Below are 57,671 nucleotides of genomic sequence, written 5' to 3' on the forward strand. Positions count from 1 at the left end.
CCTACCCCCAGGACACCGACGCGCTCCATGGTCCACGGCGCCGCGATCCGCGAGTCTGGGGACATCGAACGCGCACACGACGCGACCGGGCGCGGTCGCACACGGTCGAGGGGATCGGACGAGGAGATGGCCATGGATCACGGACAGGCGACGGCACCCCGGGCCCACCGGGTGCCCGCAGTGCTGCGCGCACCGCTGGAGGGCCGTACCTGGCGTGAGTTCCTCTATCTCCTGCTCAGCCTTCCGGTCTCGGTGGTCGGCTTCAGCTTCGCGATCAGCATGGCGTCGGCGGGCGTCGGACTGCTGATCACCTTCCTGGGCGTACCGGTGCTGGCCGCGGCGCTCGCCGGTTCACGGGCGCTGGGCGCGGTGGAGCGCGCGCGGGCGCGGGGGCTGCTCCACCTCGACGTGGCCGAGCCCGAGCCCGTACGCCCCGGCAAGGGCCGCAGCGGGCCGATGGCCTGGATGATCGCGCTGTTCAAGAGCGGTACGTCCTGGCGGCACCTGCTCTACGCACTGGTGCACATGCCGTGGGCCATCGCCGCGTTCTGTGTGTCGGTGACGCTGTGGGCCGTCGGCTGGGCGGTGTTCCTCTACCCGCTCTACGCGTGGATGTACCCGGCGTACTGGGGGCAGCCGGGCATGCAGGTGTTCGGCGACGCCGACGGCACTTCCCTCTACCTCGACAACCCGTTCGAGATCGGGGTCACCAGCGCCGCCGGCCTGGTCCTGGTGCTGGCCACCCCGTGGATCATCCGCGGCATGGCGTACGTGGACCGGATGCTGGTCGTGGGCCTGCTCGGGCCGTCCCGGCTGGCGACCCGGGTGTGGGAGCTGGAGGAGGACCGCGGGGTCGTCGTCGACACCGCCGCGGCCGACCTGCGCCGCATCGAGCGCGATCTGCACGACGGCGCCCAGGCCCGGCTCGTCGCCCTCGCCATGGACCTCGGTCTCGCGAAGGAGAAGCTGGAGGAGGACCCGGAGGCCGCCGCGCGGATGGTCGACGAGGCGCACGGCGAGGTGAAGCTCGCCCTCCAGGAACTCCGCGACCTCGCCCGCGGCATCCACCCCGCCATCCTCACCGACCGCGGCCTCGGCCCGGCCCTCTCCGCGCTGGCCGCGCGCTGCACGGTGCCGGTGACGGTCGAGGTGGACCTGCCGGCCCGGCCCGCGGCGGCGATCGAGGGCATCGCCTACTTCACCGTCTCCGAACTCCTCCAGAACATCAGCAAGCACAGCCGGGCCCGCTCGGGCCGTGTCGACGTGTGGCGGTCGGGGCAGCGGGTGATGCTCCAGGTGTCGGACGACGGGCAGGGCGGCGCGTCCACGGACGGCGGCAGCGGGCTCGCCGGACTCGCCGAGCGGCTGGGATCGGTCGACGGACTCCTGGTGGTGGACTCCCCGGCGGGCGGCCCGACGACGATCACGGCGGAACTGCCCTGGCGCGGCTGAGCCCCCGCCCCACGCCTTCGGGCCCCGGACGCTCCGGATCCTCCGGCTCGTCCGGGGCCCGCGATGCTCCGGGAAGGGGCGGGGCCTCTACGCCGGGGCGCCCCCCTGCGCCCCTCCGCTCCGCACGTCGCGCCCCGATTGCTGCGATGCTGGGAAGGTTGCACGCGAAGAACCCGGCACGGGCCGGGACAGGGGGCCGGAGGTCGTGATCGTGGAAGACAGGGTGCGGGTCGTCATCGCCGAGGACTCGGTGCTGCTCCGGGAGGGCCTGACCCGGCTCCTGACGGACCGCGGCCATGACGTCGTGGCCGGCGTCGGCGACGCCCAGGCGCTGCTCAAGGCCATCGCCGAGCTCGCGGCCGAGGACGCCCTGCCGGACGTGGTCGTCGCGGACGTGCGGATGCCCCCGACCCATACCGACGAGGGCGTCCGGGCGGCCGTCCGGCTGCGCCGGGAGCACCCGGAGCTCGGGGTGCTGGTGCTCTCGCAGTACGTCGAGGAGCAGTACGCCACGGAGCTGCTGGCCGGCAGCAGCCGGGGCGTCGGCTATCTGCTGAAGGACCGGGTGGCCGAGGTCCGTGAGTTCGTGGACGCCGTGGTGCGCGTGGCGCGCGGCGGCACGGCCCTGGACCCCGAGGTGGTGGCGCAGCTGCTGGGCCGCAGCCGCAAGCAGGACGTACTGGCCGGGCTGACGCCCCGGGAGCGGGAGGTCCTCGGTCTGATGGCCGAAGGAAGGACGAATTCCGCCATCGCGCGCCAGCTGGTGGTCAGCGACGGCGCCGTCGAGAAGCACGTCAGCAACATCTTCCTGAAGCTTGGGCTTTCCCCTAGTGACGGGGATCACCGCCGGGTGCTGGCCGTGCTGACGCACCTCCGGTCATGATCCACGGCCGGTTCGCCCGGCCGTGGAAGGTGTCCAGGTCGGAGGGGTCCGCGGGGGCGCGCGGCCGGGAAGGGCCTAGAACCAAAGGACTAGTGGGGGACGTCTTCCCACCGAAGGCATGAACGACCGTAAAATCCCATATTTTCCGGATATAAAGCCGCTGCTTTATCGATTCGATCTTCTGATCCCTCCCAGGTAGGCGACCCTTACCCACGTACGATGGCCATGGGTAAGCCGGTCGGCACCACCGTGTGCGCGCCGCCGCCATGAGGGAGGTCCGAAGCAGTGACCAGCCAGGTCAGTAGCCCGGCCGAACAGGCCGAACCAGCCGAGCAGCCGGGTGGGGTCGTCCCGCCCGCGGCGGAGCGGGATCCGTCGCTCCTCGCACCCCGGCTCGACCCCGCGGAGGGGTCCGGCGCCAAGGAGGTGCGGAAGCTCGAGCGGGTGATCATCCGGTTCGCGGGGGACTCGGGTGACGGCATGCAGCTCACGGGCGACCGTTTCACCTCGGAGACCGCGTCGTTCGGCAACGACCTGTCGACCCTGCCGAACTTCCCCGCCGAGATCCGCGCCCCCGCCGGCACCCTGCCCGGCGTCTCGTCCTTCCAGCTCCACTTCGCCGACCACGACATCCTCACCCCCGGCGACGCCCCCGACGTCCTCGTCGCCATGAACCCCGCCGCCCTCAAGGCCAACATCGCCGACGTCCCCCGCGGCGCCGAGATCATCGTCAACACCGACGAGTTCACCAAGCGCCCCATGGCCAAGGTCGGCTACGCCACCTCCCCGCTGGAGGACGGCTCCCTGGACGCCTACCGCGTCCACCCGGTCCCGCTGACGACGCTGACGATCGAGGCGCTCAAGGACTTCGGCCTGTCCCGCAAGGAGGCCGAGCGCAGCAAGAACATGTTCGCCCTCGGCCTGCTGTCGTGGATGTACCACCGGCCCACGCAGAACACCGAGTCCTTCCTGCGGAAGAAGTTCGCCAAGAAGCCCGAGATCGCGGAGGCCAACGTCACCGCCTTCCGCGCCGGCTGGAACTTCGGCGAGACCACCGAGGACTTCGCCGTCTCCTACGAGGTCGCGCCGGCCTCCGCCGCGTTCCCCATGGGCACGTACCGCAACATCTCCGGCAACCTCGCCCTGTCCTACGGCCTGATCGCCGCCGCCCGTCAGGCGGACCTGCCCCTCTACCTGGGCTCGTACCCGATCACCCCGGCCTCGGACATCCTGCACGAGCTGTCGAAGCACAAGAACTTCGGCGTCCGCACCTTCCAGGCCGAGGACGAGATCGCCGGCATCGGCGCCGCCCTCGGCGCGGCCTTCGGCGGCGCACTCGCGGTGACGACCACCTCCGGCCCGGGTGTGGCGCTCAAGAGCGAGACGATCGGCCTGGCGGTGTCGCTGGAGCTGCCCCTGCTGATCGTCGACATCCAGCGCGGCGGCCCCTCCACCGGCCTGCCGACCAAGACCGAGCAGGCCGACCTGCTCCAGGCCATGTACGGACGCAACGGCGAGGCCCCCGTGCCCGTCGTCGCGCCGCGCACGGCCGCCGACTGCTTCGACGCGGCCGTGGACGCGGCCCGTATCGCCCTGACCTACCGGACGCCGGTCTTCCTGCTGTCCGACGGCTATCTGGCCAACGGCTCGGAGCCCTGGCGGGTGCCGGAGGTCCACGAGCTGCCCGACCTGCGCGTGCAGTTCGCGACCGGCCCGAACCACGAGCTGGCCGACGGCACCGAGGTGTTCTGGCCGTACAAGCGCGACCCCGAGACCCTCGCCAGGCCGTGGGCCGTGCCCGGCACACCGGGCCTCGAACACCGCATCGGCGGCATCGAGAAGCAGGACGGCACGGGCAACATCAGCTACGACCCGGCCAACCACGAGTTCATGGTCCGCACCCGCCAGGCCAAGATCGACGGCATCGCCGTCCCCGACCTGGACGTGGACGACCCGCACGGCGCGAAGACCCTGGTCCTCGGCTGGGGTTCGACCTACGGCCCGATCACCGCCGCCGTCCGCCGCCTGCGCACCGAGGGCGTGCCCATCGCCCAGGCCCACCTGCGCCATCTGAACCCCTTCCCGAAGAACCTGGGAGAGGTGCTGAAGCGGTACGACAAGGTGATCGTCCCGGAGATGAACCTCGGCCAGCTGGCCACGCTCCTCCGCGCGAAGTACCTGGTCGACGCCCACTCGTACAACCAGGTCAACGGCATGCCGTTCAAGGCCGAGCAGCTCGCCACGGCTCTCAAGGAGGCCATCAATGACTGAGGCGCTGAAGCTGGTGCCCAAGGCCGAGGCCAAGCAGTCCATGAAGGACTTCAAGTCGGACCAGGAGGTGCGCTGGTGCCCCGGCTGCGGTGACTACGCCATCCTCGCCGCCGTCCAGGGCTTCATGCCCGAACTCGGCCTCGCCAAAGAGAACATCGTCTTCGTCTCCGGCATCGGCTGCTCCTCCCGCTTCCCCTACTACATGAACACCTACGGGATGCACTCCATCCACGGACGCGCACCCGCCATCGCCACCGGCCTCGCCACCAGCCGCCAAGACCTCTCCGTCTGGGTCGTCACCGGCGACGGCGACGCCCTCTCCATCGGCGGCAACCACCTCATCCACGCCCTCCGCCGCAACGTCAACCTCAAAATCCTCCTCTTCAACAACCGCATCTACGGCCTCACCAAAGGCCAGTACTCCCCCACCTCCGAAGTCGGGAAAATCACCAAGTCCACCCCCATGGGCTCCCTCGACGCACCCTTCAACCCCGTCTCCCTGGCCATCGGCGCCGAAGCGTCCTTCGTCGCCCGCACCGTCGACTCCGACCGCAAACACCTCACCGACGTCCTGCGCCAGGCCGCCGAACACCCCGGCACCGCCCTCGTCGAGATCTACCAGAACTGCAACATCTTCAACGACGGCGCCTTCGAAGCCCTCAAGGACAAGGAACAAGCCCAGGAAGCCGTCATCCGCCTCGAACACGGACACCCCATCCGCTTCGGCACGGACAACACCAAGGGCGTCATCCGCGACCGCGCCACCGGAGACCTCCGCGTCGTCGAGGTCACCCCCGAGAACGAAGCCGACATCCTGGTCCACGACGCCCACACCGCGTCCCCGACCACCGCCTTCGCCCTCTCCCGCCTCGCCGACCCCGACACCCTCCACCACACCCCCATCGGCGTCTTCCGCAGCACCGAACGCCCCGTCTACGACACCCTCATGGCCGACCAGCTCGAAACCGCCGTCGAACAGAAGGGCAAGGGCGACCTCGCCGCCCTCCTCGGCGGCAACGACACCTGGACGGTCGTCGGCTAGCCGACCCCGTACGGAGTCCGCGGACCGCAGCACGGCCGGTCACCCGGGAACGGGTGCCCGGCCGTTCGCGTGCGCCCGGCCCCCTCCGCCCACCCGCCTCCGGCGCACCTTCCCCGCCGGTGACCGCGCGGTGTCATGACCGTCATTCGATACGGACATGACACCGCCCGGGGAGCGGCGCTACCTTCGCAAGGTCGACGTCGCCCGCCCTCCGGGAGGAACCCGTGCTGCCGCCGCCCACCCCTCGCAACGAGACCCGCACAGGTCTGCTCTGCGCGGTCGCCGCCTATACGATCTGGGGCCTGTTCCCCCTCTACTGGCCGCTGCTGGAGCCGACCGGAGCGGTGGAGATCCTGGCCCACCGCATGGTGTGGTCGCTCGCCGCCGTCCTGATGGTGCTGGCCGTGACCCGCCGCTGGAGCTGGATACCCGGGCTGCTGCGGCAGCCGAAGCGGCTGGGGATGGTCGCGCTCGGCGCGGTGCTCATCTCCACGAACTGGGCCGCCTACATCTGGGCGGTGAACTCCGGACACGTCATCGAGGCGTCGATGGGGTACTTCTTCAACCCGCTCGTCAGCATCGCCGTCGGGGTGCTCGTGCTGCGCGAGCGGCTGCGCCCGACGCAGTGGGCCGCGGTGGGCGTCGGCGGCGCCGCCGTGGTCGTGCTGGCCGTCGGCTACGGCAAGCTGCCGTGGGTCGCGCTGACACTGGCGCTGACCTTCAGCGCGTACAGCCTGGTCAAGAAGAAGGTCGCGCTGGGCGGGCTGGAGTCGATGGCCGCCGAGACGGCCGTGCAGTTCCTGCCCGCGCTGGGCTTCCTGCTCTTCCTCGGCGCGCAGGGGAAGAGCACCTTCACCGCCACGGGCCCGGGGCACGCCCTGCTCCTGATGGGCACCGGCGTGATCACCGCGCTGCCGCTGATCTGCTTCGGCGTGGCGGCGGTGCGGCTGCCGCTGTCGGTGATCGGGATGGTGCAGTACCTCACCCCCGTCTTCCAGTTCGTGCTGGGCCTCGTCGTCTTCCACGAGGCGATGCCCGCCGAGCGGTGGGCCGGCTTCGCGCTGGTCTGGCTGGCGCTGGCGATGCTCACCTGGGACGCGGCGCGGACGGCGCGGACCGCCCGGGCGGCGCTGCGGGACGCCCGGGACAAGGCGGAGGGTGCGGGCGACAAGACGGAGGGCACGGGGGACAGGGCGGAAGGCGCGGCGGGCGGCGGTACGGCCGGCGGAGCGGCCTCTCCGGCGGCGCCCGCCGAGGAGCCCGAAGCGGACGCCGTGGCCAAGTAGGGGCGGCGGGACGTCAACGACCTCGGGTTAGGCGCAACTTTTAACCCAGAAGTCACAACTGCCCCAGGAAAAGCAGAAGTCACAGCTCAGAGCGGGTGCGGGACCGCCCGATATCCGGAAAGCGGTGTCTCGTGTCCGAAATCCGCCCTTGACGCACCTTCGGGGCGCCCCCAACATCATGGCCACGTCAAATGGAGTTGGGAGCCCCCCATGCTTGAGCTCACCGGACCAACCCTGCCCCGAAGATCTCGTGCCGTGGCCCTCCTGGCCACCGGCGCGGCTCTCACCGCGACCCTGCTCGGAGCGGCCTCCGGCACGGCCCTGGCGGAACCCACCGCCGCCAAGGCCCCCGCCAAGGCCGCCGCCGCGCCCGACATCTCCCTCGCCAACGTCAAGGCGCACCTGTCCCAGCTGCAGTCGATAGCCTCCGCGAACGGCGGCAACCGCGCGCACGGCCGCAGCGGTTACAAGGCGTCCATCGACTATGTGAAGGGCAAGCTGGACGCCGCCGGGTTCACCACCAGCGTCCAGCAGTTCACCTCCGGCGGCAGCACCGGCTACAACCTCGTCGCCGACTGGCCGGGCGGCGACGCGAACCATGTGCTCTTCGCCGGCGCCCACCTCGACTCGGTCTCCGCCGGGCCGGGCATCAACGACAACGGCTCCGGCTCGGCCGCCGTCCTGGAGACCGCCCTCACCGTGGCCCGCGAGGGCTACAAGCCCGGCAAGCACCTGCGCTTCGCCTGGTGGGGCGCCGAGGAACTCGGCATGGTCGGGTCGCGGTACTACGTCAACAACCTGCCCGCCACCGAGCGCGCGAAGATCGACGGGTATCTGAACTTCGACATGCTCGCCTCGCCCAACGCGGGCTACTTCGTCTACGACGACGACCCGACGATCGAGGGCGTCTTCAAGACCTGGTTCGCCGGCAAGAACATCTCCACCGAGATCGAGACCGAGGGCGACGGCCGCTCCGACCACGCCCCGTTCAAGAGCGCGGGCATCCGCGTCGGCGGGCTGTTCAGCGGCGCCGAGACCCGTAAGTCCGCGGCGCAGGCCCAGAAGTGGGGCGGCACCGCCGGCCAGGCGTTCGACCGCTGCTACCACTCCTCCTGCGACAGCACGTCGAACATCAACGACAAGGCGCTCGACCTCAACAGCGACGCCATCGCGCACGCCGTCTGGACGCTGAGCGGCGGCTCGACCGACCCCGGCGGCACGTCCTTCGAGAACGCGGCCGACGTCGCGATCCCGGACGCGGGCGCGGCCGTCGAGTCGTCGATCTCCGTCACCGGCCGCACCGGCAACGCGCCCTCGGCGCTCAAGGTCGGGGTCGACATCAAGCACACCTGGCGCGGCGACCTGGTCGTCGACCTCGTCGGCCCGAGCGGGCGCGCGTACCGGGTGAAGTCGTCCAGCGGCAGCGACTCGGCGGACAACGTCGTCGAGACGTTCACGGTCGACGCGTCGTCGGAGACGGCGAACGGGACGTGGAAGCTGCGGGTCCAGGACATCGGTGCGCAGGATTCGGGCTACATCGACAGCTGGAAGCTCACGTTCTAAGGCGCGGCACGGGACCTTTTCCCCTACCCGCCCCTTCCCGAACGACCTCGATCGCCGGCCGGGCTGATCTCAGCCCGGCCGGCGATTGAGGACACCGCGCGTCAGCGCGGAAAGAGGGGTCGCGGAAAGAGGGGTCTAAGCCGTGACGTCCTTCGTCGTGAACCGCGCCCACGCCGCCGACCCGAACACCGCCGCGTACAGCGCCTGAAGCCGGAAGTTGTCGAGCAGCTGGTCCCAGTAGACCGGCTGGCGCAGCACATCCGCGAAGCTCAGCCAGTGATGCGGGAAGAGATACGGCTGCACGGCCGCCAGCTGCGGGAACTGGTCGACGATCTGGGCTGTGATCAGCAGACCCACCGTGGTGGCCATGGCCGCGATCCCGCTGTTGGTGAGCGTGGAGACGAACAGCCCCAGGGCCGCGATGCCCACCAGCGACAGCGCCACCGCGCCCGCGACGGCCAGCGCCCGCAGCAGCCCCTCGCCGAAGGACACCGTCGTCCCGCTGAGCAGGGTGACGTCGCCGAGCGGAAAGAGCAGCGCCCCGGTGGCGAGCGCCGACAGCGCGACGACCATGGTGGCGGCGAGGCAGAAGACCAGCGTCGAGGTGAGCTTGGCGAGCAGCAGCCGCGTGCGCCCGGCGGGCGCGACCAGGAGGTAGCGCAGGGTGCCGGAGGCCGCCTCACCGGCCAGGGAGTCGCCCGCGACCACGCCGACGGCCATCGGCAGGAAGAAGGGCAGGGTCGCGGCGAGCGAGGTGAAGACCAGGAAGAGGCCGTTGTTGGTGACCTGGCTGAGGAAGGCCGGGCCCCCGCCCCCTCCGCCGACCGTGCCTCCGTCGCCGGTCTCGACCTTCACCGCGACGCCGACGAGGACGGGCACGGCCGCGAGCACGCCGAGCAGGACGAGCGTCCGCCAGCGCCGGAAGACGGTGCCGATCTCACTGCGGAAGAGGGACAGCTGCCGGAACGGGCTTACGGCCCGCGCGCCCGCGGGGACGGCTCCGTCCAGCCGCCCGTACCGCCCCTCGGCCCGCTCCTCGGCCCGCCGCTCCGTCCGGCCGGGACTCCGCTCAGCCCGCCACATCGAAGCCCTCCCCCGTCAGGGCGACGAAGGCGTCCTCCAGTGAGGCCCGCTCCCGCCCGAAGGCCCGGACCCGGACCCCGGCGCCCACCAGTGCGGCGTTGAGGTCGGCGAGGTCGGGGGCGTCCCGGTCGGGCAGTTCGCCGGTGACGCGGTCGAAGGCGGCCACGAGGTCGGTCACTCCTTGCTCCTTGAGGACCCGGACGGCGTCCGCGGTGTCGGGGGTGGTGACGGCCAGCCGGCCGCGGGCGGAGGCGGCGAGCCCCGCCAGCTCCGCCACCGTGCCCTGGGTGAGCAGCCGCCCCTGGGCCATGACGGCGGCATGGGTGCACACCTGCTCGATCTCGTCGAGGAGGTGCGAGGAGAGGAAGACGGTGGTGCCGTCGGCCGCGAGCTCGCGCACCAGGGTGCGGATCTCCCGCATGCCCTGCGGGTCGAGGCCGTTGGTCGGCTCGTCCAGGACGAGCAGCTCGCGCGGCTGGAGCAGGGCGGCGGCCAGGCCGAGCCGCTGCTTCATGCCGAGGGAGTACGCGCGGGCCTTCTTGCCGGCCGCGGCGACGAGGCCCACCCGGTCCAGGGCCGCGCCGACCCGGGCCGCGCGGGTGCGGGGGTCGGCGGTGGGATCGGCGGCGTCGAAGCGCGTCAGGTTGTCGCGGCCGGAGAGGAAGCCGTAGAGCGCGGGCCCCTCGATGAGGGCGCCCACCCTGGGCAGCACCCGGCGGGCCGAGCGCGGCATGGGCGCGCCGAGCACCTCGACGGTGCCCGAGGTCGGCTCGATCAGGCCCATGGCCATCCGGATGGTGGTGGTCTTCCCCGAGCCGTTGGGGCCGAGGAAGCCGAAGACGCTGCCGCGCGGCACCCTCAGGTCCAGCCGGTCGACGGCGAGCTGACCGCCCCGGTAGCGCTTGGTGAGCCCCCGGGTCTCCAGCGCGGCGCCGTCCCGCGGCACATGGGCGGCGGGGGCCGGGGCCGCGGCGGGCTCCTCCACCGGCGCGCTCGCCGGTCCCTCGCTCCGAGCGGGCGGCTCCTCCACCGGGGTCCCCTTCCGTTTCCGGCCGTACGGCGCCTTCCGCCGCCCGGCGGCACCGGGCCACCGGGCGGCGGGGCGGGCGGGAGCCCGCCTACTTCGCCGCGGCGATCAGCGCGTCCTTGGTGACCGCGCCCACGTAGACATCGCCGTTGTCCGTGATCAGGGCGTTGACGAGGCGGGTGGAGAAGATCTGGCCCGAGCCGAAGGAGCCCGAGACCTTGCTGCCGAACTTCTCGAACAGGCCACCGGCCGGGGCGCTCTTGCCCGCGCCGCCGGCCTTCTCCGCGGCCTTGCCGGCGTCCTCGCCGAGGTCCTTGGGCACGGTGAAGTGGGCGATGGACGCCCAGTCCTTGCCAAGGACGTCGAGGCCGGGGGCCCCGGAGCCGCCCGAGAGGCCCGGGAGGCCGGGCATGCCCTCGGCCCGGTGCTCCGCGCGGCCCTCCAGGTCCTTGTCCTCGGTGACCTTGGCGCCCTTCGGCGGGGTGAAGTCGAAGGTGCTCGCGCTCGGCTTGCCGAAGTCCACCTTGGTGAAGGCCGCGTCGACGACGGGCTTGCCGCCGCTCTTGGCCGCGAGGGTGAACTTCAGCGGCGTGCCCGTCTTGGCGTCCACCGCGATCCGCACGGCGCCGACGGTCGACTCGGCCGCCTTCGGCTTCACCGTCAGCTGATAGGCGTCCCGGCCGGCCACCTTGGCCGTGCCGTCGACCGCCACGGAGGTCGAGTCGCCCACGGCGTCGAGGGCCTTCTTGGCGAGCTCCTGCGGGGAAGCGCCGAGCGTTTCGCCGGCCGCCCCGCCCTTGCCGTCCCTGCCGCCCTTGCCGTCCTTCGCGCCCTTGCCGCTCGGCGCGGTCGAGTGGTGGACGGTGTTGCTGCCGCTGTCGTACGCCCAGACCTGGTCGCCGTTGCGGATCAGGCTGTACTCGGCGGCGCGCTCGACGATCGACAGCCGCTGCTTGTCGGGGCCGTCGACGGCGACGCGCAGCGTGTGCGTACCGGAGGCGAGCTCGGCGAGCTTGGCCTGCGGGGAGACCTCCGCACCCTGGCCCTTGCCGCCCTTGCCGCCCTCGCCGAGCGAGATGCCCGACGGCAGCGACGGCAGACCCAGGTCGGTGCTGAACTTCACCGAACCGGACATCTGCTGGACGTCCGACTTCGCCACCTTGGCGATCAGTTCCTCGGCGCTGATCTTCGGCAGGTCGGGGTCTCCGCCGCTGGCCAGCGCGGAGCCGATCCCGATGGTGGCCGCCGCGATCCCGGCGACCGCGACGGGCACGGCGTAGCGGACGGCCTTACGGCGCCCCCGCGCACCCGCTATGCCCGATGCGGGGTCCCCGGACCCCGTGTTGCCCTGGTGCGCTTCATTCCGTGCCATCTGCTCTACCTCCGTCATCGGCGGCGGTCACGCGTCCTGCACTCGCCCACCCCCCAGGCTCATTGTGGCCCGGCCGCTCGGTGGTGGAACGGGGAACCGGAGGTTTTTCCCCGGCCCATGACACTCTCGATTCCACCAAACCCCACCCCGCCGGGTCATCAGCCGACGGGATCAAGTCCGCGTACCTCTCGGGTATGACTCCCCCTAAGGGGGCGCCACCCGGACGGGGGACCCGGCACTCCCGGGGGCCCCGGTAGTCACCGGGAGACGCGGGAGAGCACGGGCGGCACGGCCGTGCGGGCGGCCGGGGGCGGGTCAGCCCGCGCGGTGCACGACCGCGTCGCAGAGGTTCTCCAGCGCGGCCTTGGCGTAGCAGTCGGGCAGCGGGGCCAGGATGGCCCGCGCCTCCTGGGCGTAGCGGACGGTGTCGCGCCGCGCCTGCTCCAGGGCGGGGTGGGCGCGCAGCCGGCGCAGCACCTCGGCGTGCAGGGTGTCGTCGGTGAGGTCGCCGTCGAGCAGCTCGCACAGCTCGAGGTCGTCGGCCGCGCCGGTGGCGGCGGCCTGGGCGCGCAGGTGCAGTACGGGCAGGGTGGGGATGCCCTCGCGCAGGTCGGTGCCGGGGGTCTTGCCCGACTCGTGGGAGTCGCTGGCGATGTCGAGGACGTCGTCGGCCAGCTGGAAGGCGGTGCCGAGGCGCTCGCCGTAGTGGGTGAGGATGTCGATCGTGCGCTCGTCGGCGCCGGACATCATCGCGCCGTACCGCCCGGCGACGGCGATCAGCGAGCCGGTCTTGCCGGCGATGACGTCGAGGTAGTGCTCGATGGGGTCGCGGCCGTCGCGCGGGCCGGCCGTCTCCAGGATCTGGCCCGTCACCAGCCGCTCGAACGCCTCGGCCTGGATGCGGACGGCCTCCGGGCCGAGGTCGGCCAGGATGTGCGAGGCCCGGGAGAAGAGGAAGTCCCCGGTGAGGACGGCCACGGAGTTGCCCCAGCGGGCGTTGGCGCTGTCCACGCCGCGCCGCACCTCGGCCTCGTCCATGACGTCGTCGTGGTAGAGCGTGGCCAGGTGGGTGAGCTCGACCACGACGGCCGAGGGCACGACGCCCGGGGCGTAGGGGTCGCCGAACTGGGCGGCGAGCATCACCAGCAGCGGCCGGAACCGCTTGCCGCCGGCCCGTACGAGGTGCTGCGCGGCCTCGGTGATGAAGGGCACGTCGCTCTTGGTGGCCTCGAGGAGGCCCTCCTCGACAGCGGCCAGCCCGGCCTGGACATCGGCTTCAAGAGCCTGGTCCCGCACGCTCAGCCCGAAAGGCCCGACGACGGTCACGAGGGGTACTCCTGTCTGCCTGCGAACACGGGGATTGTCGATGTGTCGCTGTCTCTACCGAAAGTCAGCGTATCCGGTCGGCTGTCGATCACCGTGGGCGCCTGCCTCTTCGATCGCTCTCCGCCGACGTCTCCCGTCACACCCCGTCACACGCCGCCGGGTCCCGACGGCCGGCCGCCACGGCGGTCGCACGCCGCCGCGCGGGAGTATCCCGCCCCACCGCGGGGCCGGTCACCCCCGCGGTACGGCCCTTCGGCCACGCTCCCCGCCCACGGGGACGGGGAGCGTGGCCCGCCCCGGCTACGACAGCGCGCCCACCGCCTTGGCCAGGCGCGGCGACGCGTACTCCGTGCCGCAGACGAACCGCATCACCGGGCCGTAGCTCGCCGCGGCCGGCAGCCCCGTGAAGAACAGGCCGGGGACCGAGGAGCGGTAGCCGGGGCCCAGCCGGGGGCCGCCCGCGGCGGCCACGAGGCGGGTGCGCAGACCGTGGCCGAGGAAGTCCAGGGCCGCGAGGTCCATGCGATAGCCGGTCGCGGCCACGACGTGGTCGGCGGCGAGCTCGCCCTCGGTGAGGCCGCTCTCGCCGGCCAGGGTGAGCACCGGGCGGCCCTCGTCCACCCGCGCCCGGACGATCCGCTTCCCCTCGGAGACCTGGACCCGGCCGATGAAGCGGTCGCGCAGCCACCAGGCGCCCAGCGGCCCCAGCACCCGCTGGACGAGGTACTTCCGGCCCGGCGCCGGAAGATGGCGGAAAGCGTCCGCGTAGTACGAGAAGGCGTAGAGCGACCAGGCCCGGCCGAAGGGGGTGTCGGGCTTGCGCGGCGACTGGCCGTCCGGCGCGGCACCGAACCGGACGGCTCCCCTCCGGCGGGCGACGATCCGCACGGACGCCGCCCCGGCGTCGGCCAGCAGCACGGCGGTCTCCAGGGCCGACTGCCCGGCGCCGACGACGACGACCTCCTTGCCGGCGAAGCGGGACAGGTCGCGGTGGTGCGAGCTGTGCGAGACCGGCCCGCTCGCCGAGGGGCCGTCGGGCACCGCCGCGGCCAGCTCGGGCGGCAGCGTCGCGAGGCCGCTCAGGCCCGTCGCCACGACCACGGCGCGGGCCGTGAACTGCTCCCCGGAGTCCAGCTTCACTTCGAAGCCCTCGGCCCGGCGGTCGACGGAGACCACCCGCACCTGCTCCAGGTCGGGCACCAGGCGCTCCTGGAACCACAGTCCGTAGCGGGCGAAGGTCTCCACCGGGATGGCGTCCCAGTCCGACTCGTACCGCCGCTCGCCGGTGCTCCGGCAGAAGTCGAGGAGGGTGTGGCCGGGCTGGGGGGCGTCGATGCTGGAGGCGACGGGGGTGGATTTCAGGAGCATGCCGACGGGCATGTGCTCGCGCCAGCTCACCATCGGCGAACCGAAGACGCGTGTGCTCATGCCGTGCGCCCGCAGATGGGCGGCGGTCGACAGACCGTACGGTCCGGCTCCGATGACTGCTACCGGAAGTGCCACGGATTCCCCTCCCAGGGCGTTACTCGACGACGGCAGCGGCACGGCGGGAGCGCCACAGCTGCCACAGGTGCCGCACGCCCGGCCGCACGAACCGGGCGAGCATGGTGAAGAAGGGCTTGATGTCGTCCCGCGCGGCCCAGGCGAACTCCGTGCCGGTGGCGCGCGCGGGCGCGTGCGGGGTGGTGTAGCCGCTGCGGCGGTAGGCGAGCAGGGCGGGCAGGTCGATGTTCTCCACGACGAACCGGCGGCCGTCGATCTGCTCGCCCTCGGGGACCGCGCGGCCGGTCAGGTCGAGGTGCTGGGCCCGGACGACGTCGACGCCGGCGGTGCTCTCGAAGAGGCGGAACTGCGCGCCCATCCGGGGGTTGAAGTCCAGGAGTTTGTACCGGCCGTCCCGGCGGTCGAAGCGCCAGTCGAGGTCGATGACGCCGCAGAAGCCGATCTGCTTGATGAACTGGGCGGCCATGTCGGCCAGTTCGGCGTTCTCCACGACGTACGCGTGGGCGGTCATGCCCGCGTGCGGCGGCCAGGAGCGCACCTTCACTCCCGTGAACATCGCCAGCGGGGTGCTCCGGCCGTCGAAGTAGGCGTGCACGATCCAGTCCTCGGCCTGCTCTCGGGGCAGGTACTCCTGGAGGATCACGCCGGGCGAGGGGCCCCAGCCGCGGGCGAGGGCCACCAGCTCCCGGGGGCCGCCGATGCGGGTGGTGCCGTGCACGGCGGGCTTGCGGCGCCGCTCGAACGCCTCCCGGTTCTTGGCGACGAGCGGGAAGCGGGCGCGCGCCGCGTAGTCCTCGATCTCCTCGAACGACGTGGGGAAGAGGGCCTCCGGGGAGGGCACCCCGTGCTCCACGCAGAGCTCGTGCAGCCCCTGCTTGCTGGCGAGCCTGCGCGGCAACTCGCGCTCCACGGACGGGAAGAGGAAGCTGCCCGCGAGCTGCTCCGCGTGCTCGGCGATCAGAACGGCCGCCTCGTCGTCGGTGGGCAGCAGGACGCTCGGGCGGCCGATCCTGCGCCCTATCCCCAGCAGCCCCTCGACGAGCACCTCGGGCCGCTCGGTGCCCGTGGTGGGCCAGACGAACCCCTGGCGCAGATAACGGGAGGAGGCGGCGGGCGTCCAGCGGTCCTCGGTGACGGCGTACACCGGGACACCGAGTCTGCCGAGGCTGCGGATCGCACCGACACCACCGTGGTGGAGGGGGTAGTTGCCGATCTTCACTATCAGCCCTGGAACGGTCCGGTCCGCCGCGATGGGCGTGCTCCTGCTCGCCACCAGCATCCCCCTCGGCCACCAGCCGCAGCGGCCCCCCCACTGTGCGTGACCCGACTAAGGACGCTACTTCGGAATCGCCGACTCCAGCAAGGAGTTACCGGACATTGCTAGCTCTTTAGTGAGCGGTCGGACAGCGGTTCGGGCAGGTGGGGCGCGTTCGTTCGAGGAGTCCCCGGAACGGGGGCACGCCACCGGCGCGTCACACTCCGGGCACGCCGGGCGCACCCGGGGGCGCCCGGCCTAAGCCGCCCCCGGCCACCCCTTGTCTGGCGGCCACCAGCACGTAATGTGGGCACGGGCCCACCACCGGGGCCACCCGGCTCCCAGGAGCGTCCAGGAGAGAGCGAGGCTGCGTCACCATGTCCCAGCAGAGCCCCCGCGAGCTTGCCGAAGGCGACCCCTTCGGCGCGGCCACCCTCCCGTACGGCGTGTTCAGCCCCGCGGACGCCCCGGACCGCCGCCGGATCGGCGTCCGCTACGGCGACCGTGTGCTCGACGCGTCCGCCGCGGCCGCCGCCCACGGCTCCGCGCACGCCGACCTGCTGGACCGGCCGACGCTCAACCCGCTGCTGGCCGCGGGCCGGCCCGTCTGGCAGGCCGTCCGCGCCGAGGTGCGCGGCTGGCTGGACGACGGCCCCCTGCTCCCGCTGGAGGACGTGACGCTGCACCTGCCGTTCGAGGTCGCCGACTACGTCGACTTCTACGCCAGCGAGCACCACGCCACCAACGTCGGCCGGATCTTCCGCCCGGACAGCGAGCCCCTCACGCCCAACTGGAAGCATCTGCCCATCGGTTACCACGGCCGCGCCGGCACGGTCGTGGTCTCCGGCACCGACGTGGTGCGCCCCCAGGGCCAGCGCAAGGCCCCCGGCGACGCCGTGCCGTCCTTCGGCCCCTCGCTGCGCCTGGACATCGAGGCCGAGGTCGGCTTCGTCGTCGGCACCCCGGCCCCCGCGAACACCCCCGTCGCGCTGGGCGACTTCCGGGAGCACGTCTTCGGTGTCTGCCTGGTCAACGACTGGTCGGCGCGCGACGTCCAGGCGTGGGAGTACGTGCCGCTCGGCCCGTTCCTCGGCAAGTCCTTCGCCACCTCCGTCTCCGCGTGGATCACCCCGCTCGACGCCTTCGACGAGGCCCGCACCGCGCCGCCGGAGCGCACGTACCCGCTGCTGCCCTACCTCGACGACTCCGCCGCCGAGCCGGGCGGCATCGATCTGCGCATCGAGGTCACGATCAACGGCGAGACGGTCTCCCGGCCGCCGTTCGCCTCCATGTACTGGACGGCCGCCCAGCAGCTCGCCCATATGACCGTCAACGGCGCTTCCCTGCGCACCGGCGACTTCTTCGCCTCCGGCACGGTCAGCGGCCCCGAGCCGGACCAGCGCGGCTGCCTGCTGGAGCTCACCGAGGGCAAGGGCCCCTACCTGGCCGACGGTGACGTGGTCACCCTCACCGCCTGGGCCCCCGGCCCCGGCGGCGCCCGCATCGGCCTCGGCGAGGTCACCGGCCGTGTCGTGCCCGACCGCGGGGCCGCCACGCCATGACCCACGACGCCCCCGGCCTCACGCTGCCCGAGGAACTGCTGTTGCTCTGCTTCCATCCGGAGGACGGCCGGCGGCTGTGCCTCCCGGGGGCCCTGGAGTACGGCGTGGCCGGCGCCGTACTCGCCGAACTCCGGCTGCGCGGACAGGTCACGGAGCAGTACGGGCGGCCCGTCGTGCTCTCCCCGGCCGGGCCGCGGGACCCGCTGCTGGCCATGGCGACGGCGAGCCTGCCGGCGGCGGGCACCCGGGGGCCGAAGACGCACCGCTGGGTGCGCAGCGCGGCCCGGCACCTGGAGGAGCCTTGGCTGACCCGGCTGGTGGAGCGGCGGGCGCTGCGCGTCCACCGCCGCCGGTTGCTCGGCGTCTTCCCCCGCAACCGCTACCCCGTCGGCCCGGTCGATCTGACGACGGCGGCGCGGCAGCGCTTCGACGCGGCCCGCGTGGCGGGCTTCCCCGACGCCCGCTCGCGCGCCCTGGCCGCCCTGGTGTCGGCGGTCGGCGCGGCCGGCCGGCTCTACCCGGGGTGGGACCTGCGGGCCGAGCGCAAGTCCATGCGGCGGCTCGTCCGCACCGACTGGGTGGCCGAGGCGGTGCACCGCAATGTGCGGCGGGACCAGTCGGACGGCAGCGGCGGCGGGGGCGACTCCGGTGGCGACGGCGGGGGCGGCGGCGACTGAACGCAAGGTTCCGGGACCTCTGATCAAGGCTGCTAACTTGTCGTGTCCAGATCCACTGGACGAAAGGGCGCACGTGCGCAAGGCAGTACAGATCACGGGGGCGGCGATCATCGCCGCTGTGCTGATGACCGGTTGCGGCAGCGAGAGCAAGGACGGCGGCGCCGACAAGCCCGCGCAGTCCTCCGCCCCGCCGGCCGAGGCGCCGAAGGGGACGGGTCAGACGCCGGCCGAGGACCCGGCCAAGGCCGGCGGCGGCGACGTCACGGCCGCCAAGCTCGCCGGCGGCTGGTCGAAGGGCAAGCTCACGGACAAGAGCTTTATGATCCTGTCCTTCTCGGGCAAGACCGTGATGCTCAGCGTCGCGGGGCAGGCGTGCAGCGGCACGGTGAACGACACCGCGAAGCCGGTGGCCCTCACCTTCAACTGCAAGGACGGCGCCGAGTACGCCTCCGCCACCGTCAAGAGCGTCGACGCCGCCTCCCTGACGGTGGCGTGGGCCTCCGGCAAGGAGGACACCCTCAAGAAGGCCGTGAGCACGGACGGCAAGCCGGCCGGCCTCCCCGGCAAGATCGGCTGACGCCGCCGTAGCACGACGCGCCGCCGCCCGGCCGCCCCTCCTCGGGGCGCCGGGCGGCGGTGCGCGTACGGGAACCCTCAGCGGACGAACGTGCCCGCCTGGCCCGCGAGTTCCAGGAAGTACTGCGGCGCGACACCGAGGACGACCGTCAGCGCGACCCCGACCGCGATGGCCGTGGAGGTCAGCGCGCTCGGCACGGCGACGGTCGGCCCGTCGGCCTTCGGCTCGCTGAAGAACATCAGCACGATCACCCGGACGTAGAAGAACGCGGCGACCGCCGACGACAGCACACCCACGATGACCAGCGGCGTCGCCCCGCTCTCGGCCGCGGCCTTGAAGACCGCGAACTTCCCCGCGAAACCGCTGGTGAGCGGGATACCGGCGAAGGCCAGCAGGAAGACCGCGAAGACGGCGGCCACGAGCGGCGAACGGCGGCCGAGCCCCGCCCACTTCGACAGGTGCGTCGCCTCGCCGCCCGCGTCGCGCACGAGCGTCACCACGGCGAACGCGCCCAGCGTCACAAAGGCGTAGGTGACCAGGTAGAAGAGGACGGAGGAGACCCCGTCCGGGCTGGCGGCCGTGACACCGGCGAGGAGGAAGCCGGCGTGCGCGATGGAGGAGTAGGCCAGGAGCCGCTTCACATCCGTCTGGGTGACGGCCACGACCGCGCCGACCACCATGGTGACGATAGCGACGCCCCACATCACCGGACGCCAGTCCCAGCGCAGGCCGGGCAGGACCACATAGAGCAGCCGCAGCAGGGCACCGAAGGCGGCGACCTTGGTGGCGGCGGCCATAAAGCCCGTGACCGGCGTGGGCGCCCCCTGGTAGACGTCGGGCGTCCACATGTGGAACGGGACCGCGCCGACCTTGAAGAGCAGGCCCATCAGGACCAGCGCGCCGCCGATGAGCAGCAGGGCGTCGTTGCCCGTCGTCGAGGCGAGGGCCGGATCGACGGACCGGGTGGTGCCGTTCACCACGTCGGCGATGCCCGCGTACGAGACCGTGCCGGCGTAGCCGTACAGCAGGGCGACGCCGAAGAGCAGGAACGCCGAGGAGAACGCGCCGAGCAGGAAGTACTTGACCGCCGACTCCTGCGACATCAGCCGCTGCCGGCGGGCCAGCGCGCACAGCACGTACAGCGGGAGGGAGAAGACCTCCAGGGCGATGAACAGGGTCAGCAGGTCGTTCGCCGCGGGGAAGACGAGCATGCCGCCGACCGCGAACAGCACCAGCGGAAAGACCTCCGTGGTGGTGAAGCCCGCCTTGACCGCCTCCTGTTCGGCCTCGCCGCCCGGGACGGCCGCGGCCTGCGCGGCGAAGGAGTCGACGCGCCGGCCGTGCGCCACCGGGTCCAGCCGCCGCTCGGCGAAGGTGAACACGGCGATCAGCGACACCAGGAGGAGGGCGCCCTGGAGGAAGAGCGCCGGGCCGTCGACGGCGACGGCGCCCATGGCGGCCACGTGTGCCTTGTCCGTGCCGTACCCCCCGGCGGCCAGGGCGATGACGGCGGCGAAGGCGGCGATCAGCCCGACGGTCGTCAGCAGGAGCTGCGCGGGGTAGCGGGCGCGACGGGGGAGGAACGCTTCGACGAGAATGCCGAGGACGGCCGCGCCGAGCACGATCAGCGTCGGTGACAGCTGGGCGTACTCGATCTGCGGGGCCGGGATCTTCTGCGGCGCTTCGGCCGCGACCGTCCACAGGCTGTGGACGGATGCTGCGGGACTCACTTCGCGGCCTCCGCTTCGTTCACAGGGACATCGGGCTTGGGGTCGGACTTCTCGACCTGCGACATCGTGTGGCCGACCGCGGGGTCGATGATCTCGGTCAGCGGCTTGGGATAGACGCCCAGGAAGAGCAGGAGCGCGATCAGCGGGGCGACGACGGCCAGCTCGCGCACCCGGAGGTCGGGCATCCCGCGCACGCCGTCCTTCACCGGCCCGGTCATGGTGCGCTGGTAGAGCACGAGGACGTAGAGCGCGGCGAGCACGATGCCGACGGTGGCGATGATCCCGGCCGCCGGATAGCGGCTGAACGTGCCGACCAGGACGAGGAACTCGGAGACGAAGGGCGCGAGGCCCGGCAGCGACAGGGTGGCCAGACCGCCCACGAGGAAGGTGCCGGCGAGGACCGGCGCGACCTTCTGGACGCCGCCGTAGTCCGCGATGAGCCGGGAGCCGCGGCGTGAGATCAGGAAGCCCGCGACCAGCATCAGCGCGGCCGTGGAGATCCCGTGGTTGACCATGTAGAGCGTCGCGCCGCCCTGGCCCTGGGTGGTCATCGCGAAGATGCCCAGCACGATGAAGCCGAAGTGCGAGATCGAGGCGTAGGCGACCAGCCGCTTGATGTCCCGCTGGCCCACCGCGAGCAGCGCGCCGTAGACGATGCTGACGAGCGCCAGGGCGACGATCACCGGGGTGGCCCACTTGGACGCCTCCGGGAAGAGCTGGAGGCAGAAGCGGAGCATCGCGAAGGTGCCGACCTTGTCGACGACCGCGGTGATCAGGACGGCGACGGGTGCGGTGGCCTCGCCCATCGCGTTGGGCAGCCAGGTGTGCAGCGGCCACAGCGGCGCCTTCACCGCGAAGGCGAAGAAGAAGCCGAGGAACAGGGACCGTTCGGCGGCGGGCGCGAGGTCCAGCCGGCCGTCGGCGCGGGCCTGGACGATCTCCTGGAGCGAGAAGGTGCCCATGCCCAGCTGGTCGGCGGTGACGGCGTAGAGGCCGATGACCGCGGCCATCATGATCAGGCCGCCGGCCAGGTTGTAGAGGAGGAACTTCACCGCGGCGTAGCTGCGCTGGGCCGCCGTCTCCTCCTCGGACCGCTCGCCGGCCCGGTCACCGAAGCCGCCGATGAGGAAGTACATCGGGATCAGCATGGCTTCGAAGAAGAGGTAGAAGAGGAAGACGTCGGTGGCCTCGAAGGAGATCACCACCATCGCCTCGACCATCAGGATCAGCGCGAAGAAGCCCTGGGTGGGCCGCCAGCGCCAGTTGGGCGAGGCCCCTTCGAGGGGGTCGGCGTCATGCCAGCCGGCCAGCACGATGAAGGGGATCAGCAGCGCGGTCAGGGCGATGAGGACGACCGCGATGCCGTCCACGCCCAGTTCGTAGCGGACGCCGAAGTCCTTGATCCAGGCGTGGGACTCGGTGAGCTGGAAGGGCCCGGCCGCGTCCGGGTCGAAGCGCACCAGCTGGACGGCCGCGAGGACGAGCGTGGCGAGCGAGAAGCCCAGCGCGAGCCACTTCGCCGCCGCGCGCCGCGCGGCCGGGACCGCGGCGGTGGCGACCGCGCCGACGGCGGGCACCACGGCCGTGGCCGTCAGCAGGGGAAAAGACATATCAGACCGCCCTCATCAGCAGGGTCGCGGCGATGAGCACCGCCGCACCGCCGAACATCGAGACCGCGTACGACCGCGCGTAGCCGTTCTGGAGCCTGCGCATCCGGCCCGACAGGCCGCCGACGGAGGCGGCGGTTCCGTTGACGACGCCGTCGACCAGGGTGTGGTCGACGTAGACCAGGCTGCGGGTGAGGTGCTCACCGCCGCGCACCAGCACGATGTGGTTGAAGTCGTCCTGGAGCAGGTCGCGCCGGGCGGCGCGGGTGAGCCAACTGCCACGGGGCGCGGTGACCGGGACGGGCTTGCGGCCGTACCGCGCCCAGGCGAGCGCGACGCCGAGGACCAGCACCACCATGGTGGCGGCGGTGACGGTGAGCGCGCTGACCGGCGGATTGCCGTGGGCGTGGCCGGTGACCGGCTCCAGCCACTTCAGGAAGGTGTCGTTGACGGCGAACAGCCCGCCCGCGAAGACCGATCCGAAGGCCAGGATCACCATCGGGACCGTCATCGTCTTCGGCGACTCGTGCGGGTGCGGGGCGTTGCCGTCTGCGTCGGGCTGCCAGCGCCGCTCGCCGAAGAAGGTCATCAGCATCACGCGCGTCATATAGAACGCCGTGATGCCCGCGCCCAGCAGGGCCGCGCCGCCGAGGATCCAGCCCTCCGTGCCGCCCTTGGCGAAGGCCGCCTCGATGATCTTGTCCTTGGAGAAGAAGCCGGAGAGGCCGGGGAAGCCGATGATGGCGAGATAGCCGAGGCCGAAGGTGACGAAGGTGACCGGCATGTACTTCCGCAGACCGCCGTAACGCCGCATGTCGACCTCGTCGTTCATGCCGTGCATCACGGAGCCCGCGCCGAGGAACAGCCCGGCCTTGAAGAAGCCGTGGGTGACCAGGTGCATGATCGCGAAGACATAGCCGACCGGGCCCAGCCCGGCCGCCAGGATCATGTAGCCGATCTGGGACATCGTGGAGCCCGCGAGGGCCTTCTTGATGTCGTCCTTGGCGCAACCGACGATCGCACCGAAGAGGAGCGTGACCGCGCCGACCGTGACGACCGCGGTCTGCGCCGTGGGCGCCGCGTCGAAGAGGGCGCCGGAGCGGGTGATCAGATAGACCCCGGCGGTCACCATCGTCGCCGCGTGGATGAGGGCGGAGACCGGGGTCGGGCCCTCCATGGCGTCACCGAGCCAGCTCTGCAGCGGCACCTGGGCCGACTTGCCGCAGGCCGCGAGGAGCAGCATCAGCCCGACGGCCGTCAGCTTCCCCTCCCCCGCCTGCCCCGCGCCCTCCAGGACGGGCCCGAAGGCGAAGGTGCCGAACGTGGTGAACATCAGCATGATCGCGATGGACAGGCCCATATCGCCGACGCGGTTGACGAGGAACGCCTTCTTCGCCGCCGTCGCCGCGCTGGGCTTGTGCTGCCAGAAACCGATCAGCAGGTACGAGGCGAGGCCGACGCCCTCCCAGCCGACGTACAGCAGGAGGTAGTTGCCGGCGACGACGAGCAGCAGCATCGCGGCGAGGAACAGGTTGAGATAGCCGAAGAAGCGCCGGCGCCGCTCGTCGTGCTCCATGTAGCCGACGGAGTAGAGGTGGATCAGGGTGCCCACGCCGGTGATCAGCAGGACGAAGGTCATGGACAGCTGATCGAGCTGGAAGCCCACGTCGGCGCGGAAGCCGCCGACCGGCACCCAGCTGAAGACCGTGGTCGTGAGCGTCCGCTCCTCGCCGCTCCGGCCGAGCATGTCGGCGAAGAGCGCGACAGCGAGCGCGAAGGACACGGCGGCGAGCAGCGTGCCCACCCAGGGGCCGGAGCGGTCCAGCCGCCGCCCGCCGCACAGCAGCACGGCGGCGCCGAGCAGCGGTGCCGCGACGAGCAATCCGATGAGGTTCTCCACGTCACCGTCCCCTTACAGCTTCAGCAGGTTCGCGTCGTCGACCGACGCCGAGTGGCGGGAACGGAAGATCGTCACGATGATCGCCAGGCCGATGACGACCTCGGCCGCGGCGACCACCATCGTGAAGAACGCGATGATCTGGCCGTCCAGATTGCCGTGCAGCCGGGAGAAGGTGACGAACGCCAGATTGCAGGCGTTCAGCATCAGCTCGACGCACATGAAGACGACGATCGCGTTCCGCCGGAGGAGCACACCGGTGGCGCCGATGGTGAACAGCAGGGCCGCCAGATAGAGGTAGTTGACCGGATTCACTTGCCGGCTCCCTTCGCGTCCTCGCTGCGGCCGTGCTCGCGCCACTCCTGCGCGCGCTGCTCCAGCGCGGCCAGCTCCCGCAGCGCCGTGCCCGAGACGTCGCGGATCTGGCCGCGGGCGCGCAGGGTGGGGTTGACCGTGAGCTCGGACGGGGTGCCGTCCGGCAGCAGGCCGGGGACGTCCACGGCGTTGTGCCGGGCGTAGACACCGGGGGCGGGCAGCGGGGGGACCTGCTTGCCCGAGCGGACCCGGCGCTCGGCGAGCTCGCGCTGGGTGACGGCGCGCTCGGTGCGCTCCCGGTGGGTGAGCACCATCGCGCCGACGGCCGCGGTGATCAGCAGGGCGCCGGTGATCTCGAAGGCGAAGACGTACTTGGTGAAGACGAGGGCGGCGAGGCCCTCCACATTGCCACCGGAGTTGGCCTGGCCGAGGCCGGTGAATTCCTTCAGGGAGGCGTTGCCGATGCCCGCGATCAGCAGGATGCCGAAGCCCAGCGCGCAGAGCCCGGCCAGCCACCGCTGGCCCTTGAGGGTCTCCTTGAGGGAGTCGGCGGCGGTGACGCCGACGAGCATGACCACGAAGAGGAAGAGCATCATGATCGCGCCGGTGTAGACGACGATCTGGACGATCCCCAGGAAGTACGCGCCGTTGGCCAGATAGAACACGGCCAGGACGATCATGGTGCCGGCCAGTGAGAGGGCGCTGTGCACGGACTTCTTCATCAGGACGGTGGCCAGCGCCCCGGCCACGGCGACGATCCCGAGGATCCAGAACTGGACCGCCTCGCCCGTGGAGGTGGCCGTGGCGGCGGTGTTCACGCTCCCGCCCCTTCCGCCGTGGGCGCGGACGCCGGCTCCTCGCCCTTGGAGAGCGCCGGCTGCCGGACCGTGCCCGGCGCCGCCTCCGAGACCAGGCCCCGGTAATAGTCCTTCTCGGTCATCCCCGGGAAGATCGCGTGCGGGGTGTCGACCATGCCCTCCTCCAGGCCCGCGAGCAGCTCCTCCTTGGTGTAGATGAGCGATTCGCGGCTGCTGTCGGCCAGTTCGTACTCATTGGTCATGGTGAGCGCCCGGGTCGGGCACGCCTCCACGCACAGCCCGCACAGGATGCAGCGGAGGTAGTTGATCTGATAGACGCGGCCGTAGCGCTCACCCGGGGAGTAGCGCTCCTCCTCGGTGTTGTCCGCGCCCTCCACATAGATCGCGTCCGCCGGGCAGGCCCACGCGCACAGCTCGCAGCCGATGCACTTCTCCAGGCCGTCCGGGTGGCGGTTGAGCTGGTGGCGGCCGTGGAAACGCGGCGCCGTGTGCTTCTTCTCCTCCGGGTACTGCTCGGTCAGCCGCTTCTTGAACATGGCCTTGAAGGTCACGCCGAAGCCGGCCACGGGGTTCTGGAAGTCAGGCACCGTCAGCCCCCTCCTTTCCGTCTCGGGGACCGTCACTGACAGTATCGACGCCACCACTGACAATGAGCTCGCGGTCGTGGCGCGACCGCCGCCGCGGTACCGGCGGCAGGGTCTGGCCGGGCAGCGGCGGCACGGGATAGCCGCCCGCCATGGGATCGAACTCCCGCTCCGCGGCGGGACCTTCCGGCTCCTCGCCCTCGCCCCGGCCGCGGAAGACGTCGGCCACGAACGACAGCAGCAGGACCGCCACGACGGCCCCGCCGACGTACAGCACGATCTGCTGGAAGTCGTAGTTCTCGTTCCGCAGCGCCCGCACGGCCGCGACGAGCATCAGCCACACCATGGAGACGGGGATGAGGACCTTCCACCCCAGCTTCATGAACTGGTCGTAGCGCAGCCGCGGCAGCGTGCCGCGCAGCCAGATGAAGAAGAACAGCAGCAGCTGGAGCTTGATCACGAACCAGAGGAGCGGCCACCAGCCGTGGTTGGCGCCCTCCCAGAAGGCCGAGACCGGGTACGGGGCCCGCCAGCCGCCGAGGAACAGCGTCACCGCCACGGCCGAGACCGTGATCATGTTGACGTACTCGGCCAGCATGAACATCGCGAACTTGATGGAGGAGTACTCGGTGTTGAAGCCGCCCACCAGGTCGCCCTCGGACTCCGGGAGGTCGAACGGCGCCCGGTTGGTCTCGCCCACCATCGCCACGATGTAGATGAGGAAGGAGACCGGCAGCAGCAACACGTACCAGCGGTCGTGCTGCGCCTCCACGATCGCCGAGGTCGACATCGAACCGGAGTAGAGGAAGACGGCCGCGAAGGAGACGCCCATCGCGATCTCGTACGAGATCATCTGGGCGCACGAGCGCAGGCCGCCGAGGAGCGGGTACGTCGACCCGGAGGACCAGCCCGCCAGCACGATGCCGTAGATGCCGACCGACGCGGTGGCCAGGATGTACAGCACGCCGATCGGCAGGTCCGTCAGCTGCATCGTCGTGCGGTGCCCGAAGACCGAGATCTCGTTGCCCGCCGGGCCGAAGGGGATCACGGCGATCGCCATGAACGCCGGGATGGCCGCGACGACGGGGGCGAGGAGGTAGACCGCCTTGTCCGCCCGCTTGACGATCAGGTCTTCCTTCAGCATCAGCTTGATGCCGTCGGCGAGGGACTGGAGCATCCCCCAGGGGCCGTGCCGGTTGGGGCCGATGCGCAGCTGCATCCACGCGACGACCTTGCGCTCCCAGACGATCGAGAAGAGCACGGTCACCATGACGAACGCGAAGCAGAAGACGGCCTTGACGACGACCAGCCACCACGGGTCACGGCCGAACATCGACAGGTCCTCGGCGGCCAGTTGGTAAGCGTTCACTACCGCGCCTCCGGTGTCTCGGTTCCGGTGTCCTCGCCGGTGGCCCGGCCGATCCGTACGAGCTCACCCGGGCGGGCCCCCGTGTCACCGGCGACACCGCCGCCCACGGAGTTCAGCGGGAGCCACACCACCCGGTCCGGCATGGCGGTGATCCGCAGCGGCAGCCGGACCGTGCCCGCCGGACCGGTCACCACGAGCGGTTCGCCGTCGCGCACCCCGGCCTCGGCGGCCGTGGCGGCGGACAGCCGGGCGGGCGCCGCGTGCCGGGTCCCGGCCAGGGCGTCGTCGCCCTCCTGGAGCCGGCCCCGGTCGAGGAGCAGCCGGTGGCCCGCCAGCACGGCCTCGCCGGCACCCGGCCGCGGAGCCGGGCGGGCCGGCTCCGCGGGGGCGGCCGCGTGGGCGCCGCGCCACGGCCCGAGCCGGGCCAGCTCCGCCCGTACGGCGCCGGTGTCCGGCAGCGCCAGCGCCACGTCCATGGCGTCGGCCAGCATGTTCAGCACCCGGGCGTCCGACGGCAGGGAGGCCCGGGTCAGGTGCTCGGGCCGGACCGCCGCCTCGAAGGGCCGCGCCCGGCCCTCCCAGTTCAGGAACGTGCCCGCCTTCTCGACCACGGCCGCGACCGGCAGCACCACGTCCGCCCGGTCCGTCACCTCGCCGGGCCGCTGCTCCAGGCTGACGAGGAAGCCGATGGCGTCCAGCGCGCCGCGGGCGCGCGACGGGTCAGGCAGGTCGGCGACCTCCACACCGCCCACCAGCAGCGCGCCCAGCTCGCCGCTGGCCGCGGCCTCGACGATCTGCCCGGTGTCCCGGCCGGTGCCGCGCGGGAGTTCGGCGACGCCCCAGGCGGCCGCCGTCTCCTCCCGCGCGCGCGGGTCGGTCGCGGGCCGCCCGCCGGGCAGCAGCCCGGGCAGCGCGCCCGCTTCCAGGGCGCCCCGCTCCCCCGCCCGGCGCGGGATCCACACCAGGGCGGCGCCGGTCGTGGCGGCGGCGGCGAGCGCGGCGGTCAGCGCGCCCGGCACACCGGCGAGGCGCTCGCCGACGACGATCACCGCGCCCTCGCCGCGCAGCGCCTCGGCCGCCGCGCGGGCGGCCGGATCCGTGGCGGCGCCGTCGGCCAGCGCCCGCAGCCAGGGCGTCTCGGTGCCCGGCGCGGCGGGCAGCAGCGTGCCGCCCGCCTTCGTGAGGCCGCGCGTGGCGTGGGTGGCCAGCGCGAAGACCCGCTGGCCGTGCTTGCGGTGCGCCTTACGGAGCCGCAGGAAGACGCCCGGCGCCTCCTCCTCCGCCTCGAAGCCGGCGAGCAGCACCGCGGGCGCCTTCTCCAGCGCCGTGTACGTCACGCCCGTACCGTCCAGGTCCCGGCCGCGCCCGGCGACGTGGGCCGCCAGGAAGTCGGCCTCCTCGCCGCTGTGCACCCGGGCCCGGAAGTCCACGTCATGGGTGGCCAGGGCCAGCCGCGCGAACTTGGCGTAGGCGTAGGCGTCCTCGACGGTGAGCCGGCCGCCCGTCAGCACCCCGGCCCTGCCCCGCGCCGCGGCCAGCCCCTCGGCCGCGGCCGCCAGCGCCTCGGGCCAGCTCGCGGGCTCCAGGACGCCCTCCGCGCTCCGGACGAGCGGGGTGGTGAGCCGGTCCGGCCGCTGGGCGTAGCGGAACGCGAAGCGCCCCTTGTCGCACACCCACTCCTCGTTGACCTCGGGGTCGTCGGCGGCGAGGCGGCGCAGCACCTTGCCGCGCCGGTGGTCCGTGCGCGTGGCGCAGCCGCCCGCGCAGTGCTCGCAGACCGACGGCGAGGAGACGAGGTCGAAGGGGCGGGAGCGGAACCGGTACGCCGCCGAGGTGAGCGCCCCGACCGGGCAGATCTGGATGGTGTTGCCCGAGAAGTACGACTCGAAGGGCACGTCCTGGCCGGTGCCGACCTGCTGGAGGGCGCCGCGCTCCAGGAGCTCGATCATCGGGTCGCCCGCGATCTGCTGGGAGAAGCGGGTGCAGCGCGCGCACAGCACGCACCGCTCGCGGTCCAGCAGCACCTGGGTGGAGATCGGCACCGGCTTCTCGAAGGTGCGCTTGCGGCCCTCGAAACGGGTGTCGGCCTGCCCGGCGGACATCGCCTGGTTCTGGAGCGGGCACTCGCCGCCCTTGTCGCAGACGGGGCAGTCGAGCGGGTGGTTGATGAGCAGCAGCTCCATCACACCGCGCTGGGCCTTCTCGGCGACGGGCGAGGTGAGCTGGGTACGGACCACCATGCCGTCGGTGCAGGTGATGGTGCAGGAGGCCATCGGCTTGCGCTGGCCCTCGACCTCGACGATGCACTGGCGGCAGGCGCCGGCCGGGTCGAGCAGCGGGTGGTCGCAGAACCGCGGGATCTCGATGCCGAGGAGCTCGGCGGCGCGGATGACCAGCGTCCCCTTGGGGACGGAGAGCGCGATGCCGTCGATGGTGACGGAGACGAGGTCCTCCGGCGGAACCACCTCGCCCCCTCCGGAGGGGGCAGACGTGGTGACTGTCATGCGTTCACCTCCAGATGGGAGTTCTTCGGCCCGTCGGCCCACAGGGTCGACGCGGCCGGGTCGAAGGGGCAGCCCCTGCCCGTGATGTGCCGCTCGTACTCGGCGCGGAAGTACTGGAGCGAGGAGAGGATCGGCGCGGCGGCGCCGTCGCCCAGGGCGCAGAAGGACTTGCCGTTGATGTTGTCGGCGATGTCGGCGAGCTTGTCGAGGTCGGCCCGCTGTCCCTTGCCGTCCTCGATGTCGCGTAGCAACTGGACGAGCCAGTAGGTGCCTTCGCGGCAGGGGGTGCACTTGCCGCAGGACTCGTGCGCGTAGAACTCGGTCCAGCGGGTGACGGCGCGGACGACGCAGGTGGTCTCGTCGAAGCACTGGAGCGACTTGGTGCCGAGCAGCGAGCCGGCGGCGGCCACGCTGTCGAAGTCCAGTGGCACGTCGAGGTGTTCGTCGGTGAACATCGGGCTGGAGGAGCCGCCGGGGGTCCAGAACTTCAGCCGGTGGCCGGGCCGGATGCCGCCGCTCATGTCGAGGAGCTGGCGCAGGGTGATGCCCATGGGGGCCTCGTACTGGCCGGGGCGGGCGACGTGGCCGGAGAGGGAGTAGAGGGTGAAGCCCGGGCACTTCTCGGTGCCCATCGACCGGAACCACTCCTTGCCGCGGTGCAGGATCGCGGGAACCGACGCGATGGACTCGACGTTGTTCACCACGGTGGGGCAGGCGTAGAGGCCCGCGACGGCCGGGAAGGGCGGCCGGAGCCGGGGCTGGCCGCGGCGCCCCTCCAGGGAGTCGAGGAGCGCGGTCTCCTCGCCGCAGATGTACGCGCCGGCGCCGGCGTGCACGGTCAGCTCCAGGTCCAGGCCGGAGCCCAGCACGTTCTTGCCGAGGTAGCCCGCCGCGTACGCCTCGCGCACGGCCTCGTGCAGCCGCCGCAGGACGGGCACGACCTCGCCGCGCAGATAGACGAAGGCCCGCTCCGAGCGGATCGCGTGGCAGGCGATCACGATGCCCTCGATGAGGGTGTGCGGCGAGGCGAAGAGCAGCGGGATGTCCTTGCAGGCGCCGGGCTCCGACTCGTCGGCGTTGACGACGAGATAGTGCGGTTTGCCGTCGCCCTGCGGGATGAACTGCCATTTCATCCCGGTGGGGAAGCCCGCGCCGCCGCGGCCGCGCAGGCCCGCGTCCTTGATGTAGGCGATCACCTCGTCGGGGGGCATCGCGAGCGCCTTGCGCGCTCCGGCGTAGCCGTCGTGCCGCAGATAGGTCTCCAGCGTCCAGGACCGGGGATCGTCCCAGTGCGCGCTCAGCACGGGCGCGAGGAGCTTCTCGGCGCCGTCCCCCGCCCCCGACTGGGGCCTGGGGGTCCCTCCGTTCGCGGGTGCCATGGTCATCCCTCCCCCTCCTCGCCGACCGGTCCCGCGGGGTGGTCCGGGTCCGAGGCCGATGTCTTCCGGGGCGCGTCGTGCGAGCTGAGGTGCTCTCCGGGGCCGGCGCCGGCGTCCGGGCTCCCGCCCGGCGGGGCGCCGCGCGGCGGGCCCACCCGGGCCGGGCCGGTGTCGCCCTTGGCCAGCCGCAGCCCCGCCAGGGACGCGGGTCCGGCCCCGCCGCTCGCCTCGACGGCGCCGGGCCGCTCGTCGGGGAAGCCCGCCAGGATGCGGGCCGTCTCCCGGTACGTGCACAGGGGCGCCCCGCGCGTGGGCGAGGCCGGGCGTCCGGCGCGCAGGTCGTCGACGAGGGCGGTGGCGCTCTCGACGGTCTGGTTGTCGAAGAACTCCCAGTTGACCATCACGACGGGCGCGAAGTCGCAGGCGGCGTTGCACTCGACGTGCTCAAGGGTGATCTTGCCGTCGGGGGTGGTGCCGCCGTTGCCGACACCGAGGTGGCGCTTGAGGCCGTCGAAGATGGCGTCGCCGCCCATGACCGCGCACAGGGTGTTGGTGCAGACGCCGACCTGGTACTCGCCGCCCGGCTCGCGCCGGTACATGGTGTAGAAGGTGGCGACCGCCGTGACCTCCGCGACGGTCAGGTCCAGGACCCCGGCGCAGTAGCGGATGCCGGTCCGGGTGACGTGGCCCTCCTCCGCCTGGACGAGGTGGAGGAGCGGCAGCAGCGCGCTGCGGCTGTCGGGATAGCGGCCGATCACCTCCTTCGCGTCCCCGTCGAGCCGGGCCCGTACGTCGGCCGGGTAGTCGGGCGCGGGCATCTGAGGAATGCCCAGACTGACGTCACTCACCGTGCCCCCTCGTTCGCTTCTCCGCCCGCGCGGCGCGGAGGTGCGGCAATCGTGGTCGGCCGCGGCCCGGTGGCCGCGCGTGCGTCGCTCACCGGTCGACGCCTCCCATCACGGGATCGATGGACGCCACGGCCACGATGACGTCGGCCACCTGGCCGCCCTCGCACATCGCCGCCATGGCCTGGAGGTTGGTGAAGGACGGGTCGCGGAAGTGGACCCGGTACGGGCGGGTGCCGCCGTCGCTGACCACGTGCACGCCCAGCTCGCCCTTGGGTGACTCCACCGCCGCGTACGCCTGGCCGGGCGGCACCCGGAAGCCCTCCGTCACCAGCTTGAAGTGGTGGATCAGGGCCTCCATGGAGGTGCCCATGATCTTCTTGATGTGGTCGAGGGAGTTGCCGAGCCCGTCCGGCCCCAGGGCCAGTTGCGCGGGCCAGGCGATCTTCTTGTCAGCCACCATGACCGGGCCCGGCGCCAGCCGGTCGAGGCACTGCTCGACGATCCGCAGGGACTGCCGCATCTCCTCCAGGCGGATGAGAAACCGCCCGTAGGCGTCGCAGGTGTCGGCGGTCGGGACGTCGAACTCGTAGGTGTCGTAGCCGCAGTAGGGCTGCGCCTTGCGCAGGTCGTGCGGGAGGCCGGCGGCGCGCAGGATCGGGCCTGTCGCGCCGAGCGAGAGGCAGCCGGCGAGGTCGAGGTAGCCGACGTCCTGCATCCGGCCCTTGAAGATCGGGTTGCCGGTGGCGAGTTTGTCGTACTCGGGGAGGTTCCGGCGCATCTTCTTGACGCACTCGCGCACCGCGTCCACCGCGCCCGGCGGCAGGTCCTGGGCGAGCCCGCCGGGCCGGACGTACGCGTGGTTCATCCGCAGGCCGGTGATCAGCTCGTAGAGGTCCAGGATCATCTCGCGGTCCCGGAAGCCGTAGATCATGATCGTGGTGGCGCCGAGCTCCATCCCGCCGGTGGCGATGCAGACCAGGTGGGAGGAGAGACGGTTCAGCTCCATCAGCATCACGCGGACGACCGTGGCGCGGTCGGGGATCTGCTCCTCGATGCCGAGCAGTTTCTCCACGCCCAGGCAGTACGCCGTCTCGTTGTAGAACGAGGTGAGGTAGTCCATGCGCGTGACGAAGGTGGTGCCCTGCGTCCAGTTGCGGTATTCGAGGTTCTTCTCGATGCCGGTGTGGAGATAGCCGATGCCGCAGCGGGCCTCGGTGACGGTCTCGCCGTCGATCTCCAGGATGAGCCGGAGCACACCGTGCGTGGAGGGGTGCTGCGGGCCCATGTTGACGACGATCCGCTCGTCGTCGGCCCGGCGGGCCGCCGACGCGATCTCGTCCCAGTCCCCGCCGGTGACGGTGTAGACGGTGCCCTCGGTGGTGTCGCGGGGGCTCGCGTGGGATGTGCTCATCAGGTGTACGACCTCCGCTGGTCCGGAGCCGGGATCCGGGCGCCCTTGTATTCGACGGGGATGCCGCCGAGGGGGTAGTCCTTGCGCTGCGGGAAGCCCTGCCAGTCGTCGGGCATCATGATCCGCGTCAGTGCCGGGTGGCCGTCGAAGACGATGCCGAAGAAGTCGTACGTCTCGCGCTCGTGCCAGTCGTTGGTCGGGTAGACGTCGACGACCGAGGGCAGGTGCGGGTCGGCGTCGGGGACCCCGACCTCCAGCCTGATCAGCCTGTTGTGGGTGAGCGAACGCAGATGGTAGACGGCGTGCAGCTCGCGTCCCTTGTCCTCGGGGAAGTGCACCCCGCTCACGCCCGTGCACAGCTCGAAGCGGAGCGCCGGGTCGTCGCGGAGGGTGCGGGCGACGCGCGGCAGGTGCTCGCGGGCGATGTGGAAGGTGAGTTCGCCGCGGTCGACGACGGTCTTCTCGACGGCGTTCGCCGGGACGAGGCCCTGTTCCTCCAGGGCGCCCTCCAGTTCGTCCGCCACCTCGTCGAACCAGCCGCCGTACGGGCGGGGGGTGTCGCCGGGCAGCCGTACGGTCCGGACGAGGCCGCCGTAGCCGGAGGTGTCGCCGCCGTTGCGGGCGCCGAACATGCCGCGCTGGACGCGGATGGCCTCGCCATGGTCGCCGCGCTGGCCGGGGAGGTTCTGGGCGTTGACGTCCTTGTCGGGGTTCACGCCGTTCCGGCCCGGGGAGTTCTCCGGGGTGCCTTTCGGGGTGCTCTTGGGGTCGCTCACCGCAGCAGGCCCTTCATCTCGATCAGGGGCCGCGCCGCCAGGGCCGCCGCCTCGGCCTCGCGGGCCGCCTCCTCGCGGTTCACGCCGAGCTTCTCGCCCTGGATCTTGCTGTGCAGCTTCAGGATCGCGTCCATCAGCATCTCGGGGCGCGGCGGGCAGCCGGGCAGATAGATGTCGACCGGCACGATGTGGTCGACGCCCTGGACGATCGCGTAGTTGTTGAACATGCCTCCGCTGGAGGCGCAGACGCCCATGGAGATGACCCATTTGGGGTTGGGCATCTGGTCGTAGACCTGCCGCAGCACGGGCGCCATCTTCTGGCTGACCCGGCCCGCCACGATCATCAGATCGGCCTGGCGCGGGGAGCCGCGGAAGACCTCCATCCCGAAGCGGGCCAGGTCGTAGCGGCCCGCGCCCGTCGTCATCATCTCGATGGCGCAGCAGGCCAGTCCGAAGGTGGCCGGGAAGACGGAGGACTTGCGCACCCAGCCGGCGGCCTGCTCGACGGTGGTCAGCGCGAAGCCGCTCGGCAGCTTCTCTTCGAGTCCCATTGCGTGGTGCCCCCTAGTCCCATTCCAGGCCGCCGCGGCGCCAGACGTAGGCGTAGGCGACGAAGACGGTGAGCACGAAGAGCAGCATCTCCACGAGCCCGAAGAGCCCCAGGGCGTCGAAGGTGACGGCCCAGGGGTAGAGGAAGACGATCTCGATGTCGAAGACGATGAAGAGCATCGCCGTCAGGTAGTACTTGATCGGGAAGCGCCCGCCGCCGGCGGGCTGCGGGGTGGGCTCGATGCCGCACTCGTAGGCCTCGAGCTTGGCGCGGTTGTACCTCTTGGGCCCGATGAGCGAGGCCATGACCACGGAGAAGATCGCGAAGCCTGCCCCGAGGGCTCCCAGTACGAGGATGGGCGCGTAGGCGTTCACCGCTCCTCGCTCCTTCCAGTCGACGCTGACTGCCGGCTTACCGGACCCCGGCGGGCGCACCGCCCTCTGGGAGCTCGCGGGCGATCGTCGCGAAGATCACCCATATGTGAGGCAGTTCACAAGCCCGGGTCGCACGCATCCTATGCCCGTCGGCCTGTGATCTGCGACACGGGGTGCGCCACCGTGTTTGTGATCTCCACCACCTGACGAACGATCATCAAGTCGGATGAGCGGCGATCTTCGTACGCGAAGCGCCCGAGTGATCACCAGAGGTGACATCCCGGGGCTCTGGCGCAGGTGGGAGGCGTGTGGCCTTATCAAGCGATGCCGCCTGCACACAAATTCGCCTTACGGACCGTCAAGTGATAAAGGATGGCCGTCGAGTGAGTCCGCGACAGCCGCCGGCCGCCCCCGGCCACCGGCTCGCGATCCGGTTCACGAGCGCACCCACGAGGCGGGCGGGGCGTGAGCTGCGCCACGCGACAAGAGGTTCGGAGTGCGGATTCCGTGGGTAGCCTCGACATGTGAGCCGCAAGAGTGATAGAGCGGCCAGTGATCCCTTTCGGCGGCCAAACGCCATGCTGAGGCGCCTGTTGACGATCGGCGGCCCGGCCGGGGCCGTGACGTCCCCGTGATCAAATGCCCGAATTCTCGGCACGCACATGCCAATTGTGGCGCACGTCACTTTTGTTGAACTCAACCTGCGCGGACTGGTAGTCCGTTGTTGCATGTCCCCCAATGCGCAGATAACCAGCCACCGGAAGCCCCGTCGTACGGCCACCCAGTCGTGGGTCGTCCGCACTGGTGTCGCCGGTGGCGTCCTCAGCACGCTGGCCGTCGCGGGTGCCGGTTCGGCCACCGCCGCCGAGAAGCCCACCGAGTCGACCATGGAGATGCCGGCGGTCAACGCGACCCTGGCCACCTCCATCGCGCAGAGCGCGGTGGCCACCCAGCAGACCGCCTTCGACTACACGGTCCGCGCGGAGCAGGACAAGGCGGCCGACACGGCCCGCGACGCCGCCAAGAAGGCGAAGCAGGAGGCGGACCGCAAGGCCGAGGCCGAGAAGAAGGCCGCCGAGGCCCAGGAGAAGCGCGACGCCGAGCAGGCCCGCGCCTCCCGCGCCACCGAGCGCAAGACCCTCAGCGCCAAGTCCGCCTCGAGCACCTCCGAGGACGCCGCCGAGGCCGCCTCCACCTCGACCGGCTCGAAGACGCAGACCGGCACCGGCAGCGCCGCGACCCTGGTCTCCTTCCTCCAGGCGCAGGTCGGCAAGGCGTATGTGATGGGCTCCACCGGCCCGTCCTCGTACGACTGCTCCGGCCTGGTCATGGCCGCGTACAGCCAGATCGGCATCGACCTCCCGCGCGTCTCGCAGGACCAGTCGACCTTCGGCACCCAGGTGGGGCTGGGCAACCTCCAGGTCGGCGACATCCTCTACTGGGGCTCCGCGGGCAGCGCGTACCACGTCGGCGTCTACATCGGCGGCGGCAAGTTCATCGGCGCGCAGAACCCCAGCACCGGTGTGGTCGAGCGCGACCTCAGCTACTCCCCGCCCACGGGTGCCGTCCGCGTCATGTGACCCGCCCGTACCGGCAATACCGGAGGCCGCCGCTCCCACCGCTCGGGACGGCGGCCTCCGGCGTGTCCGGGGTCGCCGTGCCGGCGGGCCGTCAGCGCGGGCAGGGGCTGCCCATGTCGGCGACACAGACGTCTCGCGCGCCGGGCCGGGCGTCGGCGAAGCCCTGGTTGTTGTGGACGTGGATGTCGTCGTCGCCCTCGTCCCCGAAGATCTGGCCGGAGGGGGTGACGGTGCCGCGGACGACGATCCTGTCGTCCCCCTCGCCGCCGTCGACCAGCCCTGACACCTCGACACCGTCCGCGATCCGGATGGTGTCGTTCCCCTCGTCGCCGTGGAGACCGGCGCGGGGCGCCTGCCCGGCGCCCGGCAGGACCAGCACGGTGTCGTCGCCCGGCCCGCCCCGGACGTCGCCCTCCACGGCCCCGGTGAGCGTGAGGGTGTCGGCGCCGCCGAGCCCCTCGACGGAGTGCCCCGCCGCCACCGAGGAGCACTCGATGCGATCGGCGGACGCGGTGCCCACGACATCGGGCCCCGGCCGGAGGACGCCGTCGACCGTGCAGACCGTGGGGCCGCCGGCCCTCGCGGGAGCCGCCGGCGGGGCGCCCGCCAGGGCCAGCAGCACCGTCAGCGCGGGCGCCGCCACGAGGACGGCGCGGCGGACGGCCGGACGAACGCGTCGTGCGGTGTCTCTCCTGGCGTACAGCACGGCCACCGGCCCCTTCACCGTCGACTCCCCGGACGCGGCTCCGGCGCCGACGAGGCCCGGCCGCCTCCGGAGCCTCCCCTGAAGCCCTCTCCTCAAAGCGATATATAGGCCACACAAAGGGGTGAACCCGGGCAGGGAACCGCCCGCCGTGCGGGGGCTGTTCGCACGACGGGCGGGGATATGTGGCGGCTGCCCGCCGCCGGTTGTTCGCTGTGCAAACGGTCTCCTCTCCGGTCGGACGGACAGGGGGTCCGGAGGGCCCGGAGAAGGGCACGGGCCCGGGGAAGGGCGCGAGGCCCGGGGTCAGGACTCGCAGTTGACCGGGGGGTTGCCCACGGTGACGACGCAATGGTCCGTGTCCGGGCCGCCGTCGACCACGCCGCGGTTCTCGCCCACACGGATGTCGTCGTTCCCCGTGCCGCCCAGCACCCGGCCGTCGCGCGCGACGGTGCCCTCGACGGTGATGCGGTCGTCGTCCTCGACGCCCTCGATCAGGCCACGGACGACCACGGGGATCTCGATATCGATCACGTCGGCGCCCCTGGCACCGCGGAGGTCGGTACTCGGCCCCATGGTGACGGTCTTGTCGGCGAGGAAGCGGTCCGCGTCCTGACCGCCGCGCACGGCGCCAAGCACCTTGCCGCCGAGGTCGAAGTTGTCCCTGCCCCGCTGGCCGTCGAGTTCGCCGCGCTCGGTCAGCTCGGCTCTCCTGCCCAGCGCGACGCGGTCGTTGCCGTCACCCGCGCGGACGCTGCCGTCCACCCGGCCGTTGAGCACGATGGTGTCGTCGCCGCCCAGGGCGTCGACGAGGGTCCCCGCGGCCACGGACGAGCAGGCGATCGTGTCGGCCTGCTCGGTCCCGTTGATGACCGGCCCCGTCATGGGGACGTCGTTGACCACGCAGGACGACGCCGCGTGCGCCGGGGTCGCCAGGACGGCGGCGGGCAGGGCCAGCGCCAGCGCCACGGCGAATCGCCCGGCGCGGCGGCGGACGTCACGGTGGGACGTTCTGGGAGTGTCGTGCGACATGAGCGGATCCCCTCCAGGAGAGAGCCGCTCCACCCCGCGAGGAACTGGCTCCACTCACTGTTTTCCGTAAAGCCAACACACCGAAACGGCATGAAAGTTACCCGAATGGGTGAATCTCTTGCCGAATCGTCCCGCTCGACGGCCCCGGATGCCCTATGACCTGCGCGTTCAGGACCGCGGGGCCACCTTGCTCAGCCCGTTGATGATGCGGTCCATCGCGTCGCCGCCCGTCGGGTCGGTCAGGTTGGCCAGCATCTTCAGCGAGAACTTCATCAGCAGGGGGTGCGTCAGACCCCGCTCCGTGGCCAGCTTCATGATCTTCGGGTTGCCGATGAGCTTCACGAAGGCGCGGCCGAGCGTGTAGTAGCCGCCGTAGGTGTCCTTGAGGATCTTCGGGTAGCGCTGGAGGGCCAGCTCGCGCTGGGCGTACGAGGCGCGGGCGTGCGCCTGGGTGATGACGTCCGCGGCGATCTGCCCGGACTCCATCGCGTACGCGATGCCCTCGCCGTTGAAGGGGTTGACCAGGCCACCCGCGTCGCCGACGAGCAACAGGCCGCGCGTGTAGTGCGGCTGACGGTTGAAGGCCATCGGCAGGGCCGCGCCGCGGATCGGGCCGGTCATGTTCTCCGGGGTGTAGCCCCAGTCCTCGGGCATGGAGGCGCACCAGGCCTTGAGGACCTCGCGCCAGTCCAGCTCCTTGAAGGAGTCGGAGGTGTTGAGGACGCCGAGCCCGACGTTGCTCGTGCCGTCGCCCATGCCGAAGATCCAGCCGTAGCCGGGCAGCAGCCGGTCCTGCGGGCCACGCCGGTCCCACAGCTCCAGCCACGACTCCAGGTAGTCGTCGTCGTGGCGCGGCGAGGTGAAGTACGTGCGCACGGCGACGCCCATCGGACGGTCGTCGCGCCGGTGCAGGCCCATGGCGAGCGACAGGCGGGTGGAGTTGCCATCGGCGGCCACGACGAGCGGGGCGTGGAAGGTGACCGGGGTCTTCTCCTCGCCGAGCCTGGCGTGGACGCCCGTGACGCGGCCCGTGCGGTCGTCGATGACGGGTGCGCCCACGTTGCAGCGCTCGTACAGCCGCGCGCCGGCCTTCTCGGCGTTCCGGGCCAGCTGCTCGTCGAAGTCGTCGCGCTTGCGGACCAGTCCGTAGTCCGGGAAGGAGGCGAGCTCCGGCCAGTCCAGCTGGAGGCGGACGCCGCCACCGATGATGCGCAGACCCTTGTTGCGCAGCCAGCCGGCCTCCTCGGAGATGTCGATGCCCATCGCCACGAGCTGCTTGGTGGCGCGCGGCGTCAGGCCGTCACCGCACACCTTCTCGCGGGGGAACGACGTCTTCTCCAGCAGCAGGACGTCCAGGCCCGCCTTGGCCAGGTAATAGGCGGTGGTGGAGCCGGCCGGGCCGGCCCCGACGACGATCACATCTGCGCTGTGTTCGGTAGGGGACTCGGTCACGGTGGGGACTCCCGTAGCTCGGCGGTGTGCGTGCGCCGGTCAGGCCGGGCACCGGACACGAGAAGTCTATGGGGGCGGGTACGGCGGGGAGATGAGGGTCGCCCATGCCGTACGCGCCCCCGGCCGGGTCACGGCCGGGCCGTGCCCCGGCGCCGGCTCACTCGCGGTCGACGGACCAGTGCTCCAGGGCCGTCTCGAAGACCTTGCCGCCGGACCAGCGGTCGTCGTAGCCCTGGTAGAACACCGCGTACTCCGTGCCGGACTCCGTCACATACGCCTGGTCGACGGCGCGCATCGTGCGGCCGGTGTCCTTCTCGGTCCAGGTGAACTCCCAGCGGGCGCCGGGGCGGCCCTGGAAGGTGTTCTTCTCCAGCGCGACCCGCTTGTAGCCCGGCTTCTTCCTTACGGTCTTCTCCAGCTCGCCGAAGTGGTCGTACGAGCTCTGCCCGCTGTTCTTGAGCACGCCCACCCGGAGGAACGCGTCCTCGTTGGGGGACGCGTAGTCGATCTGGCCGCCGCCCTTGTCGTCACGGCGCCAGGCGCCCGGGATCGCCATGCTGAAGCCGAGCGGGTCGCTGACCTTCTCGTAGCCGCCCGGGAGCAGCACCGGTCCGGAAGGGGAGCCGGAGGGGGAAGGGGAGGCGGAGGCGCTCTCGGAGGGGCTCGCCGACGCGCTCTCCGAGGGGCTCGCCGAGGGCGAGGCGGACGGGCTCGCCGATGGGGACGGCAGGGGCGAGGCGGAGGGGCCGGGCGAGGGCGGCGCCTCGAACGGCGCCGGGTCGAGCTCGGACCGGTCCTCCTGCGTGGCCGCCTTGTCGTGCTTGCCGCCCTTGTCCCGGGTCAGCAGCACGCCACCGGCCACCGATCCGCCGACGAGGAAGGCGGCCAGGGCTATCGCCACCCACTTGAGGGAACGCCGGGAGGCGGGCGGGGCCGTCGGCAGCGTGGTGAAGCCGGTGCCGGGGCCGGAGCGGTGCAGCGACGGCGGCGGTACGGGGCCGGCGGCGGGTGCCGGGGCCGCGGCGGGCATGCCGGGTGTGACAGGCGCGGCGGCCGCGGGGGACGCGAAGGGCGCGGGGGGCGCGGGGGGCGTGACGGGCAGCGGAGGCGTCGCCGGCGCGCCGGGGACGGCCGCGGGCGCGCCCGGGACGGCCTGCGGCATCGGCGGTACGGAGAAGCCGGGCGCGAGCCCCGGCGCGAGGCCGGGGAACCCACCGGGTCCCGCGGGCCGGTCCGTACGGAAGAGGAACGCGGCCACCAGCACCGCGCCGGCCGTCCACAGCAGCCCGAAGAGCAGCAGCTCGCCCTGGTCCGCCCCGTAGTCCAGGTCCATCGAGCGGGTGCGGCCGAAGCCGAACGTGGTGCCCGCGGACATCTTCATCGAGAAGCCGGCCACGAAGGACAGCAGCCAGAAGGCGGCCAGGAAGAAGCCGCCGGCCAGCGCCTGTTCGCGCCGGTCGGCGGAGCGCCGCGCCACCAGCAGGGCCAGGATCAGGGCGCAGGCGGCGCCCCCGGCCAGCGCGCCGGCCTGTGCCCAGCCGCCGGCGGCGTGCCCGAGGTCGGAGAGGCCGAAGGTCCCGGTCTCCTGGGTGCCGCGGTCGGTCGCGCTGCCCTCCAGGTCGGCGCCCCAGGCCAGACCGAGCGCCATCAGGCCCATGTTGGCCAGGAACAGCAGCGAGGGGCCCACGGCCCAGCCCGCGCCCTCGTCGGAGTGCGCCGCCAGGACGACGAACATCACGAGGCCGCCCAGGGCCGCCGACAGGCCCAGGGCGCGCATGGCCGTGCCGAACGCCCGCATGGCCGTCTGCGCGCCGGTGCCCAGGCGCGCGGCGAGCTCGTCGCGGCAGAGCACCGCGCCGCTCACCGCGGCGGCCAGCGCACAGCCGCCCAGAGCGGCGAGGACGGGGGTCGTGGAGACGGACAGGCCGTCGAGGTCGGGCTGGCCGACGAGGCCGAGCACGAGTACCGCCACCGCGCTCAGCAGCGCGATCCGCAGGGTGTCCTCGGGTCCGCCGCCGGTGCCCGGCGGACGGGTGCGGCGCAGCCGGCGCGCGCCGACGGCCAGGGCGCCCGCCCACAGCAGCGTCACCGTCAAGGGCCATACGGACACGGAGCCGTTGCCCCGGATGAAGAGGGTGACGAGCCCGCCGCCGCGCTTCGTCTCGAAGTCGAGGGTGCCCCCGAGGCCCTGCATCAGGACGGCGAGCGCGCTCTGGAAGCGGTCGCTCCAGGTGTGCAGCCCCACCTCCGCGTAGGCGTCGGGGTCGGGCAGCGACGCGAGGAGCGCGAGGACGAGCAGCAGCCCGGTCGGCCACAGCACGGCCCGCGCCGAGCCGGCCCAGCCGCCGCCGAAGGCGCGCCGCAGGAAGAGCGCGGCGGCCCCGGGCGGGACCGGCGCACCCGGGGCCTGGCCGGGAACGTGCCCCGGCGCGTGCCCCGGGGCGAAGGGTGGAGGGCCGCCGGTTACGGGTGGCCGGTCCGGTCTCGGGGGTCCGGCGGGCATCGCGGGGGCCACGGGGGCGGCGCTCGCGGCACCGGGGGCCGGGGCGGCGGCCGCGGCCGGTTGCGCGAGTTCGTGCCCGCACTTCATACAGAAGCGCGCGTCCGCGGTGGACGCGACACCACAGGCAGGACAGGACGACGGCATAGGGTGCTCCCGGGCTCGGGCAGTGTCGTGCGGTGGGGGGAGCATGATCGTATCGATTCGGCGCGCCCTGCCCATGACAACTGCGGGGACGGGCCCGCGGCCCGTGTCCCGAAAGCCCGGCTGAGCCCTTTTGGGCACCGCCGGGCCCCGTACGGAATCCCTCGGATCCCCTTGAAGGCCCCCTCAGGGCGCCCGCCCAGGGCACCCCTCAGGCCCCTTCGGGAACCCGGGAACGCCGGTGTCACGCGGGGAGTTTGGTCCCCCGGTGGAGCGCGACGACACCGCCGGTGAGGTTGCGCCACGCGACCTTCGACCAGCCCGCGTCCTGGAGCCGCGCGGCGAGCGCCGGCTGGTCGGGCCAGGCCCGGATCGACTCGGCGAGGTAGACGTACGCGTCGGGGTTGCTGCTGACGGCCCGGGCGACCGGCGGGAGCGCGCGCATCAGGTACTCGCTGTAGACGGTGCGGAACGGCGCCCACGTCGGCTGGCTGAACTCGCAGATCACCACGCGCCCGCCCGGCTTCGTCACCCGCAGCATCTCGCGCAGCGCGGCGTCGGTCTCCTGGACGTTGCGCAGCCCGAAGGAGATGGTGACTGCGTCGAACACACCGTCCGCGAAGGGCAGCCGCGTCGCGTCACCGGCGGTGAGCGGCAGCCACGGGTTGCGCTTCTTGCCCTCGCGCAGCATGCCCACGGAGAAGTCGCAGGGCACGACGTACGCGCCGGCGGCGGTGAACGGCATCGACGAGGTGCCCGTGCCCGCCGCGAGGTCCAGGACCTTCTCGCCCGGCCGGGCGTCGACGGCCCGTGCGACGGCCTTCCGCCAGGAGCGGGCCTGTCCCAGCGACAGCACGTCGTTGGTCAGGTCGTATTTGGCCGCCACGTCGTCGAACATCGCGGCGACTTCGTGCGGCTGCTTGTCCAGGGATGCTCGGGTCACTCCCCCATTCTTCACGGGGAGCCTCCGGCGCGGCACGCAGGGGGCGCGGCGGGTCCCCCGCGGGGGCGGATCCGGTGCCCGGACGGGCGCTCCGGCCAAGGCCCGTGGACGCTCTGGACGGGGTCCGGCCGCTTCCCACCCCCCGAGGGTGGCCGCCTCACGATGCCGACTGCGCCGTCCCGGGGACCCCCGCCCCCCGGCACCCGCCCAACCCCCCGGTCGGCGGTGCGCGCCCTTGCGACCCGGCGTCCAGCGGTTGCCAGGGTCCTCCACGGTTCGCATCGCGAGGCGGCCGAAGCGGCCGTCCCCGCGGTTCTCATCCTGGCGGGCGAAAGCGGTAGGAGAGGCTCCTCTTAATGCCGCCCTGACGTGCGGGGACGCCGTCCTTACGGATCACTGACGCGGAACACTGACGCGGTTCGCTGACGCGGTTCGCTGATACGGATCACTGACACGAACGGCTGACGGCGGGTCCGGCCCGCTCGGGGCCCAGGGGAAACGTCAGGCCCGGCGGTACACCGGACGGCAAGGGACCCTCAGGCCCGGCGGTGCACCAGACGCCCCGCCAGCACCGTCGCGACGCACCGGCCGTCCTCCGTGAAAGCGGCCAGATCCGCCCGGCCGCCCTCGGCGAGAGACACCGGCCGGGACCGCTCCAGGACCGCCACGCCGACCCGGCCCGCGGCCGCCCGCAGCCCCGGCTCGTCCGCGTGCCCGGCCAGCACGGCCGCGCCGCCCCGCTTCAGCACCTCGTGCACCCGCTCGCGCGGACTCGGCGCGTCCGGCAGCGGGCCCTCGTGGACGAGCGCCGGGCCCAGCGTGCCCGGCCAGCGCCGCACCCGGGCGGCCGGGAACCGCTCCAGCAGCTCCGCGAGCGGCCCGACGGCCGCGATCCGGTCGCCCTCCACGGCCACGGCGCCGTCGGCGACCGGCTCGGCGTCCCAGGCGGGGCGCACGGCGGGCGCGGTGTGAAGCGTCAGCACAGGGGGCCTCAGTTGGAGCTGACGAGCTTCAGCTCGGGGTGCGCCGTGCCGCCTTCGATCGCCGTCGACGACAGGTGCGACACCACGCGGTCGTCGACCGGGTCGTTCGCCGGGTCGTCGTGGACGAGCAGGTGCTCGTACGTCGTGGCGCGCTGCGCCGGGACCCGGCCCGCCTTGCGGATGAGATCGATGATCTCCATCCGGTTGGAGCGGTGCTTGGCGCCGGCCGAGGAGACGACGTTCTCCTCCAGCATGATCGAGCCGAGGTCGTCCGCGCCGTAGTGCAGCGACAGCTGGCCGATCTCCTTGCCCGTGGTCAGCCACGAGCCCTGGATGTGGGCGACGTTGTCGAGGAACAGCCGCGCGATCGCGATCATCCGCAGGTACTCGAAGATCGTCGCGTGGGTGCGGCCCTTGAGGTGGTTGTTCTCGGGCTGGTAGGTGTACGGGATGAAGGCGCGGAAGCCGCCCGTACGGTCCTGCACATCACGGATCATGCGCAGGTGCTCGATCCGCTCGGCGTTGGTCTCGCCGGTGCCCATCAGCATCGTGGAGGTCGACTCGACGCCCAGGCCGTGGGCGATCTCCATGATCTCCAGCCAGCGCTCACCGGACTCCTTCAGCGGCGCGATGGCCTTGCGCGGCCGCTCCGGCAGCAGCTCGGCGCCCGCGCCCGCGAAGGAGTCGAGGCCCGCGGCGTGGATGCGGCGGATGGCCTCCTCGGCGCTCACGCCGGAGATCCGCGACATGTGCTCGATCTCCGAGGCGCCCAGGGAGTGGATGACGAGCTGCGGGAACGCCTTCTTGATCGCCGAGAAGTGCTCCTCGTAGTACTCCACGCCGTAGTCCGGGTGGTGGCCGCCCTGGAACATGATCTGCGTGCCGCCCAGCTCGACGGTCTCCGCGCAGCGGCGCAGGATGTCGTCGAGCGGACGGGTCCAGACCTTGTCGCTCTTCGGCGGGGCGTAGAAGGCACAGAACTTGCACGCGGTGACGCAGGAGTTCGTGTAGTTGATGTTGCGCTCGATGATGTACGTCGCGATGTGCTCGACACCCGCGTAGCGCTTGCGGCGCACGGCGTCGGCGGCCGCGCCCAGCGCGTGCAGCGGCGCGGACCGGTACAGGTCGAGCGCCTCTTCGGGGGTGATGCGACCACCGGCGGCGGCGCGGTCGAGGACGGACTGGAGGTCGGCGTTCTCGGTCACCGGGGCGTCCCTTCGGAGGGGGTTTGACACGACGGTTCAGCCTACGCCAGGCCCGTGCGGCGTCCGAGGGCGGCCGGTCAGCCACCACCCTTGGTGAGCGTCGCGGTGGGCCTGCCGCCCCGCACGTCCTCCGAGGCGTAGGCGAGCTTGCCGTCCTTGGCGAGGGTGAAGGTGATCCGCGCCTTGTCCCCGGTGCAGAGCGGGCTCGGCTTGCCGTCGGAGACCTCGTCCAGGGTGATCCGGGTGGCGGTCGCGGCGGTGAGCGCGGCCTTGCTGCGGCACTCCAGGGCGCCCAGCAGGGAGTAGGTGGTGGTGGCCACATAGGCGCCCTTGCGGCCGCTGGTGATCACCGCGGTCAGGGTGCCGTTGGGGGTGCCGTCGGCCTGGTGGACCTCGCCGCTCCAGGTGCCGAGGAACGCCTCGGGCACGGCGGCGGCCGGGGCGTCGGCGTCGAGACCGCCGCCGTCCGACGAACCGGCGGAGGGGGAACCCGCCACCGACCCCGGGCTCGCCTTCTCCGCGCTGTCCCCGCTCCCGCCGCCGGGCAGCAGGTCGAGGACGAACACCATCGTGGTGGCGACGGCCAGCGCAGCCGCGACGGACACCACGAAGGTGCAGCTCAGCTTGCGCCGGCCGGCCCGGCCGCCGCCCGCGGTCGCGGAGAGCGCGAGGCGCTTCTCCACCGGCTCGCCGCCCCGCGGCGCGTCCGGCCGGCCGGCGGGCCCGGGGCTTCCGGGCGGCCCGGACGCACCGGGACGCACCGGCGCCGGAGGCGGGGCGTCCACGAGACCCTTGCCGTACGACGGGTCGGGCGGCCCGAAACCCGCGACGGCCGCGAGGGGCTCCGGGCCGGACACCGCCGGGGACACCATGTCCGCGACCCCGTTCCCGTTCCCGTACGAGGCGTCGGGCGGCCCGAAGCCGCCGGGGGCGCCGGGGGCGCCGGAGGTCCCGGGGGCGCCGGAGCCACTGGGGGTCCCAGGGGCGCCTGAAGCGCCGACGACCCCGAAGGCCCCGGAGGCCCCGGAGGCCCCGGAGGCCCCGGAGGCCCGAGGAGCACCCGAGCCACCGACGCCCCCAGGGGTCCCAGAAGCGCAAGGCCCACCGGGGAACCCAGGAGCACCCGAGCCACCGGGGGACCCGGCGGACCCAGAAGCACCCGAGCCACCGGAGTCACCCGATCCCCCGGCGGTCCCGCTCCCGTCGCCCGCGCCCGGCAGCGGTCCCTCCGCCTCCAGGTCCAGCAGTTCCACGGCCCGCCGGCTGACCCGCTCCAGGAGCGGCGCCGGCAGCCAGCCGTGCCGCACGAGCGCGCGCACCCCGCCCTCGGGGGCCAGCCGGCCGGCCAGCTCGGCAGGGGCGGGCCGCTCCCCGGGCGCCTTGGCCAGGCACTCCTCCACCAGGGCCCGGAGCTCGCCCGTCAGGGCGGGGCCGAGCACCGGTGGCTCGTGGACGACGCGGTAGAGCAGGGCGGCCGAGCTGTCACCCGGGAAGGGCGGCTCACCGGAGGCGGCGTAGGCCAGGACGGCGCCCAGCGAGAAGACGTCGGCCGCGCCGGTGACCTCCTGACCGAGGATCTGCTCGGGCGACATATAGCCCGGCGAGCCGATCGAGGCGCCCGTGGCCGTGAGCGAGGCCGTGGCGTCCGTCGCCCGCGCGATCCCGAAGTCGATCAGCCGAGGGCCGTCCAGGGCCAGCAGGACGTTGGACGGCTTGACGTCGCGGTGCACCAGACCCAGCGCGTGGACCGCGGCCAGCGCCTCCGCGAGACCCGCGCCCAGCGCCCGTACGGTCGGCTCGGGCTGGGCCCCGGTGTCCCGGACCGCCTCCGTGAGCGAGGGCCCGGCCACATAGCCCGTGGCGACCCAGGGCACGGCGGCGTCCGGGTCGGCGTCCAGCACGGGCGCCGTCCAGGCGCCGCCCACCCGGCGCGCGGCCTGGACCTCGCGCCGGAAGCGCGCCCGGAACTGCTCGTCGAGGGCGTAGTGCGGGTGCACGACCTTGACGGCGACCGTGCGGCCGCCCGCGCTGCGCCCCAGGTACACCCGCCCCATACCGCCCGCGCCGAGCCGCCCGAGCAGCCGGTACGCGCCTATGACCTGCGGGTCTTCCGCCAGCAATGGCTGCATCGGGACCTTCGCCTCCCCCGTCGGGGCCTCCCGGCCCGAATTTCAGCCTATGACTCAATTCACTGGGTGTCCCAGGAACCCCCGGGCCTGATTCGTCCATCCACCAAGGCGGAACAAACCGTCATGTCCTTCGGGGCAGCAGCATCATCCGGAGCGACGCGATGACGCATTCGAATCCCCATGGGGCTTACCAGTCCCAAGGCCACCGCCGGGCCTCCCGCGCCAAACGATGGACCATCGTCGTGGCGTCCATAGCCGTGCTCGGGCTGATAACCGCCGGCGTCCTGAACTACTTCAAGATCGGCCCGTTCTCGGACAAGGGCAAGCCGGTCACCTTCGGCCAGGACGAGCCGAGCGGCGGCCAGGCCGGCGGCGCGAACGGCCCGCAGAAGGCGGACTCCAAGGTCCTGATGCCGACGGGCCCCAAGGCGGAGTTCAAGAACACCAGCACCCTCTCGGACGGCACCCAGGTCGGCGTCACGACCCTGGAGGGCAAGAAGTCCGGCTTCAAGGGCAAGGTGTGGGTCTGGGCGCCCAAGGCGTACAACGACCCGAAGTTCAAGGACCACGGCTTCCCGGTCCTCGTCGCGCTCCCCGGCGGCCCCGGCTTCCCCAACAACTACTGGATGGACGACGGCGGTCTGCACCTCGAGTCGTCGATCACCAAGTGGTACAACGAGGGCAAGGGCAAGCCGTTCCTCCTGGCCATGCCGGTCCTCAACCCGAAGCCGGACGACGGCGGCCTGTACTGGGACGGCAGTGACATCCCCGGCCAGCCGAAGATGGGCACCTGGCTCACCGAGGACGTCCCGGACCTGATGAAGGCCAACTTCCGCACGGTGAAGTCGCGCGACGGCTGGGCCTTCATGGGCTCCTCCTCCGGCGCCTTCGCCGGCCTCAAGGCCGTCCTGAAGCACCCGGACAAGTTCAAGGCCGTGATCGCCTCCGGCCCGGACATCGTCCCGGACTCCCCGCTGTGGAAGGGCCACGAGAAGGAGAAGAACGAGAACAACCCCGAGCTGCTGGCGAAGGACCTCATCGCCCGCAAGGGGCCGGACGTCTACCTCGCCTTCCAGTACGGGTCGAAGGAGAGCAGCGTCATCCCGCATGTGGACAAGTTCATCGCGACGTACGGCAACAAGGGGCCGGTGCACACCAACCTGCAGGTGATCCAGGGTGGTAGCCACAACGCGAAGACGTACATCCAGGGGATGGACGCGAGCAGCATGAAGTGGATCAGCGATCACATGGAGGGGCCGGTCGCGCCCTGATGTGACGCGGGGGGGGTGGGGCGGGTGGGGTGCCGCTGCGCGGGGCCTTTCCCCAGCCCCGCCCCTTCCCGCTGTGTCCGACGTGCGGCTCCGCCGCGTGGCGGGGGCAAGCCCCCGGACCCCCTTTCCGCGCTGACGCGCGGTGTCCTCAATCGCCGGACGGGCTGATTTTCAGCCCGTCCGGCGATTGAGGACCGGGGTCCGGGGCGGAGCCCCGGTTCGGGAAGGGGCGGGTAGGGGACAAAGCCCCGCGCAGCGGCACCCGCACCCGCACCCCCACCCGCACAACCCCACGGCCCCGGCCCGGCCTGTTCCCCCGGGCCGGCCCGCCGTGCCCCGCCCCGGCCCCTTCAACGCCGCAGCAATTCCACCCGCACATTCGCCGGGAACCCCGTCGTCGCCCCCGTCCGCCGCGCGAACTCCGTCACGCCCGCCAGCTGCTCCGGCCCGAAGCGGAAGTCCAGCGTCGTGAAGTAGCGCTCCAGCAGCTCCGCGTCGAAGGCCTCCCAGCGGGCCGCCTGCTCGGCCACCTTCCCGACCTCGTCCAGTGAGACGTCACGGGAGGCGAGGAACGCCTCGTGGACCTGGCGGACGATGTGCGGCTCCCGGGCCAGGTAGTCCCGGCGCACGGCCCACACCGCGAAGACGAACGGCAGCCCCGTCCACTCCTTCCACATCGCGCCCAGGTCGTGCACCTCCAGCCCCAGCCGGGGCGCGTCGTGCAGCGAGGCCCGCAGGGCGGCGTCGCCGATGAGGACGGCGGCGTCGGCCTCCTGCATCATCAGGCTCAGATCGGGCGGGCAGGTGTAGTAGTCCGGCGTCACTCCGTACCGCTCCGCGAGGAGCAGCTGCGCGAGGCGTACGGACGTCCGCGAGGTGGAGCCGAGCGCGACCCGCGCCCCGTCCAGCTTGTCCAGCGGCAGCTGCGAGACGATCACACAGGACATCACCGGGCCGTCGCAGCCCACCGCGATGTCCGGCAGTGCGACGAGGTCCTCGGCGTTCCGCAGGAACTCGACCAGGGTGACCGGACCGATGTCCAGGTCGCCGCGGATCAGCCGCTCGCTGAGCTTCTCGGGGGTGTCCTTGGTGAGGTCCAGGTCGAGCAGCGTGCCGGTACGGGCGAGCCCCCAGTAGAGGGGAAGACAGTTGAGGAACTGGATGTGGCCGACGCGGGGGCGGGCTGAGGCTGAATTGTCCACATCCGGAGGCTAGCCCCGGGCGGCGGGGTCCGCCGCGCGGGGGTGCGCGGCGCGGGAGCGGGCGGCGCGGGAGCGGGCGGCCGACGGCCCGGCAGAGGGCCGGTCGTGGGACGGGCCCGGGCCTCTTCCCCGACGGCTCCGGGACCAGCCCGGAAGCACCCCGGGGGCGCGGGTCCGGGGGCGGTCCGGAAGCGGCTCGGAAGCCGTCCGGAACCGGTCCCGCGACCGGCTCTACAACCGGTGCCCGACCGTCGATCTTTTCCGGCCCGGAGAGCGGGAAAACCATCCGACAGCGTGATCTTCGACTCTTTCCCAGTGAGAACCTCGCGTGCTAGGCTCGCCGCAAGTTGCAGTTTGGTTTCCCTTGCAGTACAGAGCCTGCGGAGCATGTGACCCCGCAGGCTTTTGTAGTTTTCAGACTTCTCGCAGGTTCTGGAGCAGGGCAACCCTTTGGCCCAAGGAGGGCTTTATGGCTACCGGAACCGTGAAGTGGTTCAACGCTGAAAAGGGCTTTGGCTTCATCGCCCAGGACGGCGGGGGCCCCGACGTCTTCGTCCACTACTCCGCGATCAACGCTGCTGGCTTCCGCTCCCTCGAGGAGAACCAGCACGTGACCTTCGACGTCACGCAGGGCCCGAAGGGCCCGCAGGCGGAGAACGTCACCCCGCAGTAGTCACCCCACCGGATCGTCATGATCCGGTGGAGCTGCCGCACCGACCGATCGCGGTCGCTTGCTGTACCCAAGGAGCCCTGCCCCCCGCCTTCTCCGGCGAAGTGGCAGGGCTCCTGCTTTTTCACTTCCTGTTCGCCCGGCTTTCACTTAAACGTGAAATCCTGACGCTTATTTATCACTTCTGATCGAACCGTGTGAGTAGAGGGCGTCTATCTCGCTCGCGTAGCGTTCGGAGATCACCGCCCGGCGCACTTTCAGGGTGGGCGTCAATGATCCGTCGGCCACCGTGAAGTCGCCGTCGATAATCGCGAACGCGCGAATCCGGGCGGGCCCGGAGAGCTGCGCGTTCGCCACGTCGACCGCCTCCTGGCACAACGTCCGTACGGCAGGGTGTCCGGCCGGCCGGGACAGGGGTGCCAGGCCCTCGCGCTCCGCCCACGCGGCGATCTCCTCGGCGTCCAGCGTGAGCAGCGCGACCGGGTACGGCCGCCGGTCCCCGATCATGATCGCCCGGGAGATCCAGCGTGACTGCTGGAGAGCGAACTCGACCGGCGCGGGCGCGAGGTTCTTCCCGCCCGAGGTGATGACGAGGTCCTTCTTCCGGCCGGTGATCTTCAGGAAGCCGTCACCGTCGAAGGCCCCCACGTCGCCGGTGTGCAGCCAGCCGTCCGGGTCCAGCACCCCGGCGGTCGCCTCCGGGGCCCCGTGGTAGCCGGCGAAGATCCCCGGGCCGCGGGCCAGCACCTCGCCGTCCTCGGCTATCCGCACCTCGCAGCAGTCCACCGGCCTGCCCACCGTCCCGGGCCGCAGCCCGCCCGGGTGGCTGATCGTGATCACCCCGCTCGACTCCGTCATGCCGTAACCCTCGAAGACCGGGATGCCGCAGGCCCGCAGGAACTCCATGGCACGCGGGGCGATCGGCGCGGCCCCGGTGATCGCCACCCGCAGCCGGCCGCCGAAGGCCGCCCGGACGGGCGCGAAGAGGTTCTCGTCCGCCTCCCTCCAGGCCGTGAGCAGCGCGCCGCCGGGTTCCGCGCCCCGGGCGCGCAGCTCGGCGACCTCCAGGCCGGTGCGTATCGCCGCGTCGAAGCGGGCCCGCGCCTCGGGCCCCCGGGACTCGGCCGCCGACAGCACCCCCGCGTGGACCTTCTCGAAGAGCCGGGGCACGGAGGGCAGATGCGTCGGGCGGACCTCGGGCAGCTCGGCGATGACGTCCCGGACGCTGCCGCCGAAGTAGCAGAGCGTGCGGCCCTGGACGAGCGACGACTGCTGGGCGAGCTGGGCGAAGACATGGGCGAGCGGGAGGTAGAGGTAGAGGACGTCGCCCTCCTCGCTGCCCAGTAACGCGGCGGAGGCGTCGTCGACGACGGCGAGGTTGGCGTGCGTGAGCCGGCAGCCCTTGGGCGGGCCGGTGGTGCCGGAGGTGTAGACGAGGGAACACAGGTCCTCGGGCGCCCGGGACGCGGCCCGCGCGAGCAGCTCCTCGACCGGCGCGGGGTCGGGCAGCGCGTCCAGAACGAGGGCGGCGGTGTCGCGCGAGCCGGAGGAGAAGGCGTCACCGCCGGCCACGCCCCGGGCGGCCGCGCCGTCACCGCGCGGGCCCTGGGCGAACGCGCCCCCGCCGATGCCCGGGACGGCCGGACCCCCGTCACGCGCACCCTGGTCGAACGCGCCGCCCACCCCGCCGTCGCGGACGGCCGGGCCGCCGCCACGAGCGCCCTGACCGAACGCGCCCCCGTCACGCACACCCTGGTCGAACGCGCCGCCCACCCCGCCGTCGCGGACGGTCGGGCCGCCGCCACGAGCGTCCTGACCGAACACGCCCCCGTCACGCACACCCTGGACGATCGCGTCGCCGCCCTCGCCCGGGGCACCCGCCCCCTCCCTCTCCCCCTCCTCCATCAGCACCACGTGCCGCAGTTCCGGCAGCTTCGCCCTGACCGCCGTCACCCGCTCCGCCTGCGCGGCGTCCTCGCAGATCACCACCGACGCCGCCGAGTCGGCCAGCACCCAGACCAGCTCCTCCTCCCCCGCCGTGGGGTAGACCGGCACGATCACCGCCCCCGCGGCCAGCGCCCCGAAGTACGCGCGGGTCCACTCCGGCCGGGTCTCGGCGAGGATCGCCACCCGGTCGTCGGGCCGCACCCCCAGCGCCAGGAGCCCGCACCCCACCGCCCGTACGGACTCGCGCAGGGCCGTGTAGCCGACATCGGTCCAGCCCCGGCCGCCGCCCTCCCCGCCCCCGCCGCGGGACCGGAACCGCAAGGCCGGTGCCCCGCCGTACCGTTCGGCGGCCCACTCCGTGAGAACCGCGAGCGTGCGGGGTCGTTGCCGCGACATGACGCCTCCCAAAAAGCTCGAAACTCAAGCCTGTCCGGCCATTGAGGACATCCATGACGCTAAGAACCCGGTCAGACATTCGACATGACCGGAACCGTCAGCACCGCTGACCCCAACGCTCAACCGGGCTAACGTCGTCGCATGAGCCGTCGCACGATCACCGTGCACTACGTGCGAGCCGCCCTCGGCGGCGCCCGCCGCCTCGGCATCGACACCGTGCCCCTGCTCCAGGGCGCGCGGATCCCCCCGCTGCTCGTCGGCGACGACCGGGGCCGGGTCACCCCCGAGCAGTTCGCCCGGCTGGTCACCGCCCTGCGCCGGGCCACCCGCGACGAGTTCCTGGGGCTCGGCGCGGCGCCCAGCCGCCGCGGCACCTTCGCCATGATGTGCTACGCCTGCGTCGCCTGCCGGGACCTCGGCGCCGCCCTGGAGCGGGGCGCCCGCTTCTACGGGCTGTTCCCCGGCGGCCCGGACCTCGCGCTCGAACACACCGAGGGCGAGGCGGTGTTCGCCGTCCGCAGCGATCTGCGCGGCTTCGCCGAGGGCCGGTTCCTCACCGAGAGCCTGGTCGTCATCTGGCACCGGCTGGCCAGCTGGCTGATCGGCCGGCGGATCCCGCTGCGCTGGGCCGAGTTCGCCTATCCGGCGCCCCCGTACGCGAGCGAGTACGACCAGCTGTTCGGCTGCCCGGTGCGGTTCGGCGCCCGGCGGACGGGCACCGGGTTCGACCCGCGCTGGCTGGCCGCGCCCGTCGTCCAGGACGAGACGGCCCTGGAGGAGCTGCTGCGGCGGGCGCCCGCCGAACTGCTGAGCCGCCGGGAGTACGGGACGACCGTCGCGGAGCAGGTACGGCGTTCACTCGTTCTGGCGATGCGCGAGGGGCGGACCGCCCGGCTGCCGGAGGTGTCCCAGCTGGCGTCGCTGCTCGCGGTGAGCCCCGCGACGCTGCGCCGCCGGCTTCGCGAGGAGGGCACCTCGTACCGGCGGCTGACGGACCAGGTGCGGCAGGAAGCCGCGGTCAGCAGCCTGCTGGAGGGCCGGGAGCCGATCGCGGAGCTCGCGGCGCGGCTGGGGTTCTCCGAGGACACCGCCTTCCACCGGGCCTTCCGCCGCTGGACGGGCACCACGCCGGGCGCCTACCGGCTGCTGGAGGAGAGCGGCCGGGGGCGGCAGGGTCAGCAAAGCTGAGCTCCCCGGTCAGCTCCGGGCCCGTACCGCGGTCACTACGGTCGGCCTCTACTGACTCACCGCCACGGACAGTCGGGAGAGCCGTATGCGCTTGCGATCCATCGCCCTCACCGCCGTCACCGCCCTGGCCGTCTCGCTCGGAGCGAGCACGGCCTCGGCCGGCACGCGCGCGGAGGCGGCGAAGTCCCCCGGGGACATCGTCAGCTCCGCCCCCACTTCCTTCCACCCGCTGCCCGGCCAGCCGACGAACACCAAGGCCTGGCACCTCACCTACCGCTCCACCACCGCCAAGGGCGCCCCGAACGTCGTCTCGGGCACCGTGATCGTGCCCCAGGACGGCAGAAAGGGCCCGCGCCCGCTCATCACCTACGCCGTGGGCACCGTGGGCCTGGGCGACCAGTGCGCGCCGTCGGCGGGCTTCCCGTACGGCACCACGCTGGAGGCCAACCTCATCCAGCTGCTCACGCTGCGGGGCTGGGCGGTCGCCGTGACCGACTACGAGGGCCTGGGCACCCCCGGCGAGCACACGTACACCGTCGGCCGGTCCGCGGGCCACGCCGTCCTCGACGCGGCGCGCGCGGCGCTGCGGCTGCCGGAGGCGGGCCTGTCCGAGGACGCGCCCGTCGGCATCATGGGCTACTCGCAGGGCGGCCAGGCCACCAGCTGGGCCGCCGAACTGCACGACTCCTACGCCCCGGAGCTGAACCTCAAGGGCACGGCCACCGGCGGCGTCCCCGCCGACCTGCTCAAGACGGCCGACTACAACAACGGCGGCATCGGCGCGGGCCTCGTCCTCATGGCGGCGGCCGGTCAGAACGCGGCCTACCCCGAGCTCGGCCTGGACCGCTACCTCAACGACAGGGGCCGCCACTTCATCGCCCTGATGCGCGAGCGCTGCGTGGGGATCGAAGCGGCCGCCGGGCTCTTCAAGAAGATCTCCGACGTCACCGTCCGCAACCCGCTCTACGAGGCCGACTGGCAGCGCGTCCTGCGCTCCTCCGACCTCGGCCGGCACGCCCCGGACCGGCCGGTCTACCTCTACCACGGCGTCATCGACGAGCTGATCCCGTACGAGACCGGCAAGCGGCTGCGCGCGGACTGGTGCGGGAAGGGCGCCACCGTCCAGTGGAAGTCCCTGCCGCTCGGCGAGCACGTCCTCGGCGTGATCACGGAGTCGGTCCCCGCCGCGAACTGGCTCGCGGACCGCTTCGCCGGCAAGCCGGCGACCGGCAACTGCCAGGCGTAGCAAACGCCCGGCGGAACCCCGAACGCGCCGCGTCACACCCTCAGGGGCGTGGCGCGGCGCTTCCGCGCCGCCCTCCGGGGAGGCCGGACGAGCCTCCGCCGGTCTGACCGGTTTCCGCCCCTCAGGCTGACAACCCGGCCTTGAGCTAGTCCTTACGGCCGGTCCCGCTCTGCCCTTTTTGCCGATACGTGTACCGATGTGCCCGAAATAACTTCGGTGGTGTCGGGTCGCCGCACGGGCGGCACACACGGACTCCGTAAGGAGATCAGAGCCAAATGAACCCCACCACTCGCACCGCACTCCGCACCGCCGTGACCACCACCGTCCTCGCCGGCGTGGTCGCCGTCCCCACCGCCGCGTTCGCCACCGACGGGAGCCCTGCTCCGGCCGCGGCGGGCGGCAGCGCCCAGCCGGCGGGCCGGACCGTCGACATCGGCGGCGGCGTGGAGGCCGAGATCAAGGGCGGCAAGGCGTATCTGAAGGAGATCGGCACCGGGAAGGTCTTCGCGGTGCTCTCCAAGGGTCAGAGCTACACCGACGGGATCTACGTCCACTTCGACGGAACGAACGTGACCGCCAGGACCCAGGGCGAGGACAAGAAGAAGGACGACAAGAAGAAGGACGGGAAGAAGGACCAGGGCGAGAACGGCGAGGCGGCCCGGGCCACGACGGGCCCCGCGAAGGGCGGCGCGAAGGCCGACGCCAAGACCGACGCCAAGACCGACGGCGCCAAGAAGCTGCCCAAGGGCGGTGTCGCGGCCGGCGAGGCCCCCGCGTCCCACCCGGACACCGACCCCGGCGTCGTCGGCGGCGCGCTCGCCGCGGCCGGCGTCCTCGGCGGGGCCGGCCTGCTCGCCGCCCGGCGCCGCAAGGGCGCCGAGAGCTGAGGCCCGAGGGGGAAGGGGCTCCGAGGAGACTCCGGGAAGGCTCCGGGGAGGGGGGCTACGAACGGGCGGGCGCCCAGCGCCGCCCGTTCGTCAGGTTCCCCAGCCCCGCCCAGGCGAGGTTCATCAAGGTCTCGGCGGCCGCCCGGTCGGAACGCCCGGAGCCGGTGAGCCCGTTCGACCACCCGGCCAGCGACTCCGCCGCGCCCACCAGCGCGTGGGCCAGCCCCGCGACCTCCTCGCCCGGCAGCGGCACCGCGCAGCCGCCCTCCCGGGCCGTGTCGGCGATCAGCCGGGTGACGACGTCGACGAGCCGTTGCCGCAGCGCGGCCACCTCCAGCGCGAACGGCTCCCCGTGGCTGCGGGCCTGGCAGTGCAGGACCGCCCAGCCGTCGGGGTGGGCGGCGGTGTGGGCGAAGAAGGCGCGCAGCCCGTTCCACAGCCGCCGGTCGGCGGGGGCGGCGGGGTCGACGGCCGCCTGGACGGCCGCGATCAGGGCCTCGGCCTCGCGCCGTATGCAGGCGCTGAAGAGGTCTTCCTTCGAGTTCAGGTACAGATAGACCAGCGGCTTGGAGGCGCCCGCCAGCTCGGCGATCTCGTCCATCGACGCCGTGCGGTAGCCGCGGCGCGCGAAGACCTCCACGGCGGCGTCGACCATCTGGCGTTCGCGCACCTCGCGCGGCATGCGCTTGATCCTGGGCTTCGGCTTGAGTCTGTCCCTCGTCGTCATCCCGGCCTCAGCAGCGTCAGTTCGTGCAGCATTCACGACAAACGTCCCTCCGCCCCCGCTACGTTACCGGCAGGTAATGTTACGGGGAGGAGGGACGCCGGGGAGTGAGGTTCAGGCCGAACCGGCCCGACCGCAAGGATCAGGCCAGCTCCCGCCGGGCGCTCGGGACGGTCCTCAGGCCGCGGCGGCGGTCGCCGGGACCGGCTCCAGCGGGGAGGAGGTCGCCGCGTCGTACGCCTTGCGGTCCAGGATGCCCTCGCGGGCCGAGACCAGGATCGGGACGACGGACTGGCCGGCGACGTTCGTCGCGGTGCGCATCATGTCCACGATCGGGTCGATGGCCAGCAGCAGGCCCACGCCCGCCATCGGCAGGCCCAGCGTGGAGAGCGTCAGGGTGAGCATCACCGTGGCGCCGGTCAGACCGG

At 72.4% G+C, this 57,671-nt stretch carries 47 protein-coding genes (1 of these 47 cut by a window edge); 15 read left to right on the forward strand and 32 right to left on the reverse strand.

Annotated elements, in window-relative coordinates:
* Positions 1–132: 132 nt before the first annotated feature.
* From LUZ64_RS21095 to LUZ64_RS21120, 6 genes are all read left to right on the forward strand, one after another.
* A complete protein-coding gene (locus LUZ64_RS21095; RefSeq protein WP_372472075.1) occupies positions 133–1,452 on the forward strand; it encodes a sensor histidine kinase in 1,320 nt (439 codons plus the stop codon).
* Between the two features lie 223 nt (positions 1,453–1,675).
* Positions 1,676–2,335 carry a response regulator transcription factor gene (locus LUZ64_RS21100; RefSeq protein ID WP_276528251.1) on the forward strand — a complete coding sequence of 220 codons (660 nt, stop codon included), beginning with the start codon at positions 1,676–1,678 and terminating at the stop codon, positions 2,333–2,335.
* A gap of 285 nt (positions 2,336–2,620) precedes the next feature.
* Positions 2,621–4,606, forward strand: coding sequence for a 2-oxoacid:acceptor oxidoreductase subunit alpha (locus LUZ64_RS21105; protein ID WP_095579073.1), 1,986 nt, complete (start codon positions 2,621–2,623; stop codon positions 4,604–4,606).
* A complete protein-coding gene (locus LUZ64_RS21110) occupies positions 4,599–5,648 on the forward strand; it encodes a 2-oxoacid:ferredoxin oxidoreductase subunit beta (RefSeq protein ID WP_232390535.1) in 1,050 nt (349 codons plus the stop codon). The genes LUZ64_RS21105 and LUZ64_RS21110 overlap by 8 nt, the downstream gene beginning before the upstream one ends.
* Positions 5,649–5,875: 227 nt before the next feature.
* Positions 5,876–6,934 carry an EamA family transporter RarD gene (rarD, locus tag LUZ64_RS21115; protein WP_095581656.1) on the forward strand — a complete coding sequence of 353 codons (1,059 nt, stop codon included), beginning with the start codon at positions 5,876–5,878 and terminating at the stop codon, positions 6,932–6,934.
* Between the two features lie 210 nt (positions 6,935–7,144).
* On the forward strand, positions 7,145–8,497 hold the full coding sequence (locus tag LUZ64_RS21120) for a M28 family metallopeptidase (RefSeq protein ID WP_095581653.1): 1,353 nt from the start codon (positions 7,145–7,147) through the stop codon (positions 8,495–8,497).
* A gap of 135 nt (positions 8,498–8,632) precedes the next feature.
* Here LUZ64_RS21120 and LUZ64_RS21125 read toward each other — a convergent pair whose 3' ends face one another.
* The 6 genes from LUZ64_RS21125 to LUZ64_RS21150 all read right to left on the reverse strand — a co-directional run bounded on the left by LUZ64_RS21125 (position 8,633) and on the right by LUZ64_RS21150 (position 16,087).
* Positions 8,633–9,580, reverse strand: a complete 948-nt coding sequence (locus LUZ64_RS21125; protein WP_095581652.1) for an ABC transporter permease — start codon at positions 9,578–9,580, stop codon at positions 8,633–8,635.
* Entirely contained in the window at positions 9,567–10,565 is a 999-nt protein-coding gene (locus LUZ64_RS21130; RefSeq protein WP_095581655.1) for an ABC transporter ATP-binding protein, read from the reverse strand. Before LUZ64_RS21130 ends, LUZ64_RS21125 begins: the two co-directional genes overlap by 14 nt.
* Before the next feature lie 133 nt (positions 10,566–10,698).
* Positions 10,699–11,979 (reverse strand): LolA family protein, encoded by a 1,281-nt coding sequence (locus LUZ64_RS21135; RefSeq protein ID WP_095581651.1) that lies wholly within the window; start codon positions 11,977–11,979, stop codon positions 10,699–10,701.
* Positions 11,980–12,294: 315 nt separating this feature from the next.
* On the reverse strand, positions 12,295–13,305 hold the full coding sequence (locus LUZ64_RS21140; protein ID WP_095581650.1) for a polyprenyl synthetase family protein: 1,011 nt from the start codon (positions 13,303–13,305) through the stop codon (positions 12,295–12,297).
* Positions 13,306–13,605: 300 nt separating this feature from the next.
* Positions 13,606–14,808, reverse strand: a complete 1,203-nt coding sequence (locus tag LUZ64_RS21145) for an FAD-dependent oxidoreductase (RefSeq protein ID WP_095581649.1) — start codon at positions 14,806–14,808, stop codon at positions 13,606–13,608.
* Between the two features lie 19 nt (positions 14,809–14,827).
* Positions 14,828–16,087, reverse strand: a complete 1,260-nt coding sequence (locus LUZ64_RS21150; RefSeq protein ID WP_095581648.1) for a carboxylate--amine ligase — start codon at positions 16,085–16,087, stop codon at positions 14,828–14,830.
* Between the two features lie 353 nt (positions 16,088–16,440).
* On the opposite strand from LUZ64_RS21150, the gene fahA reads away from it, so the two are divergent.
* The 3 genes from fahA (at position 16,441) to LUZ64_RS21165 (ending at position 18,879) form a co-directional block, all read left to right on the forward strand.
* A complete protein-coding gene (gene fahA / locus LUZ64_RS21155; protein WP_095581647.1) occupies positions 16,441–17,625 on the forward strand; it encodes a fumarylacetoacetase in 1,185 nt (394 codons plus the stop codon).
* Positions 17,622–18,302, forward strand: a complete 681-nt coding sequence (locus LUZ64_RS21160; RefSeq protein WP_095581646.1) for a GOLPH3/VPS74 family protein — start codon at positions 17,622–17,624, stop codon at positions 18,300–18,302. The genes fahA and LUZ64_RS21160 overlap by 4 nt, the downstream gene beginning before the upstream one ends.
* Positions 18,303–18,375: 73 nt before the next feature.
* The gene (locus tag LUZ64_RS21165; RefSeq protein WP_095581645.1) at positions 18,376–18,879 is read left to right on the forward strand and encodes a hypothetical protein; all 504 of its coding nucleotides are present in this window, start codon (positions 18,376–18,378) and stop codon (positions 18,877–18,879) included.
* A gap of 77 nt (positions 18,880–18,956) precedes the next feature.
* On the opposite strand, the gene nuoN is transcribed toward LUZ64_RS21165, so the two are convergent.
* The 14 genes from nuoN to LUZ64_RS21235 all read right to left on the reverse strand — a co-directional run bounded on the left by nuoN (position 18,957) and on the right by LUZ64_RS21235 (position 35,041).
* A complete protein-coding gene (gene nuoN, locus LUZ64_RS21170) occupies positions 18,957–20,609 on the reverse strand; it encodes an NADH-quinone oxidoreductase subunit NuoN (protein ID WP_095581644.1) in 1,653 nt (550 codons plus the stop codon).
* The gene (locus tag LUZ64_RS21175) at positions 20,606–22,219 is read right to left on the reverse strand and encodes an NADH-quinone oxidoreductase subunit M (RefSeq protein WP_095581643.1); all 1,614 of its coding nucleotides are present in this window, start codon (positions 22,217–22,219) and stop codon (positions 20,606–20,608) included. Before LUZ64_RS21175 ends, nuoN begins: the two co-directional genes overlap by 4 nt.
* A 1-nt stretch (position 22,220) precedes the next feature.
* Positions 22,221–24,116, reverse strand: coding sequence for an NADH-quinone oxidoreductase subunit L (nuoL, locus tag LUZ64_RS21180; RefSeq protein ID WP_095581642.1), 1,896 nt, complete (start codon positions 24,114–24,116; stop codon positions 22,221–22,223).
* Between the two features lie 12 nt (positions 24,117–24,128).
* Positions 24,129–24,428: an NADH-quinone oxidoreductase subunit NuoK gene (gene nuoK, locus LUZ64_RS21185; RefSeq protein WP_095581641.1), complete on the reverse strand. Its 300-nt coding sequence runs from the start codon at positions 24,426–24,428 to the stop codon at positions 24,129–24,131.
* On the reverse strand, positions 24,425–25,246 hold the full coding sequence (locus tag LUZ64_RS21190; RefSeq protein ID WP_095581640.1) for an NADH-quinone oxidoreductase subunit J: 822 nt from the start codon (positions 25,244–25,246) through the stop codon (positions 24,425–24,427). Before LUZ64_RS21190 ends, nuoK begins: the two co-directional genes overlap by 4 nt.
* The gene (nuoI, locus tag LUZ64_RS21195; RefSeq protein ID WP_232390536.1) at positions 25,243–25,833 is read right to left on the reverse strand and encodes an NADH-quinone oxidoreductase subunit NuoI; all 591 of its coding nucleotides are present in this window, start codon (positions 25,831–25,833) and stop codon (positions 25,243–25,245) included. The genes LUZ64_RS21190 and nuoI overlap by 4 nt, the downstream gene beginning before the upstream one ends.
* Entirely contained in the window at positions 25,826–27,163 is a 1,338-nt protein-coding gene (nuoH, locus tag LUZ64_RS21200) for an NADH-quinone oxidoreductase subunit NuoH (RefSeq protein WP_248288697.1), read from the reverse strand. The genes nuoI and nuoH overlap by 8 nt, the downstream gene beginning before the upstream one ends.
* Before the next feature lie 35 nt (positions 27,164–27,198).
* Positions 27,199–29,703: an NADH-quinone oxidoreductase subunit G gene (locus tag LUZ64_RS21205; RefSeq protein ID WP_095581638.1), complete on the reverse strand. Its 2,505-nt coding sequence runs from the start codon at positions 29,701–29,703 to the stop codon at positions 27,199–27,201.
* The gene (gene nuoF / locus LUZ64_RS21210) at positions 29,700–31,088 is read right to left on the reverse strand and encodes an NADH-quinone oxidoreductase subunit NuoF (RefSeq protein WP_095581637.1); all 1,389 of its coding nucleotides are present in this window, start codon (positions 31,086–31,088) and stop codon (positions 29,700–29,702) included. The genes LUZ64_RS21205 and nuoF overlap by 4 nt, the downstream gene beginning before the upstream one ends.
* Positions 31,085–31,900 carry an NADH-quinone oxidoreductase subunit NuoE gene (nuoE, locus tag LUZ64_RS21215; RefSeq protein WP_095581636.1) on the reverse strand — a complete coding sequence of 272 codons (816 nt, stop codon included), beginning with the start codon at positions 31,898–31,900 and terminating at the stop codon, positions 31,085–31,087. Before nuoE ends, nuoF begins: the two co-directional genes overlap by 4 nt.
* 118 nt (positions 31,901–32,018) lie before the next feature.
* Positions 32,019–33,341: an NADH-quinone oxidoreductase subunit D gene (locus tag LUZ64_RS21220; RefSeq protein WP_095581635.1), complete on the reverse strand. Its 1,323-nt coding sequence runs from the start codon at positions 33,339–33,341 to the stop codon at positions 32,019–32,021.
* The gene (locus LUZ64_RS21225; protein ID WP_095581634.1) at positions 33,341–34,117 is read right to left on the reverse strand and encodes an NADH-quinone oxidoreductase subunit C; all 777 of its coding nucleotides are present in this window, start codon (positions 34,115–34,117) and stop codon (positions 33,341–33,343) included. Before LUZ64_RS21225 ends, LUZ64_RS21220 begins: the two co-directional genes overlap by 1 nt.
* On the reverse strand, positions 34,114–34,668 hold the full coding sequence (locus tag LUZ64_RS21230) for a NuoB/complex I 20 kDa subunit family protein (protein ID WP_095581633.1): 555 nt from the start codon (positions 34,666–34,668) through the stop codon (positions 34,114–34,116). Before LUZ64_RS21230 ends, LUZ64_RS21225 begins: the two co-directional genes overlap by 4 nt.
* A 13-nt stretch (positions 34,669–34,681) precedes the next feature.
* The gene (locus tag LUZ64_RS21235) at positions 34,682–35,041 is read right to left on the reverse strand and encodes an NADH-quinone oxidoreductase subunit A (protein ID WP_058047631.1); all 360 of its coding nucleotides are present in this window, start codon (positions 35,039–35,041) and stop codon (positions 34,682–34,684) included.
* A 728-nt stretch (positions 35,042–35,769) separates the two neighbouring features.
* On the opposite strand from LUZ64_RS21235, the gene LUZ64_RS21240 reads away from it, so the two are divergent.
* A complete protein-coding gene (locus LUZ64_RS21240; protein ID WP_095581632.1) occupies positions 35,770–36,621 on the forward strand; it encodes a C40 family peptidase in 852 nt (283 codons plus the stop codon).
* Between the two features lie 91 nt (positions 36,622–36,712).
* On the opposite strand, the gene LUZ64_RS21245 is transcribed toward LUZ64_RS21240, so the two are convergent.
* The 8 genes from LUZ64_RS21245 to LUZ64_RS21280 form a co-directional block, all read right to left on the reverse strand.
* Positions 36,713–37,345 carry a hypothetical protein gene (locus LUZ64_RS21245; RefSeq protein ID WP_095581631.1) on the reverse strand — a complete coding sequence of 211 codons (633 nt, stop codon included), beginning with the start codon at positions 37,343–37,345 and terminating at the stop codon, positions 36,713–36,715.
* A 285-nt stretch (positions 37,346–37,630) separates the two neighbouring features.
* Positions 37,631–38,356 (reverse strand): hypothetical protein, encoded by a 726-nt coding sequence (locus tag LUZ64_RS21250; protein WP_095581630.1) that lies wholly within the window; start codon positions 38,354–38,356, stop codon positions 37,631–37,633.
* 168 nt (positions 38,357–38,524) lie between these two features.
* Positions 38,525–39,808, reverse strand: coding sequence for a geranylgeranyl reductase family protein (locus LUZ64_RS21255; RefSeq protein WP_087927506.1), 1,284 nt, complete (start codon positions 39,806–39,808; stop codon positions 38,525–38,527).
* A 157-nt stretch (positions 39,809–39,965) separates the two neighbouring features.
* Positions 39,966–42,455, reverse strand: a complete 2,490-nt coding sequence (locus tag LUZ64_RS21260) for a zinc ribbon domain-containing protein (RefSeq protein WP_232398684.1) — start codon at positions 42,453–42,455, stop codon at positions 39,966–39,968.
* A 241-nt stretch (positions 42,456–42,696) separates the two neighbouring features.
* Entirely contained in the window at positions 42,697–43,395 is a 699-nt protein-coding gene (locus LUZ64_RS21265; protein ID WP_095579719.1) for a demethylmenaquinone methyltransferase, read from the reverse strand.
* Between the two features lie 536 nt (positions 43,396–43,931).
* Positions 43,932–44,378 carry an imidazolonepropionase-like domain-containing protein gene (locus LUZ64_RS21270; RefSeq protein WP_095579720.1) on the reverse strand — a complete coding sequence of 149 codons (447 nt, stop codon included), beginning with the start codon at positions 44,376–44,378 and terminating at the stop codon, positions 43,932–43,934.
* Between the two features lie 8 nt (positions 44,379–44,386).
* Positions 44,387–45,583, reverse strand: a complete 1,197-nt coding sequence (gene mqnC / locus LUZ64_RS21275; protein ID WP_095579721.1) for a cyclic dehypoxanthinyl futalosine synthase — start codon at positions 45,581–45,583, stop codon at positions 44,387–44,389.
* 77 nt (positions 45,584–45,660) lie between these two features.
* A complete protein-coding gene (locus LUZ64_RS21280; protein ID WP_095579722.1) occupies positions 45,661–47,712 on the reverse strand; it encodes a serine/threonine-protein kinase in 2,052 nt (683 codons plus the stop codon).
* Between the two features lie 251 nt (positions 47,713–47,963).
* Here LUZ64_RS21280 and LUZ64_RS21285 point away from each other — a divergent pair, with 251 nt between their 5' ends.
* Positions 47,964–48,983 carry an alpha/beta hydrolase gene (locus LUZ64_RS21285; protein ID WP_232390543.1) on the forward strand — a complete coding sequence of 340 codons (1,020 nt, stop codon included), beginning with the start codon at positions 47,964–47,966 and terminating at the stop codon, positions 48,981–48,983.
* 350 nt (positions 48,984–49,333) lie between these two features.
* Here the strand turns inward: LUZ64_RS21285 and LUZ64_RS21290 are convergent, their stop codons facing one another.
* Positions 49,334–50,185, reverse strand: coding sequence for a menaquinone biosynthetic enzyme MqnA/MqnD family protein (locus LUZ64_RS21290; protein WP_095581128.1), 852 nt, complete (start codon positions 50,183–50,185; stop codon positions 49,334–49,336).
* Positions 50,186–50,654: 469 nt separating this feature from the next.
* Between LUZ64_RS21290 and LUZ64_RS21295 the strand changes: the two genes are divergently transcribed.
* Positions 50,655–50,858: a cold-shock protein gene (locus LUZ64_RS21295; protein ID WP_095581127.1), complete on the forward strand. Its 204-nt coding sequence runs from the start codon at positions 50,655–50,657 to the stop codon at positions 50,856–50,858.
* A gap of 168 nt (positions 50,859–51,026) precedes the next feature.
* Here the strand turns inward: LUZ64_RS21295 and LUZ64_RS21300 are convergent, their stop codons facing one another.
* Entirely contained in the window at positions 51,027–53,198 is a 2,172-nt protein-coding gene (locus LUZ64_RS21300) for an AMP-dependent synthetase/ligase (RefSeq protein ID WP_232390538.1), read from the reverse strand.
* Between the two features lie 141 nt (positions 53,199–53,339).
* Between LUZ64_RS21300 and LUZ64_RS21305 the strand changes: the two genes are divergently transcribed.
* The 3 genes from LUZ64_RS21305 to LUZ64_RS21315 all read left to right on the forward strand — a co-directional run bounded on the left by LUZ64_RS21305 (position 53,340) and on the right by LUZ64_RS21315 (position 56,519).
* Positions 53,340–54,386 (forward strand): AraC family transcriptional regulator, encoded by a 1,047-nt coding sequence (locus LUZ64_RS21305; protein ID WP_095581172.1) that lies wholly within the window; start codon positions 53,340–53,342, stop codon positions 54,384–54,386.
* 85 nt (positions 54,387–54,471) lie between these two features.
* Complete coding sequence (locus LUZ64_RS21310; RefSeq protein WP_095581173.1) at positions 54,472–55,632, forward strand: lipase family protein; 1,161 nt, start codon at positions 54,472–54,474, stop codon at positions 55,630–55,632.
* A gap of 275 nt (positions 55,633–55,907) precedes the next feature.
* Positions 55,908–56,519 (forward strand): hypothetical protein, encoded by a 612-nt coding sequence (locus LUZ64_RS21315; protein ID WP_095581174.1) that lies wholly within the window; start codon positions 55,908–55,910, stop codon positions 56,517–56,519.
* Positions 56,520–56,574: 55 nt separating this feature from the next.
* On the opposite strand, the gene LUZ64_RS21320 is transcribed toward LUZ64_RS21315, so the two are convergent.
* Together LUZ64_RS21320 and LUZ64_RS21325 are read right to left on the reverse strand one after the other, a co-directional pair.
* A complete protein-coding gene (locus LUZ64_RS21320) occupies positions 56,575–57,246 on the reverse strand; it encodes a TetR/AcrR family transcriptional regulator (protein WP_232390539.1) in 672 nt (223 codons plus the stop codon).
* A 174-nt stretch (positions 57,247–57,420) separates the two neighbouring features.
* Positions 57,421–57,671 carry the 3' portion of a dicarboxylate/amino acid:cation symporter gene (locus LUZ64_RS21325; RefSeq protein WP_095581176.1) on the reverse strand. It continues 1,063 nt past the right edge of the window, so only the last 251 of its 1,314 coding nucleotides appear in the window; its start codon lies beyond the right edge, outside the window; its stop codon occupies positions 57,421–57,423.

Source organism: Streptomyces albireticuli, from assembly GCF_021228125.1.
In the GTDB taxonomy this organism is placed as follows: Bacteria; Actinomycetota; Actinomycetes; order Streptomycetales; family Streptomycetaceae; genus Streptomyces; species Streptomyces albireticuli.

Bases quoted from the DNA above. Each gene is read 5' to 3' on its own strand.
- fahA (WP_095581647.1), top strand. From the start codon at position 16,441: ATGTCCCAGCAGAGCCCCCGCGAGCTTGCCGAAGGCGACCCCTTCGGC.
- nuoF (WP_095581637.1), bottom strand. From the start codon at position 31,088: ATGACCATGGCACCCGCGAACGGAGGGACCCCCAGGCCCCAGTCGGGG.
- LUZ64_RS21220 (WP_095581635.1), bottom strand. From the start codon at position 33,341: ATGAGCACATCCCACGCGAGCCCCCGCGACACCACCGAGGGCACCGTC.
- LUZ64_RS21095 (WP_372472075.1), top strand. From the start codon at position 133: ATGGATCACGGACAGGCGACGGCACCCCGGGCCCACCGGGTGCCCGCA.
- LUZ64_RS21110 (WP_232390535.1), top strand. From the start codon at position 4,599: ATGACTGAGGCGCTGAAGCTGGTGCCCAAGGCCGAGGCCAAGCAGTCC.
- LUZ64_RS21320 (WP_232390539.1), bottom strand. From the start codon at position 57,246: ATGACGACGAGGGACAGACTCAAGCCGAAGCCCAGGATCAAGCGCATG.
- LUZ64_RS21305 (WP_095581172.1), top strand. From the start codon at position 53,340: ATGAGCCGTCGCACGATCACCGTGCACTACGTGCGAGCCGCCCTCGGC.
- LUZ64_RS21240 (WP_095581632.1), top strand. From the start codon at position 35,770: ATGTCCCCCAATGCGCAGATAACCAGCCACCGGAAGCCCCGTCGTACG.
- nuoH (WP_248288697.1), bottom strand. From the start codon at position 27,163: ATGTTCGGCCGTGACCCGTGGTGGCTGGTCGTCGTCAAGGCCGTCTTC.
- LUZ64_RS21280 (WP_095579722.1), bottom strand. From the start codon at position 47,712: ATGCAGCCATTGCTGGCGGAAGACCCGCAGGTCATAGGCGCGTACCGG.
- LUZ64_RS21300 (WP_232390538.1), bottom strand. From the start codon at position 53,198: ATGTCGCGGCAACGACCCCGCACGCTCGCGGTTCTCACGGAGTGGGCC.
- nuoE (WP_095581636.1), bottom strand. From the start codon at position 31,900: ATGCCCGCGCCCGACTACCCGGCCGACGTACGGGCCCGGCTCGACGGG.
- LUZ64_RS21310 (WP_095581173.1), top strand. From the start codon at position 54,472: ATGCGCTTGCGATCCATCGCCCTCACCGCCGTCACCGCCCTGGCCGTC.
- LUZ64_RS21250 (WP_095581630.1), bottom strand. From the start codon at position 38,356: ATGTCGCACGACACTCCCAGAACGTCCCACCGTGACGTCCGCCGCCGC.
- LUZ64_RS21260 (WP_232398684.1), bottom strand. From the start codon at position 42,455: ATGCCGTCGTCCTGTCCTGCCTGTGGTGTCGCGTCCACCGCGGACGCG.
- LUZ64_RS21175 (WP_095581643.1), bottom strand. From the start codon at position 22,219: ATGTCTTTTCCCCTGCTGACGGCCACGGCCGTGGTGCCCGCCGTCGGC.
- LUZ64_RS21120 (WP_095581653.1), top strand. From the start codon at position 7,145: ATGCTTGAGCTCACCGGACCAACCCTGCCCCGAAGATCTCGTGCCGTG.
- LUZ64_RS21295 (WP_095581127.1), top strand. From the start codon at position 50,655: ATGGCTACCGGAACCGTGAAGTGGTTCAACGCTGAAAAGGGCTTTGGC.
- LUZ64_RS21135 (WP_095581651.1), bottom strand. From the start codon at position 11,979: ATGGCACGGAATGAAGCGCACCAGGGCAACACGGGGTCCGGGGACCCC.
- LUZ64_RS21230 (WP_095581633.1), bottom strand. From the start codon at position 34,668: ATGGGACTCGAAGAGAAGCTGCCGAGCGGCTTCGCGCTGACCACCGTC.
- LUZ64_RS21205 (WP_095581638.1), bottom strand. From the start codon at position 29,703: ATGACAGTCACCACGTCTGCCCCCTCCGGAGGGGGCGAGGTGGTTCCG.
- LUZ64_RS21315 (WP_095581174.1), top strand. From the start codon at position 55,908: ATGAACCCCACCACTCGCACCGCACTCCGCACCGCCGTGACCACCACC.
- LUZ64_RS21150 (WP_095581648.1), bottom strand. From the start codon at position 16,087: ATGCTGGTGGCGAGCAGGAGCACGCCCATCGCGGCGGACCGGACCGTT.
- LUZ64_RS21160 (WP_095581646.1), top strand. From the start codon at position 17,622: ATGACCCACGACGCCCCCGGCCTCACGCTGCCCGAGGAACTGCTGTTG.
- LUZ64_RS21125 (WP_095581652.1), bottom strand. From the start codon at position 9,580: ATGTGGCGGGCTGAGCGGAGTCCCGGCCGGACGGAGCGGCGGGCCGAG.